This is a genomic window from Thermococcus atlanticus (genome assembly GCF_054657855.1).
In genome coordinates this window covers 168392-223960 of the sequence record NZ_BAAHXX010000001.1, presented here as the reverse complement: position 1 = coordinate 223960, position 55569 = coordinate 168392, and the positions used below count along the sequence as shown (strand labels likewise).

61 protein-coding genes, 2 tRNA genes and 1 pseudogene (2 of these 64 only partly in view) are annotated in these 55569 nt (G+C 46.3%); 34 read left to right on the top strand and 30 right to left on the bottom strand.

All coding sequences use genetic code 11. The annotated features are described in order from the left end of the window. Window positions 1-598, bottom strand: partial view of a type IV toxin-antitoxin system AbiEi family antitoxin domain-containing protein gene (locus ACYQ27_RS01195; RefSeq protein WP_460040839.1) — the 5' portion only. 32 nt of this gene lie to the left of the window's left edge; 598 of the gene's 630 nt are visible here — the first part of the coding sequence; its start codon is at window positions 596-598; the stop codon falls past the left edge of the window. A 240-nt stretch (window positions 599-838) separates the two neighbouring features. Here ACYQ27_RS01195 and ACYQ27_RS01190 point away from each other — a divergent pair, with 240 nt between their 5' ends. The 10 genes and pseudogenes from ACYQ27_RS01190 (at window position 839) to ACYQ27_RS01145 (ending at window position 5956) form a co-directional block, all read left to right on the top strand. Further along, window positions 839-1408 (top strand): winged helix-turn-helix transcriptional regulator, encoded by a 570-nt coding sequence (locus ACYQ27_RS01190; protein WP_460040838.1) that lies wholly within the window; start codon window positions 839-841, stop codon window positions 1406-1408. 105 nt (window positions 1409-1513) lie between these two features. Further along, window positions 1514-2257 carry a type IV toxin-antitoxin system AbiEi family antitoxin domain-containing protein gene (locus ACYQ27_RS01185; protein WP_460040837.1) on the top strand — a complete coding sequence of 248 codons (744 nt, stop codon included), beginning with the start codon at window positions 1514-1516 and terminating at the stop codon, window positions 2255-2257. Beyond that, window positions 2254-3048: pseudogene (locus tag ACYQ27_RS01180) on the top strand (nucleotidyl transferase AbiEii/AbiGii toxin family protein). Before ACYQ27_RS01185 ends, ACYQ27_RS01180 begins: the two are co-directional and overlap by 4 nt. 24 nt (window positions 3049-3072) lie before the next feature. After that, window positions 3073-3504, top strand: coding sequence for a hypothetical protein (locus ACYQ27_RS01175; protein WP_460040836.1), 432 nt, complete (start codon window positions 3073-3075; stop codon window positions 3502-3504). A gap of 198 nt (window positions 3505-3702) precedes the next feature. Further along, complete coding sequence (locus ACYQ27_RS01170) at window positions 3703-3963, top strand: UPF0175 family protein (protein WP_456395624.1); 261 nt, start codon at window positions 3703-3705, stop codon at window positions 3961-3963. Then, a complete protein-coding gene (locus ACYQ27_RS01165; RefSeq protein WP_460040835.1) occupies window positions 3960-4466 on the top strand; it encodes a PIN domain-containing protein in 507 nt (168 codons plus the stop codon). The genes ACYQ27_RS01170 and ACYQ27_RS01165 overlap by 4 nt, the downstream gene beginning before the upstream one ends. A 145-nt stretch (window positions 4467-4611) precedes the next feature. Next, window positions 4612-4875, top strand: a complete 264-nt coding sequence (locus tag ACYQ27_RS01160; protein ID WP_460040834.1) for an AlbA family DNA-binding domain-containing protein — start codon at window positions 4612-4614, stop codon at window positions 4873-4875. 72 nt (window positions 4876-4947) lie between these two features. Next, window positions 4948-5532: a hypothetical protein gene (locus ACYQ27_RS01155; protein WP_460040833.1), complete on the top strand. Its 585-nt coding sequence runs from the start codon at window positions 4948-4950 to the stop codon at window positions 5530-5532. Further along, a complete protein-coding gene (locus ACYQ27_RS01150) occupies window positions 5487-5711 on the top strand; it encodes an ATP-binding protein (RefSeq protein WP_460040832.1) in 225 nt (74 codons plus the stop codon). The genes ACYQ27_RS01155 and ACYQ27_RS01150 overlap by 46 nt, the downstream gene beginning before the upstream one ends. Next, window positions 5708-5956, top strand: a complete 249-nt coding sequence (locus ACYQ27_RS01145) for a MarR family transcriptional regulator (protein ID WP_460040831.1) — start codon at window positions 5708-5710, stop codon at window positions 5954-5956. Before ACYQ27_RS01150 ends, ACYQ27_RS01145 begins: the two co-directional genes overlap by 4 nt. A 372-nt stretch (window positions 5957-6328) precedes the next feature. Here ACYQ27_RS01145 and ACYQ27_RS01140 read toward each other — a convergent pair whose 3' ends face one another. Next, window positions 6329-6751, bottom strand: a complete 423-nt coding sequence (locus ACYQ27_RS01140; protein ID WP_460040830.1) for a hypothetical protein — start codon at window positions 6749-6751, stop codon at window positions 6329-6331. Window positions 6752-7059: 308 nt separating this feature from the next. Here ACYQ27_RS01140 and ACYQ27_RS01135 point away from each other — a divergent pair, with 308 nt between their 5' ends. From ACYQ27_RS01135 to ACYQ27_RS01125, 3 genes are all read left to right on the top strand, one after another. After that, window positions 7060-8118, top strand: a complete 1059-nt coding sequence (locus ACYQ27_RS01135; protein WP_460040829.1) for an AAA family ATPase — start codon at window positions 7060-7062, stop codon at window positions 8116-8118. 71 nt (window positions 8119-8189) lie between these two features. After that, entirely contained in the window at window positions 8190-9719 is a 1530-nt protein-coding gene (locus tag ACYQ27_RS01130) for a flippase (RefSeq protein ID WP_460040828.1), read from the top strand. 34 nt (window positions 9720-9753) lie between these two features. Next, window positions 9754-11151 carry a sulfatase family protein gene (locus tag ACYQ27_RS01125; protein WP_460040827.1) on the top strand — a complete coding sequence of 466 codons (1398 nt, stop codon included), beginning with the start codon at window positions 9754-9756 and terminating at the stop codon, window positions 11149-11151. Here the strand turns inward: ACYQ27_RS01125 and ACYQ27_RS01120 are convergent. Further along, window positions 11148-12722, bottom strand: a complete 1575-nt coding sequence (locus ACYQ27_RS01120) for an alkaline phosphatase family protein (protein ID WP_460040826.1) — start codon at window positions 12720-12722, stop codon at window positions 11148-11150. The genes ACYQ27_RS01125 and ACYQ27_RS01120 overlap by 4 nt on opposite strands. 108 nt (window positions 12723-12830) lie before the next feature. Here ACYQ27_RS01120 and ACYQ27_RS01115 point away from each other — a divergent pair, with 108 nt between their 5' ends. Next, window positions 12831-14045, top strand: coding sequence for a glycosyltransferase family 4 protein (locus ACYQ27_RS01115; protein ID WP_460040825.1), 1215 nt, complete (start codon window positions 12831-12833; stop codon window positions 14043-14045). On the opposite strand, the gene ACYQ27_RS01110 is transcribed toward ACYQ27_RS01115, so the two are convergent. Further along, window positions 14042-16165 (bottom strand): DUF2206 domain-containing protein, encoded by a 2124-nt coding sequence (locus ACYQ27_RS01110; protein WP_460040824.1) that lies wholly within the window; start codon window positions 16163-16165, stop codon window positions 14042-14044. The two genes, ACYQ27_RS01115 and ACYQ27_RS01110, sit on opposite strands and share 4 nt — an antisense overlap. 64 nt (window positions 16166-16229) lie before the next feature. On the opposite strand from ACYQ27_RS01110, the gene ACYQ27_RS01105 reads away from it, so the two are divergent. Then, window positions 16230-17300: a glycosyltransferase family 2 protein gene (locus ACYQ27_RS01105; protein ID WP_460040823.1), complete on the top strand. Its 1071-nt coding sequence runs from the start codon at window positions 16230-16232 to the stop codon at window positions 17298-17300. On the opposite strand, the gene ACYQ27_RS01100 is transcribed toward ACYQ27_RS01105, so the two are convergent. The 16 genes from ACYQ27_RS01100 to ACYQ27_RS01025 form a co-directional block, all read right to left on the bottom strand. Further along, window positions 17285-18403 (bottom strand): glycosyltransferase family 4 protein, encoded by a 1119-nt coding sequence (locus ACYQ27_RS01100; protein ID WP_460040822.1) that lies wholly within the window; start codon window positions 18401-18403, stop codon window positions 17285-17287. The two genes, ACYQ27_RS01105 and ACYQ27_RS01100, sit on opposite strands and share 16 nt — an antisense overlap. Continuing rightward, the gene (locus ACYQ27_RS01095) at window positions 18400-19575 is read right to left on the bottom strand and encodes a DUF1972 domain-containing protein (protein ID WP_460040821.1); all 1176 of its coding nucleotides are present in this window, start codon (window positions 19573-19575) and stop codon (window positions 18400-18402) included. Before ACYQ27_RS01095 ends, ACYQ27_RS01100 begins: the two co-directional genes overlap by 4 nt. Before the next feature lie 12 nt (window positions 19576-19587). Then, a complete protein-coding gene (gene aglJ / locus ACYQ27_RS01090) occupies window positions 19588-20508 on the bottom strand; it encodes an S-layer glycoprotein N-glycosyltransferase AglJ (RefSeq protein ID WP_460040820.1) in 921 nt (306 codons plus the stop codon). After that, on the bottom strand, window positions 20505-20732 hold the full coding sequence (locus ACYQ27_RS01085; protein ID WP_460040819.1) for a glycosyltransferase: 228 nt from the start codon (window positions 20730-20732) through the stop codon (window positions 20505-20507). The genes aglJ and ACYQ27_RS01085 overlap by 4 nt, the downstream gene beginning before the upstream one ends. Window positions 20733-20830: 98 nt before the next feature. After that, window positions 20831-21214, bottom strand: a complete 384-nt coding sequence (locus tag ACYQ27_RS01080) for a type II toxin-antitoxin system VapC family toxin (protein WP_460040818.1) — start codon at window positions 21212-21214, stop codon at window positions 20831-20833. Continuing rightward, on the bottom strand, window positions 21207-21407 hold the full coding sequence (locus ACYQ27_RS01075; RefSeq protein ID WP_460040817.1) for an antitoxin AF2212-like protein: 201 nt from the start codon (window positions 21405-21407) through the stop codon (window positions 21207-21209). Before ACYQ27_RS01075 ends, ACYQ27_RS01080 begins: the two co-directional genes overlap by 8 nt. Before the next feature lie 70 nt (window positions 21408-21477). Further along, window positions 21478-21696, bottom strand: coding sequence for a DUF2283 domain-containing protein (locus ACYQ27_RS01070; protein ID WP_460040816.1), 219 nt, complete (start codon window positions 21694-21696; stop codon window positions 21478-21480). After that, window positions 21681-22001 (bottom strand): hypothetical protein, encoded by a 321-nt coding sequence (locus ACYQ27_RS01065; RefSeq protein ID WP_460040815.1) that lies wholly within the window; start codon window positions 21999-22001, stop codon window positions 21681-21683. Before ACYQ27_RS01065 ends, ACYQ27_RS01070 begins: the two co-directional genes overlap by 16 nt. Beyond that, a complete protein-coding gene (locus ACYQ27_RS01060; protein WP_460040814.1) occupies window positions 21998-22288 on the bottom strand; it encodes a nucleotidyltransferase family protein in 291 nt (96 codons plus the stop codon). The genes ACYQ27_RS01065 and ACYQ27_RS01060 overlap by 4 nt, the downstream gene beginning before the upstream one ends. Before the next feature lie 27 nt (window positions 22289-22315). Further along, window positions 22316-22519, bottom strand: coding sequence for a HEPN domain-containing protein (locus ACYQ27_RS01055; protein WP_460040813.1), 204 nt, complete (start codon window positions 22517-22519; stop codon window positions 22316-22318). A 47-nt stretch (window positions 22520-22566) separates the two neighbouring features. Beyond that, complete coding sequence (locus ACYQ27_RS01050) at window positions 22567-22800, bottom strand: hypothetical protein (protein ID WP_460040812.1); 234 nt, start codon at window positions 22798-22800, stop codon at window positions 22567-22569. After that, entirely contained in the window at window positions 22793-23236 is a 444-nt protein-coding gene (locus tag ACYQ27_RS01045; protein WP_460040811.1) for a PIN domain-containing protein, read from the bottom strand. The genes ACYQ27_RS01050 and ACYQ27_RS01045 overlap by 8 nt, the downstream gene beginning before the upstream one ends. 275 nt (window positions 23237-23511) lie before the next feature. Beyond that, complete coding sequence (locus ACYQ27_RS01040; RefSeq protein WP_460040810.1) at window positions 23512-23691, bottom strand: DUF2283 domain-containing protein; 180 nt, start codon at window positions 23689-23691, stop codon at window positions 23512-23514. Further along, entirely contained in the window at window positions 23666-23902 is a 237-nt protein-coding gene (locus ACYQ27_RS01035) for a hypothetical protein (protein ID WP_460040809.1), read from the bottom strand. The genes ACYQ27_RS01040 and ACYQ27_RS01035 overlap by 26 nt, the downstream gene beginning before the upstream one ends. Before the next feature lie 1026 nt (window positions 23903-24928). Next, window positions 24929-25531 carry a nucleotidyltransferase domain-containing protein gene (locus ACYQ27_RS01030; RefSeq protein WP_460040808.1) on the bottom strand — a complete coding sequence of 201 codons (603 nt, stop codon included), beginning with the start codon at window positions 25529-25531 and terminating at the stop codon, window positions 24929-24931. Next, window positions 25497-25832, bottom strand: a complete 336-nt coding sequence (locus ACYQ27_RS01025; RefSeq protein ID WP_460040807.1) for a hypothetical protein — start codon at window positions 25830-25832, stop codon at window positions 25497-25499. Before ACYQ27_RS01025 ends, ACYQ27_RS01030 begins: the two co-directional genes overlap by 35 nt. Before the next feature lie 504 nt (window positions 25833-26336). Between ACYQ27_RS01025 and ACYQ27_RS01020 the strand changes: the two genes are divergently transcribed. Together ACYQ27_RS01020 and ACYQ27_RS01015 are read left to right on the top strand one after the other, a co-directional pair. After that, window positions 26337-26414 (top strand) — tRNA-Glu (locus tag ACYQ27_RS01020). 1 nt (window position 26415) lies between these two features. After that, window positions 26416-26493: transfer RNA gene (locus ACYQ27_RS01015), tRNA-Ile, on the top strand. A 293-nt stretch (window positions 26494-26786) separates the two neighbouring features. Here ACYQ27_RS01015 and ACYQ27_RS01010 read toward each other — a convergent pair. Next, entirely contained in the window at window positions 26787-27170 is a 384-nt protein-coding gene (locus tag ACYQ27_RS01010) for a type II toxin-antitoxin system PemK/MazF family toxin (RefSeq protein WP_460040806.1), read from the bottom strand. After that, entirely contained in the window at window positions 27154-27426 is a 273-nt protein-coding gene (locus ACYQ27_RS01005) for a ribbon-helix-helix domain-containing protein (protein ID WP_460040805.1), read from the bottom strand. Before ACYQ27_RS01005 ends, ACYQ27_RS01010 begins: the two co-directional genes overlap by 17 nt. Before the next feature lie 475 nt (window positions 27427-27901). Here ACYQ27_RS01005 and ACYQ27_RS01000 point away from each other — a divergent pair, with 475 nt between their 5' ends. The 6 genes from ACYQ27_RS01000 to ACYQ27_RS00975 all read left to right on the top strand — a co-directional run bounded on the left by ACYQ27_RS01000 (window position 27902) and on the right by ACYQ27_RS00975 (window position 31262). Next, window positions 27902-28693 carry a type IV toxin-antitoxin system AbiEi family antitoxin domain-containing protein gene (locus tag ACYQ27_RS01000; RefSeq protein WP_460040804.1) on the top strand — a complete coding sequence of 264 codons (792 nt, stop codon included), beginning with the start codon at window positions 27902-27904 and terminating at the stop codon, window positions 28691-28693. Continuing rightward, on the top strand, window positions 28686-29060 hold the full coding sequence (locus ACYQ27_RS00995; protein ID WP_460040803.1) for a nucleotidyl transferase AbiEii/AbiGii toxin family protein: 375 nt from the start codon (window positions 28686-28688) through the stop codon (window positions 29058-29060). The genes ACYQ27_RS01000 and ACYQ27_RS00995 overlap by 8 nt, the downstream gene beginning before the upstream one ends. 185 nt (window positions 29061-29245) lie before the next feature. Further along, window positions 29246-29734, top strand: a complete 489-nt coding sequence (locus tag ACYQ27_RS00990; RefSeq protein ID WP_460040802.1) for a nucleotidyl transferase AbiEii/AbiGii toxin family protein — start codon at window positions 29246-29248, stop codon at window positions 29732-29734. Between the two features lie 89 nt (window positions 29735-29823). Continuing rightward, window positions 29824-30003, top strand: a complete 180-nt coding sequence (locus ACYQ27_RS00985; protein ID WP_460040801.1) for a zinc finger domain-containing protein — start codon at window positions 29824-29826, stop codon at window positions 30001-30003. A 19-nt stretch (window positions 30004-30022) separates the two neighbouring features. Continuing rightward, entirely contained in the window at window positions 30023-30298 is a 276-nt protein-coding gene (locus ACYQ27_RS00980; RefSeq protein WP_460040800.1) for an elongation factor 1-beta, read from the top strand. Between the two features lie 760 nt (window positions 30299-31058). Next, window positions 31059-31262, top strand: coding sequence for a DUF2283 domain-containing protein (locus ACYQ27_RS00975; RefSeq protein WP_460040799.1), 204 nt, complete (start codon window positions 31059-31061; stop codon window positions 31260-31262). 16 nt (window positions 31263-31278) lie between these two features. Here the strand turns inward: ACYQ27_RS00975 and ACYQ27_RS00970 are convergent, their stop codons facing one another. Both ACYQ27_RS00970 and ACYQ27_RS00965 read right to left on the bottom strand, forming a co-directional pair. Next, window positions 31279-32298 carry a tetratricopeptide repeat protein gene (locus tag ACYQ27_RS00970; protein WP_460040798.1) on the bottom strand — a complete coding sequence of 340 codons (1020 nt, stop codon included), beginning with the start codon at window positions 32296-32298 and terminating at the stop codon, window positions 31279-31281. Between the two features lie 126 nt (window positions 32299-32424). Beyond that, window positions 32425-33738 (bottom strand): RNA-guided endonuclease InsQ/TnpB family protein, encoded by a 1314-nt coding sequence (locus ACYQ27_RS00965; RefSeq protein WP_460040797.1) that lies wholly within the window; start codon window positions 33736-33738, stop codon window positions 32425-32427. A gap of 315 nt (window positions 33739-34053) precedes the next feature. On the opposite strand from ACYQ27_RS00965, the gene ACYQ27_RS00960 reads away from it, so the two are divergent. The 10 genes from ACYQ27_RS00960 to ACYQ27_RS00915 all read left to right on the top strand — a co-directional run bounded on the left by ACYQ27_RS00960 (window position 34054) and on the right by ACYQ27_RS00915 (window position 48315). Further along, window positions 34054-35898 (top strand): anaerobic ribonucleoside triphosphate reductase, encoded by a 1845-nt coding sequence (locus ACYQ27_RS00960; protein ID WP_460040796.1) that lies wholly within the window; start codon window positions 34054-34056, stop codon window positions 35896-35898. Window positions 35899-35918: 20 nt separating this feature from the next. Next, window positions 35919-36641, top strand: a complete 723-nt coding sequence (locus ACYQ27_RS00955; protein WP_460040795.1) for an anaerobic ribonucleoside-triphosphate reductase activating protein — start codon at window positions 35919-35921, stop codon at window positions 36639-36641. 96 nt (window positions 36642-36737) lie between these two features. Next, entirely contained in the window at window positions 36738-38867 is a 2130-nt protein-coding gene (locus ACYQ27_RS00950) for an ABC transporter substrate-binding protein (protein WP_460040794.1), read from the top strand. A gap of 3 nt (window positions 38868-38870) precedes the next feature. Next, complete coding sequence (locus ACYQ27_RS00945; RefSeq protein ID WP_456452114.1) at window positions 38871-39929, top strand: FecCD family ABC transporter permease; 1059 nt, start codon at window positions 38871-38873, stop codon at window positions 39927-39929. Continuing rightward, the gene (locus ACYQ27_RS00940; protein WP_460040793.1) at window positions 39922-40692 is read left to right on the top strand and encodes an ABC transporter ATP-binding protein; all 771 of its coding nucleotides are present in this window, start codon (window positions 39922-39924) and stop codon (window positions 40690-40692) included. The genes ACYQ27_RS00945 and ACYQ27_RS00940 overlap by 8 nt, the downstream gene beginning before the upstream one ends. Next, window positions 40692-41642, top strand: coding sequence for a hypothetical protein (locus tag ACYQ27_RS00935; RefSeq protein ID WP_460040792.1), 951 nt, complete (start codon window positions 40692-40694; stop codon window positions 41640-41642). Before ACYQ27_RS00940 ends, ACYQ27_RS00935 begins: the two co-directional genes overlap by 1 nt. Continuing rightward, entirely contained in the window at window positions 41639-41764 is a 126-nt protein-coding gene (locus ACYQ27_RS00930) for a hypothetical protein (RefSeq protein WP_456452725.1), read from the top strand. The genes ACYQ27_RS00935 and ACYQ27_RS00930 overlap by 4 nt, the downstream gene beginning before the upstream one ends. After that, window positions 41761-45516 (top strand): cobaltochelatase subunit CobN, encoded by a 3756-nt coding sequence (locus ACYQ27_RS00925; protein ID WP_460040791.1) that lies wholly within the window; start codon window positions 41761-41763, stop codon window positions 45514-45516. Before ACYQ27_RS00930 ends, ACYQ27_RS00925 begins: the two co-directional genes overlap by 4 nt. Further along, a complete protein-coding gene (locus ACYQ27_RS00920) occupies window positions 45492-47396 on the top strand; it encodes an ATP-binding protein (protein WP_456453796.1) in 1905 nt (634 codons plus the stop codon). Before ACYQ27_RS00925 ends, ACYQ27_RS00920 begins: the two co-directional genes overlap by 25 nt. Window positions 47397-47400: 4 nt before the next feature. Continuing rightward, window positions 47401-48315 carry a hypothetical protein gene (locus tag ACYQ27_RS00915; RefSeq protein WP_456453797.1) on the top strand — a complete coding sequence of 305 codons (915 nt, stop codon included), beginning with the start codon at window positions 47401-47403 and terminating at the stop codon, window positions 48313-48315. On the opposite strand, the gene ACYQ27_RS00910 is transcribed toward ACYQ27_RS00915, so the two are convergent. Next, the gene (locus tag ACYQ27_RS00910; RefSeq protein ID WP_456453802.1) at window positions 48312-49076 is read right to left on the bottom strand and encodes an NAD+ synthase; all 765 of its coding nucleotides are present in this window, start codon (window positions 49074-49076) and stop codon (window positions 48312-48314) included. The genes ACYQ27_RS00915 and ACYQ27_RS00910 overlap by 4 nt on opposite strands. A 298-nt stretch (window positions 49077-49374) precedes the next feature. Here ACYQ27_RS00910 and thsB point away from each other — a divergent pair, with 298 nt between their 5' ends. Next, window positions 49375-51015 (top strand): thermosome subunit beta, encoded by a 1641-nt coding sequence (gene thsB / locus ACYQ27_RS00905; RefSeq protein ID WP_460040790.1) that lies wholly within the window; start codon window positions 49375-49377, stop codon window positions 51013-51015. 6 nt (window positions 51016-51021) lie between these two features. On the opposite strand, the gene taw3 is transcribed toward thsB, so the two are convergent. From taw3 to ACYQ27_RS00880, 5 genes are all read right to left on the bottom strand, one after another. Then, complete coding sequence (gene taw3, locus ACYQ27_RS00900) at window positions 51022-51615, bottom strand: tRNA(Phe) 7-((3-amino-3-carboxypropyl)-4-demethylwyosine(37)-N(4))-methyltransferase Taw3 (RefSeq protein ID WP_456453799.1); 594 nt, start codon at window positions 51613-51615, stop codon at window positions 51022-51024. Between the two features lie 4 nt (window positions 51616-51619). Then, the gene (locus ACYQ27_RS00895; protein ID WP_460040789.1) at window positions 51620-52669 is read right to left on the bottom strand and encodes an AAA family ATPase; all 1050 of its coding nucleotides are present in this window, start codon (window positions 52667-52669) and stop codon (window positions 51620-51622) included. A gap of 112 nt (window positions 52670-52781) precedes the next feature. Continuing rightward, entirely contained in the window at window positions 52782-54275 is a 1494-nt protein-coding gene (locus ACYQ27_RS00890) for an ABC transporter ATP-binding protein (RefSeq protein ID WP_460041755.1), read from the bottom strand. Window positions 54276-54286: 11 nt separating this feature from the next. Next, window positions 54287-54433 carry a hypothetical protein gene (locus ACYQ27_RS00885; RefSeq protein ID WP_456453899.1) on the bottom strand — a complete coding sequence of 49 codons (147 nt, stop codon included), beginning with the start codon at window positions 54431-54433 and terminating at the stop codon, window positions 54287-54289. 33 nt (window positions 54434-54466) lie between these two features. After that, window positions 54467-55569, bottom strand: partial view of an IGHMBP2 family helicase gene (locus ACYQ27_RS00880; RefSeq protein WP_456453900.1) — the 3' portion only. Its footprint extends 883 nt past the window's final position; the window shows 1103 of its 1986 coding nt (coding positions 884-1986); its start codon lies beyond the right edge, outside the window — the gene reads right to left on this strand; its stop codon occupies window positions 54467-54469.

Sequence of the window (55569 nt, the reverse complement as noted above, 5' to 3'; positions counted from 1 at the left end):
TTAGTGAACGGGGATAATGTTTGAGGTATTCGTGTATCCTTTCTTTGTTTGCCCTGTTCCAGTACTCCTCCAGGACGTTTTTTGCAGTGATTCTGAGCTTTGGATTGTACCGCGAGAGGTACAGAAAGTCCAGGAGGGTCTTTTCCACATCTGAATACCTTATCTCCCCCCGCTCCACTATGCCAAACCCCAAAAGTTTGGGTTTGATCCTTATGAACTCGACGTCCTCCCCGTAAATCTTTATGGCCTTTGAGCGGTAAATCCTGTCGTTCAGAAGGAATATCCTGGTGAAGTACTCATGGGTGAGGGCGTTTAATCTGAGGGCTGTGAACAGGCCGTAGTACCATTTCACGCTGAGTTTGTTCAATCCAAGTCCGATAATTTTCAACGGTTTTAGAGCCTTTCTCAGCTTGAACTCTTCGACGGTCTTTACATAGTAGAGTCCCCTGAGAATGCGGACTGCGTAGCCATAGGATATGAGATGATGTACCAGATAATCGGGGTTAATCCCAAATCTGCCACATATCTCGACCAGCTCCTCTTTTGTGACTGCTTTTCCACCGTATCTGGAAAGGAGGAACCTTACCGCAATGTTCATGTTTTAAATTTGTAGAACAACAGTTAAAAAAGTTAACGGTTGTTCTACAGATTTATATCCGAACTATGTGTTAAAGGGCTCATAAAGGTATCATAGAATTGAAAAGGTGACCTCCATGAGCGAGGCAAGCCAGGCTCTACAGGAGATCGCCAGGCGGAGGGGAATTGTCTTTGCCGAATTTATTTTAGTGTATCCTATGTATCCTAAACTTTATAAAGTATAGCATACAAAGGATACAGCATGAGGGCTCCGATACTGAAGGAGAAGATATTGAGGGAGCTGGCGGTTAAAGGAGAAATTTCTGTCAAAGAGCTTCTGGCCAAATTTAAGATTAACAGGCCTTACCTTTACAGAATCCTCAGGTCATTGGAGAGCAACGGTGCGATAATTTTGGAGACGGGGAGAATAAGGGTTGTTGACAAAAAAGCTCTCCTCTATACCTGGGGAGAGGAAAAGAGGAAGATATTTCAGGTTGTTAGAGGAGTAACATACAGGGTGAGGCCGAAAAAGGTTAGGGACTTTGTGGTGTTCTCCGGCACGTCGGCGTTATGGGTTCTTGGAAAGGTTCTGGAGCCAAGCTTTGGGACGGCATACATTAAAAAAGATGATTTAGATATGTTAAAGCAGATTGGGATCAAACGGGAGGGTTACCCAATCAGGTTCTACTCCTATGACGAGGATGTTTTTAATTATGCGAGGAACATAAGAGGGTACCGGCTGGCGGTGATTGAGCAGGTTATTGCCGATTCCATTGGGGAGGGGATGTATACGAGGATTATAGAAGAACTGCTGGAGGAGATGAGAAATTGAATGAACATGCAGGATGTTCAGAAGACGGGTACCCAAAAGGTTTAATAGGCTGATCTCAAAAATATACACCAAAGTTATCAAAATTGTTAACTATGGTGAATAATTATGAGAATCGAACTGCTCAACAAACTCGCAAGAAAGAAGATCTTCACCATAGATGAAGCAGCCAAGATAACAGGAATCAACAAAAACACCCTGAAAGTTCTCCTCAGCAGGCTTGAGAAAAAAGGATGGATTGAGAGAATTGAAAAGGGAAAATACATCGTGATCCCTTTGGGAGCAGAGAAAGGAGAATACACGCTTCACGAATTCATAATAGGCTCATTACTTGTAAAACCCTCAGCCACAGCTTACTGGTCAGCCCTTAACTATCACGGCTTTACCGAGCAAATTCCCAGCACCGTATTCGTCCAGACGACAGCAAGAAAGAAAAAACAGGATCTCAGAATTTTTGGGGTCAGATATAAAATCGTCAGGATAAAGCCCGAGAAATTCTTCGGTATTGAAAAAGTCTGGATCGAAGAATTCCAAGTACCTATAACAGACAGAGAAAAGACTGTAGTGGACTGCTTAGATAAGCCGAGATATTGTGGAGGAATAATCGAAGTTGCTAAAGCTTTCAGAGAGGAACTTGACACAGAAAAGCTCAGAGAGTATGCGTTGAGAATAAATAACTCTGCCGTCGTAAGAAGGCTCGGCTACCTGTGTGACTATTCTGGAGTAGACATTGACTTACCAAAGCCAAAAACGAGGAACTACATTCTCCTCGACCCAACAATGCCCAGAGAGGGGCATGTTGACAGTAAATGGAAGGTCATAATTAATGTTGAGCTGGAGGGGTTGGAATGATCCCAGCACTTGAAATCAAAGCAGTTGCAAGAAAGAAAGGAGTTCCCGAGAGTACTGTGGAGAGAGATTATGCCCAGAACTGGCTTTTGTTTGGGCTCTCAAAGACATCCCTCAAAATGGCATTAAAGAGAGGAACGGGGATAAGAAAGGTTTACATTGGAGATTACAGATTTTCGGATGATCTGGATTTTACTCTAATGGTGAAACACGATGAAAAAACGGTACAGGAAGAATTAATGAAGGGTATCAAAATTGCCAGAAAAGAAAGCGGTATCAGTTTTGAGAAGAATATTGTCTTTAAAGAGACGCTAAATGGTTATGAGGCTACAGTCTACTTTAGGATAATAAGACCATCAGGAGCACCGCTAAAAATCAAGATTGATTTAACCAAAAAGGAAAACGAATCAATCCTGCTTCCGCTGGAAAAAAGAAAAGTTATTCATCCTTATTCTGATTAGTGCAGTGCTGAGGTCGTAGTGTATTCCCTTGAGGAGATTTTTGCCGAGAAAGTCCGCTCGCTCTTCCAGAGGACAAGACCAAGAGATCTTTATGATGTATGGAACTTAAAGAATATAGTCGAGTTAGAGGCCGCTCTTAGTATCCTTCTCGAAAAGTTCAGAATTAAGAATGCCCAGTTTGAGCTGGGAACCTTTAAAGAGCGTAGAATCCATTATAAGAGGGCTTGGGTGGGGAGCTTAGCCCATCAAATAAATTCACTTCCAGAATTTGAAAAAGTCTGGAATGACGTTCTGGAATTCTTGGAGGAACTCAAGGAGAGTGTTAACCAATGAGGATTAAAGCCGGACGGGAGGGTAATGATCCTCGACAGGAAGGGGCTGATATTCAAATGGGCAAAGGATAAGGGGATAATCCTGAATTCCCTGAGCCCCGTAACCATTAAACTGATCCCTGACTATTACCTGAGGGATCTGGTTCTCTTCTCCGGAAACTCCGCCCTCTGGCTGCTCGGCAGGGTAATAAGCCCGGCAGGGGGAATTCTCTACACACGTGAAAAAACCTTTGAGGAGCTCCTTGAGCTCAAAGACCCTGAAGGTTACCCATTCAAGGTTTACATTTACGATGACTTCTACTTCAGGATCAGGAAGGAACTCAACGGTTATTACATTCCAGGCTGGGGAATGATTCTGGCTGACATGCTCGTTCAGGGGACGTATACGAGGCTCTTTGACGATGTTTTTGAGACCATCGTTTCCACGATTAAAGGTGAGAAGAATGAAGAGGATTGAGCTCTCTGATGACATACTCCTCGAGGTTTATGATTCGAGGAGAATCTTAACCATCATTAAAAAATCACGCTATGTCTTATAGGCCTTCATACAGCCCCCAAATCCACATTCACCCACAGACACCTGCAAAAAAGAAAACACTTCGCAAGGCGATATGTTTTTAATGCCACATGTTCACAATTTTTATAGGTGTGTGAAATGAATGAGGTTCTGGTTTCTCTTCCGCAGGATCTGGCGAGAATTTTAAGGGTTAGTGAAAAGGAGCTCCCGAGGGCTGTTAGAATTTACCTTGCTCTTGAGCTTTACCGTGAGGGGATGGTCAGCCTCGGCAAAGCTGCGGAGATTGCGGGAGTGAGCAGGTGGGAGGTGATGGAGATTCTGGCGTTAAAAGGGATACCCCTCCAGTACGACGAGGAGGACTTAAAGGAGGACATCGAGACCCTGGAGAGGTTGCTATGATAGTTGTCTCTGACTCGGGGCCGTTGATAGCACTGGCTAAGGTCGGAAAACTGAACATTCTGAAGGAGCTTTTTGGAGAGGTTATAATTCCGAGAGCGGTCTGGGTTGAGGTCGTGGAAAGGGGAGAAGGAAAGCCCGGCTCCGAGGACGTCAAGAGCGTAACCTGGATTAAAGTTGTAGAGGTTAAGGATAAGCTGAGTGTTGAAATCCTTAGGCAGGAAATTGAAATTGGAGAGGCTGAGGCAATTGTTTTAGCCAAAGAACTCAACGCCGACCTGATCATTCTGGATGAAAAAATCCCTCGGATTATCGCCAAGTCTCTAGGGCTGAATGTTGCCGGGAGTCTGGCTCTTCTCTTTATTGCGAAGAAGAAGGGAATAATAAACGAAGATCTGGAACTTATAATAGGGGAGTTAAGAGCTAGGGGTGTCCGTTTCAGTGATAAAGTCGTTGAAGAGCTGAAAAGAATGTACAATGTCAGTGATGCAAAAATGAAACAATAATGATGCAAAAGATGCAAAAAAGGTTGGCCCCTACGAATGAGGCAAACCGGGCATTGTAGATGATTGCAAGGGGGACGGCGAGTGTTTCCCATTATGCTGAAAAGCTTATTAACTGGTTACCCTCTCAAAATGTTAGGCGGGCTGTATGAACGTTAGTGAGCTGATCAAGAAAGGTGAGGGCGAAACTCTGGAGTTTAAGCGGGAGCTGAATGACTCCGTATATAAGACGCTGTCGGCATTTGCCAACACCGACGGTGGGATTCTGCTCCTCGGTGTTGGTGATGATGGAACCATTTACGGCTTTTCTGGGGACTTGGACAGCTTAGCCAGGTCAATAAGGCACAACCTTGGGATAAACCCGTCCATAAAGGTTGAGGAGATTGATGGGAATAGAGTCGTCATTATTTAGGTCTCCCAGTCACCTGTCCCGGTTTCTTTCAGGGGGATATACTACAGGAGGGTCGGTGCCCAGACCGTTGAGATGGGCTGGGAAGACCTGGGGAGGTTTTTCCTTAAAAAATCCGGAGTTACGTGGGATTCCCTGCCATCTTCCGCAGCGTTAGAAGACCTAGATGAGGAAACGATTAGAAAGTTTGTCCGTGTGGCCAGGAACAGGCTGCCGTACATCAATGAAAACGAGGACGTTGAGTCAATTCTGGATAAGCTGGGACTTCTGGAAGATGGAAAGATAACCAACGCCGCGCTGCTGCTCTTTGGAAAAGAGCCGCAGAGGTATTATATCCACCCCCGGGTCAGAATAGGCCGGTTTAAAGACCAGATAACGATCATAGACGACAAGGAGATTGGGGGAAATCTCTTTACCCAGGTTGAAGAGGCCATGAAGACGATAATGAGCCACATTGGAGTCAGGTATGAGTTTGAAGGGGAGCTGAGGAGAAAGGAAATCTGGGATTATCCTTTGGATGCCCTCAGGGAGGCCATAATAAACGCCCTGATTCACAGGGACTACACTGACCCGAGCAGTATACAGATTAAGATCTTTGATGACTTCATCTGGATATGGAATCCCGGAAGTTGCCGGAGGGGATTAGCCTTGAAGACCTGAAAAAGGAGATGCACCCATCCAAGCTGAGAAACCCCAAAATTGCTCAGGTTTTCTACTATGCCGGGCTGGTTGAGAGATGGGGCCCCGGAACGTTTAAGATGGTGCGCCTCTGTCTGGAGAACGGCTTACCCGAGCCCGAGTTTAAGGAGGAGGCCGGGGGTTTTTCCTGGTTCTTTTGAGAAAGGACATCTATACTGAGGATTACCTGAGGAAACTGGGTTTGAATGACAGACAGATTAGGGCAGTATTTTATGTGAAGGAGAAGGGGAGGATAGGGAATAAGGAGTATCAGGAGCTGTTCGGGGTTTCAAAACCAACCGCTTCCAGGGAATTAGACAGTCTTGTTAAGAAAGGAATCCTGACGAGAATCGGGGCCACGGGAAGGGGTACCTATTATGTGTTAGAGGGCTCAAAGGAATCATAAAGGGCTCATAAGGGTATCGTAAATTGAAAGGGTGATTTCCATGAGCGAGGAAAGTCGAGCTTTGCAGAGGATTGCCAGAGGGACGGGGTTATTTTTGCTGGCATGAGTTAAGTTGGCAAATGGTGCAACTACATTTCCAAAAAGGTTAAAAGGGATAAACCTGTAATGGATATCGGAGACATTATCAAGCAGAATGTTTCGCCCGCTCCCCTGTGAAGCCCGTCCGATGACAGGAGGGGGCGGATGAGCGGGTGTGTCTCTGGTTCTCTTTTAATGTTTTAGCCCTCTTCTCCGAAGATTAACGTAATTATCGGCTATTGTTATCAGAATACTCCTCTGGATGTAATACTCCAGCTCTTTCTCAATTTGCTTCTATGTTATGACATCTTTTTCTTTTTGTGCCTTCCATAGCTTTCGTTTTAGCTCCTCTATAGCCGGGGCAATATCGCCCTCCTTTATAATCGAAATTTGCATGTCTCCGAATCTATCCACAACTCCTCTCCAGAGCTTGTCGTCCACTATAATCTCCAGTCCAAAACGGGCATAGTATTCAACATCCTCCCAGAAGTAGTGGTCAATCTTTGGGTAGTACCTAGGCTCAAGATAGTACTTTCTCATGGCGCTTTCCAGCCTTGGCTTAAACTCGTCCTTTAAATACAGGTTTCTGTTTCTTTTAACCTCTCTGAAATGTTTTATCCCCCTAAACTCCCTTGCAATTTTAGGGAGGTCATTGTACTCGACTATTACAATTGCAGCTGCTCTGCTGCTTTCATCGATGGCCATTACAAGTGGCATAAATTATCCCGGGTTATGTCGCTGAGTTAAATTTATAACGCTTTTCATAGAAACTCTCAAATATGGACGTAATTTTGAGAACGAAAAAACCCGGAAGTATTAAGCCGCATGTGCTGATTTATTAAAGACTGCATAATTACAGGTGACTCCCATGAGCGAGGCAAGCCAGGCTTTACAGAAGATTGCAAGGGGGACGGGAATAGTCTTTGCCGGGACTGTAATTAATTTTTGTTGAGTCCTGAAAAAATCTCCGAACATCAATGTTTAAATATGTGATGACTCCCAATGTAACATGGAGTGACCCCACAATGTTGTTCAGTCGCATAAAGAAGTCGAGGAATGAGATGTTTGACCGTGAATATGAGTTTGACAAAATCGTCTCGGCCATAAAAGATGGGGTGCCGCTTATAGTGGTCACGGGCATCCGTCGCGTGGGTAAAACAACGCTTGTAACAGTCCTGCTTAATGAGATAGACACTCCCGGAGTGTATATAGATGCGAGAAAGCTCTGGAGCATCCATGCAAACATCTCCCCCAATGTTATAAAAAAGGAGATACTAAAATCCCTTGACGCCAGAAAAAGCTATGCACCCGTCATGAGACTCCTGCAGTCTTTGAAAAGTGTGACGATTGCGGGCTCTGGTGTAGAGTTTAAGGACAAAAACACAGACCTTATAGGTGTTCTTGATGATATTGAGAACAGCGGGGAGAGGGCGGTAATAATTTTCGATGAAGCTCAGTACCTTCGCTACTCTAACTATGACTACACTGCTCTGTTTGCATCCCTGAATGATAGTTATGAGAATATCACCCTGATCCTCACGGGTTCGGAAATAGGGGTTCTCGAAGAGTTCCTGGGCTTCAACGACAGGTACTCCCCGCTCTACAAAAGGGAGCACGAGATAGTGCACTTAGACCGCTTCAGCAGGGGTGAAAGTATGCAGTACCTGATGAAGGGATTCCGTGAGGTGGACATAGATGTGCCGGATGAAGAGATAAGGGACGCCGTTGAAGTACTGGATGGGATTGTCGGATGGCTCAGGGAGTACGGTTGGTTGCGCTACCGCGGGAGGAGTCACGGCGCTGCCATAGACGAGGTGTTCCAGCGGGCAAAAAGCGATATAATAGACGAGCTTTCAAGGTATTCACGAAGGTACCTCACCATAATGATGGCTGTTTCGGAGGGCTATAACGCGTGGTCATCCCTAAAAGCGTACCTTGAAAATGCTGAGGGGAAGAGAGTAAATGACGGGTCATTGAATACCGCCCTTCGAAACCTCATTAAGTACGGTTACCTCGAGAAACATGGGGATGAGTACCGCATCACCGACCCGGTAATTGAGAGGGCACTCAGGCATGCGCGCTGAAATCTGAAATAGCATGATATATGTTAAATGGCTTATAAAGGTGGTATCATACGCTAACAAAGGTGAAACCCATGAGCGATGCGACTCAGGCCTTACACCGGATTGCGAGGGGCACTGGAATCATCTTTGCGGGGACGGTTATTTCAATGTTCTTCGGGTTTTTGAGCAGGGCGATAATAGCGAGGGAGTTCTCGAAGGCCGAGTATGGGGTGTTTAATTTGGCCTTAACCGTTCTGAGCATAGGGCTTGTGATTGCCACGCTCGGCTTTCAAAATGCTCTACCCAGGGAGGTCGCGTTCTACAGGGAGAAGATGCCGAAGAAGGTGGATAGATTGGTTTCAACGGCCATCGCCATAACAGCGGTGAGCGCGGTGATAACGGCCCTCCTGATCTTCTTCCTGGCCGGGGACATATCTTTGATCTTCCGCGAGGAGCGCCTGGTCAGCGCGCTCAGGGTTATAGTCTTAGCCCTCCCCTTCTCGGCCCTGACCGCGGTCATCATCTCGGTGTCGAGGGGCTTCGGCAGGGTGAGGGAGAGGGTGTATTTTCAGAACATGGTTTATCCCATAACCTGGCTTGTTTTGGTTGCATCAATCGCCGCTCTGGGACTGCCGTTCAACTCCATGTTTTACGCCTATTCCCTGGCCCAGCTCCTCACGTTTTCTGCTCTTCTTATCGAAGCATACAGGATCGGGCTCCTCAGGGTTGGGGCCCGCGTTGATATTGAGCTCGGGAAGCATCTGGTGGCCTTTTCCATTCCCCTGATGCTTGTTGGGATACTGAACTTCATGATGACGTGGACAGACACGTTAATGCTGGGCTATTATAAGGGCTCAGAGGTCGTGGGGATTTACAACGCCGCCTCTCCGCTGGCGAGGTTGATACCCGTATTTCTTGGTTCCGCTGGGATGCTCTACGCACCTATAGTTACCCCCCTGTACGCCCAGGGGAAGATAAAGGAGATGGGCAGGGTTTATCAGGTACTCACCAAGTGGATTTTTATGCTGACCCTTCCGCTGTTCAGCCTGATGTTTCTGTTTCCAGAGACAACGATAAGGCTCTTCTTTGGGGCCAAGTATGTGTCAGCGGCCCCGGCGCTTCAGATTTTAGCGTTGGGTTTCATGTTTCACACGTTCCTGGGGCTGAACGGGCTGTCCCTTCTCGTTATCGGAAAGCCGAAGCTCAACATGATAGGGGACACCTTTGCGGTTATTTCAAATGTTTTGCTAAACTTCCTGCTGATACCGCCCTACGGGATCGTCGGTGCGGCAGTGGCAACGGCCGTCTCCTACTTCGTGGCGAACGTTTTTAGATCGTTCTGGCTCTACCGGAGGACGGGAATCCACCCTTTCAGCTGGAATTATGTAAAGCCTTTGGTTATTAGTTTCGTGCTACTTGGGATTATCAAGGGGCTTAATTTAAAAGTGCCGAGCATATGGTACGCGGTTCCCGTTTTGGTGGTGTTCCTTGGAGTCTACGCCCTCCTCGTGCTCCTGAGCAGGAGCATTGATAGGGAGGATGTTGAGCTACTGCTGGCGGTGGAGAGGAAAACAGGAATTGATCTGGGAATAATAAAAAGGGTTTTGAGGAAGTTTGTCTAAGGTTGTGGGGGGAAATACTATGGGGTCAGGGTCTTTGGTTGATATTGCTAAAGCCATTGTAACAAAGAATGATACCACAAAAAGGATGGCACTTAAACTTTGGAGGCAGTATCAAGAAATGAAAGCCAGACGAGACTTTTATTCAAGGATTAAAACTCTGGGCTTTGAGAAGTACATTGACACTTCAAACCGACCTGATATCAACGTTATTATTCTAACACTGGACTGTCTGAGGTACTCAAACCTTTCATTCGCGGGTTATCACAGGGAGACGACACCTTTCTTAGACTCCTTAAGGGTAAAATTCAGGGCAATTTCAGCCGCACCATGGACATACCCTTCTGTAGCATCTATTTTAACGGGTCTCTATCCTCACAACCACAACGCATACATTCACAGCAAGGTTAAAAATTTTGACACGCTCAAGTCATTCAAACCAATAAGAAAAAGCGTGCTCACCCTTCCTGAAGTTCTCTTTGCATTGGGATATGATCTCTATTTTGGAACTTCAATCGATGTTGCAACTTATCCTCTAAAAGGTAGGGTCGTTCCTGAACGTTATTCTGCAGATATACCCGCAGGAATTGTTTTAAAGGATTTCAAAAAATGGGTGTCAAAACGAAGAAAACCCTTCTTTGCTTATCTTCATCTCGGAGACCTGCACGGCCCAATACCCGAGATGCATCTCCAGGGTCACTTTGGGAAAGTGGAACCTATTCCCAACATAACCACATGGGACTTTAGAAAACCCGAGGAACAGAATGGGGAGCATTTCAAAAACTACGTATACAACCGCACACTGCTGTACGATAATGCCCTGAGATACTTAGATGAACAGATTGAGGATCTTTACGACTATTTGGAAAAGATCGGAGTTCTGAACAATACAATCATAGTTATCACAGCCGATCATGGGGATGAGTTCTGGGAGCACGCAAGGCTGGAGGCAGAGAACTTCTATGACCCAAGGGGATATTATGGAGTCGGGCACGGGCACAATGTATTCAATGAGGTTATCGAGGTGCCTATCATACTCGACGGAGCCCTTGAGAGGAAGGGAGATTTCATTGAGGAGAGGGTTAGCCATGTTGACATAATGCCAACGATCTTGGATCTGCTCGGAGTTTCACATAATTTAATTTTCGATGGTCAGAACTTATTTGAGGTTAGAAATAAGAAAAGGCCGTTGCTCTCCGAGGCCGCTGGTTATGGTTATGAGAAAAAGGTTTTAATTCTAGGGAGATATAAGCTCCTATACGCTCCGGACGATGGTGTTGAATGGCTCTTTGACCTTAAGAAGGATGCCTCCGAACAGCACCCAATTAAAGACAAGGATGTTACTTCGATATTCGTCAATAAGCTGAAAAAGATGCTTGAGATGGACGAAAAAAGAAAATTGGGAGAAGTAATTAAACTGAAAAGTTTTACTTAAATCTTACCTTTTAGTTTCAGAGTTTTAATAACCTTTTTGAGCTTTTTATCTTCTTTCTTTTTCATATAGTAGCTTGGATCAACGTATTTTGGCTTTCTTTTGGCGAATTCTGAGTTTTCTTCAAAGATTTCCATTAAAACTCTACCGTCCATGTCATTCGGAATTGGCAAGCCGAAGATGTGGAGGATTGTTGGGGCGATGTCATAGATTTTTGCACTCACTCGTTGGATCCTCTTAATTCCTTGACCATATGCAAAAAAGATTCCATGGACCCTATGGTTGGCTTTTTCAATTTTTGGATCAGTTATTATTTCGTTTTCGTTGTAGTTATTGGTAATTGAATCATATGTTGGATACCCTTCTTTCGGTAAAATAACTAATATTTCAAAGTGTCCATCACTACAAAATCCTGGATAAATCTTTTCTACAGGATATATTCCTTCAATAACCCTCTCGCCTGTCTCCGGATCTATTAAATTTTCTAACAATGATTTAAGTTCTTTTTTTGTCTTTTCCGGGTTAACTTTTTTATTTATGTATAATAACCCGCCAAGTCCGGAATAAGATAAGAAGAATGCTTTGGAGTTATCTAAATCAAAGTCTTCAAACAAATTTGGAGGTGTCCAAGATCTTACTGTCTTTTTGATTATTATTTTCAGAGTATTGGGCAATTTCCTATACATCGGGAGTACATGGGGGATAATTCTGGATATGTATTTGGCGATATGACTATTTGATTTACTCACTTGCTTCCTTGGCTGTAGGTATCCTTCTTTTATTAGCAAGTTATTTACGTAGATTATTTTATTGGTCTCTCTGAAACCATGATCAGAAACCACCATTAATATCTTATTACCATCTTCTTCCACCTTTTCTATGACCTTTCCCAAAAAATTGTCGAGATATTTCCAGTAGTCTTCCATTTCTTTAGTTCCCCATAAAATATGCTGTATTCTATCTGGACCAATAAAAACAAAGAACATCAAATTCCAATCTTTTTCAAACAAGTGCCAGAACAATTTGATTCTCTCATCAGTCATCTCGTATAATTGTTTTATGAACTCTTGGGTTCTACCGGAATATTTGGATGGTTCGAGTTCGAATCTGTACTTAGGAAATTTTTTTAATATTTCATTTTTGAATTCTGGAGGATATGTAAACTCTGAATCGAGAGAAGGCGTGAGCATGCCCGTAACCATAATCCCCATTATTTTTCGAGGAGGATATGTGAAGGGGACATTAACCACTATAGACTTTTCAATATAATCCCATAATTCTATAGATTTTTTATCTCTTGAAGTGTACATAGATTTTTTCCAGCCATCTTTTGTTTTTTTCACTTTGATAAAACTATATATCCCATGTTTTCCAGGGTTTTTCCCTGTTGTCATTGAAGTCCATGCTGGTGGTGTTATTGGTGGAATAGTGCTTTCTAAAGGTCCAAATACTCCCTGTTCTATTAATCTTTTAAAATTTGGAAGTTTTCCTTCATTTGCCCAATTAAAGATGAGTTCCCAATCTGCACCATCAAAACCTAATACCAATACTTGTGTATTTATTGTCTCTCTCATTCTTATCCACCAAATAAAACACCGAACAAAACAATTAAAAAAGATATTGGTATAATTAAAGGATAACAGAAACACAAGCATCTTGAAAAATTAATCTGAGGGATGTTGATGAGAATCACTTTTGTCATCCCAGGAATTGGAATCACAGGGGGCACTAGGGTAGTTTTAGAGTATGCTAATCATTTAATAAGAACGGGACATCAGGTATATGTTATATATCCGTTAATACCTGGAGTTCCACCATCTCGATCAAGATTAAAGATAGTAACAGCAAAGATTGTAGGAGGGGTTAAGAATACACTGTCACGAAATAAGATTAGTTGGTTTAATTTAGATGCTAGTTTAATTCCTATACCCACAATAGACGCTAGATTTGCTAGATTGGTGGGGAAACTACTTCCAGATTCGGACGTTATAATAGCAACTGCTTGGCGAACAGCATATTTTGTGAATGCTCTGCCAAAAGAGAAAGGAGAAAAATTTTATTTTGTTCAGCATTATGAAATATGGGACATTTGGAATAGCTTGAAGTGTTGGGAAAAAGCAAGAGAAATTGAAAAAGACACCAACCGCCTTCCAATAGCAATGTCATACATTATCCCAGAGGATCCCTATCTTAAGAAAGTGAAAGAGCTTGTGGATGCAACATATACAATGCCATTGAAGAAAATTACAATTTCTCCATGGCTTAAGGAACTTTTAGAAAAGCGTTTTGGGCAAAAAGTTTATGGGATGATAATAAATGGTGTGAATTTCGATATTTTCCATTGCGATAATGAGAAAGATTGGAATGCTGAAAAGAGGATTATTTTAATGCCTTATCGTGGAATTCCATGGAAAGGAGACTTAGATGGTTTAAAGGCTCTTAGAGAGGTTTATACAAGATACAAGGATAAAGTTGAAATTTGGCTTTATGGGCCGAGAAAGCCTAGTAATCTGCCAAATTGGGTTAAATTTTTTGAGAGACCAAGTGATGAAGAACTAAGACAATTGTATTGTAAAGCCCATATCTTTATAGGACCTAGCTGGGTAGAAGGCTTTTATTTGCCCCCTATGGAAGCGATGGCTTGTAAATGTGCAGTAGTTTCTACGAATGTAGGAGCAGTTCCACATTATACAATTCCAGGCAAAACTGCAATCGTAGTTCCACCTCAGAATCCTCAAAAAATTGTTGAAGGAATTAACTACTTGCTTAACAATTGGGATGAGGCTAAAAAGATAGCCGAGAGAGGGTATAACCATATAAAACAATTTACTTGGGAAAAAGCTACAAAAGAGTTTGAAAAAGCGCTATATGTGGGACTACGAAGTGGTAGAGATTAAACCAAGATCATGGCATCATCATTTGAATATATGGTGTTTTTTACAGTTTTTAAGAATATTCTCCATGTGGCATATTTAATATATGTTATCGGTTTTCCCTTTAATATTGGGATGGAGTACACTAGTATGTCCCCCCTCATTACATTGTATCCTAAAAAGATGTAACTATTGGTTAGCATTGCATTGTCTATTTTTGTTAACAAAGCCACGTCTTTATCCCCCATTAGTGCATATGCTTTTAAATTTGCTTTTCCAGGCGTGTCCGTTAGGATTTTTTTGTTTTCTTTAAACATTTTAATCCAATTACCTGCAACAACATTCTGATCAAATGTTCTATAATCAACATAAAATTTATATCTATATGTTGAATCCTCTGAGAATGCCATCCAGCTCCAGCTTACGGGTATTTCTTTTGGTTGGTATTTAAAAATCTCATACATCACTCCAGTATTAAAAAGCAACAAAACTACCAAAAACACTGTCGCAACCTTATAGGCTTTTTTCTTAGAGAATTTAATATGAACAAGCTTTGTTAATTTCTCTTGCAGAGCAATTATTCCAAAAGAGAAATACTGACTTACAAACAACAAAGAAAAATGGTATGTTCTTGCTGGATCCATAAACTTTGCAAAGAAAGGTAAGGCTACCATCGCTCCCCAAAGTCCCATTCCCATTATTGAGAAATAATTGAATAAGGCCAATTTTAGCTTTCTTGTGTAAATGTAATATAAAAAGCCCACGGCTGTCACAAACTGTGCAGTTAAGTACCAGGCTTTATAAATATTGCTAAGCAATCCACTTGGACTTTCAGCAACAAATTTCAGGGCTGTTTCCTGTAGCAACATCTCTTTTATTCCTATAATTAGACCATTTATAGCAAATCTCCATGAATAATATAACGAGGAGCTAGCAATGTAAAGATACCAAGAAAGCATAGCAACTCCATATATTAATGTAACCTTTTTGATAATGTCTCCATCTACCTTGTTTGCAGGTTTAACAATTTGTGACGAGACACATGCTCCAACAATGGCTAACAAAAAGATAGATGATGAGCCATAATGGGAGAATATTATCCCAAGGATAAAGGATAATATTAGTATCTTACTTTTCTTATGGATCATTGTAATAATCAACAGTACTATATACAACTCTGCTATAGCTTGCCTCACAGTGATATAATTTATTTTGTAGTACCAATCAGAAATGAAAAGGAATATTGCAAGGAGAGAAAGCCTTTTATCTTTGAGAACACTAGTATTTACGAGATAATAAAGAGCAACTGGAAGCAAAGAGATGTAAAAGGGCATTAGAGCTTTGAATACATATGTTAAATTAATTTTAAGAAGTTCCGAAAAAATGGGGATCATTAATGTTACTATAGGGATTGCATTATAATTCTGTTTTATTTGAAAATTCCATAGTCCATTTATGTAGGTTAAATGTGCAATTTGGTACTCTACATATATATCCCTTCCCCATATATGATGTGAGAACATCCAATATACATACAACAAAGACAAAGAAAAAGTCCATACTGCGAATGCCTCTCTTTTCAACTTATTCTGGAAAATCAAAAATGCAAATGAGATATCAACAAGAACAATAGTTAGTAAGTTCACTTTCTCATTCATGTTATAGCTTCCTAAAATTGCCAAAATAGGCAAAAGTGATAATCCCAAAACTTGAGGATTTAAAATATCTCTGAGCTTTGTTCTACTAATATTTTCACTTCCCAAATAACTTTTATCTCTAAGATATGATCCAAGTAGAAGTAAAAGGTATGTGGCGTTGAAAGTTACTAAAAGCGACTTTAGCGTTATTGGTTTTTCAATTCCGATCGTTGGATAGACAAAATTGATTACAACACTGACAATCATTACATAAAAAAGACTTAATCCAACTGCATAGAGAAGAGACTCGACCTTATCAATCCTACCAATCCGTAATATTCTTAAAATTGTGTATCCGGGGATGAATGTTAAGAACAAAAATCCAAAAATCTGCCTAATCAATGGAATACTCAAATTAAAGTAATCCAATGCTATGCTCCCATTAAACGCTAAAAGCAATGACAGTGATATGACTGCAAATTTTTTAAAGCTTATATTATTCAGCATCTGCTCACCGAGTTATAAAAAAGAAGAAAGCATTAAAAAGGTTATTGCTTTAAAATAGTTTGTCATGATACCGAGGATCTCAATAATAATCCTCAACTGGAACGGCTGGAAGGATACGGTTGAATGCTTGGAGTCAGTTTACAGGATTAACTATCCCAATTACGATGTTATTGTGGTTGATAATGGTTCTAAGGATGATTCCCTTCAGAAGATTAAAGAATACGCCGGGGGGAAAATCAAGGTTGTTTCAAAGTTTTTTGAATACAATCCCAGTAACAAGCCGATAAAGGTCTTTGAGGTTGATGAGGACGAAGCAAAGCAGGGGAAGTTCAATCGCCCGGTTTATGAAAAGTACGACGTTAACAGAAGAATGATTTTGATAAAGAACAGGGACAACTATGGCTTTGCCGGAGGCAATAACGTTGGAATAAAATTTGCCCTGAGCGTCTTGAATCCGGATTATGTCCTATTGCTAAATAATGACACCGTTGTCGACCCGAACTTTTTGACGGAGCTCGTTAAGGTTGCAGAGAGCGATGAGAAAATTGGGATTGTTGGGCCGAAGATTTATTATTATGATTATAATGGAAGGATTAACATAATACAGTACTGTGGAGTAAATTTTATTCCAATATTCCTCCACAAACAGATATTTGGACATAAGCAAAACTCCTGTAATTATACTAACCCAGTCTTAACAGATGAAGTCCATGGAGCTTGTATGCTGATTAGACGTAGTGCATTCCAGAAGATTGGTCTTTTAGATGAAGATTTTTTTGCGTATTGGGAAGAGACCGACTTTTGTTACAGAACTTCAAGGTATGGATATTACCTGAAAGTTAATCCACAAGCTCGTATCTGGCACAAGACTGGATCAAATAACCCATCAGAAAAAAGGATAAGTTCATTTGCCACATATTTGTTTGCCCGCAATGCCATTCATTTTATACGAAAAGAGCTATATGGACTTGAGAGATTTTTGAGTTTGGGATTCACACTAACCATAAGGCTTGCTTTTTTAGAGGGCGTATATTTTTTGTATTATCAAAATTCGAAAGTAGCCGTTAGTTTTATTTTGGGTCTGATAAACGGCATCCGGGGGGAAACAGGAAAACCGGCTTACAGTAGGGAATAATACACATCTTCGTAATCTCTAATAACATCATCCCAAGTCCTTATCTTCTTGCTAAATGGTCCAACTTTGACATCGCTGTTCACGATTTTTAAGATTAACTTTGCTACCTCCTTTGGATCGGGTGGATAATCAACGCCAAAACATCCTGGTTCCTTTGTAAACTCCTCTAAAGCTGTCCCTTTTGTTACTATTGCCGGAGTTCCCATGGCTAATGCCTCAGCAACTACAATTCCATAACCTTCTGATTTTGATAATAACAAAAAGATATCAGCCTTTTTCATCTCTCTTAGGACTTCTTCATGAGGAAGGAAAGGAATCCACTCTATAAACTTTTCGACTTTTAGTTTCTTTGACAATAATAGAAGGTTTCTTTTTTCGGGCCCCTCTCCGATTATTCTTAATCTAACATCTTTGAATCTAAAATAATATACAAGATGATGGAGAGTCAATATTATATAATTGACTCCTTTGTATTCATTTAGATACCCAACATAAAGGAGTCTAAGTGGGGATCCAAACTTTTTTGACTTTCTTCTCGCCACTATCTTTGGAACCCCATGTGGAATTACTGTTATCTTCTCAAATGGAACTCTAAAGATAACTCTAACATTTTTAGCCTCAAAATCTGAGACAGAAATCAAATGATCAACAAGATTAATAAAGTGCCTGTTAATTGTTTTATCATAAAGCGACCCAAATATTTTGCCTGCAATTGTGTTCCTATTAAGTGGATCATAATGGGGTGTAAAAACTACAGGATTAAATCGTATCATATTTTTTAAAAGAAAGAGTATTTCCGCCGAAAATAATGTATGTGCTCCATGAACATGAACAATATCTGGATTAAACTTTCTTATTATCTCCTTGATAACTTTAACATTTTTGACACTAAGACCATAAAGGAATTCCCTGTACTTATACCCTCTGATCAACTTGAAATTCTCTATCTCTTCTTCAGTCATTTGCAGTTTGTCATTCCAAGCAGGGTTAAAAACTACTACTTCATGACCCCACTTAGAGAGCCACCTGACAATTTCAAACACCACTTTATTAATTCCGCCCGGTGCTGTGGTTTCCATGTAGTTGATTAAAAGGAGCTTCATAACTGTCTCCCTCCGATTAAGGATTTAAACACCCTCTCATACTCCCTCGCGACCTTCTCCCAGTTGTACTGCCTCCGTATCCTCTTAACCTGGGTCTTTCTTATAAGCCTTAGGTCGAACTCCCCGCGCTCAAGAATCCTCATTTTATTACTCAAATCATTGGCATCTTTAAAATATATCCCCCCCTCCTGCAGAACCTCCCTGTTGAATGGCACGTCATAGGCCAAGATAGGCCTCTTAAACAGCATCTGCTCAAGTAAAGATGGATTCGTCCCGCCGACCTCGTAGGCGTGGATGTAGGCGAAGCAGTTCTTCCTCAGAACTCCAAGGACTTCCCTGTCGTATATCGGATCGAGGAACACAATGTTTTCATCACCGCCCCTCAGCCTCAGGAGGTGCCTTGTGTAGGGGTCTTTTTCGTTGAAGTTTCCCACTATGACGAGCTTTTTTTCTGAGTTAGCTTTCTTAAAGCCCTCGACCTCAAGGTGGATGTTGTTCTCCGCAACTATTCTGGCGACTGTGAGGTAGTATCCCCCAGGCTCAAGCCCGAACTCTTCAAGTGCCTTCAGCTCCTCATCCTTAGAAAGGCCGGAAGGAACAAGCTCCCTCGCGCCGTAGGCGATATAGACGACCTTCCTCGGTTTGTGCCTTTCCTCCAGATGCTCCCTAATTCCAAGGGAATCTGCAACAACAATGTCAGGAACTTTACAGGACAGGTACTCCATGAGGTACATGTAGATCATCGTGGCGAGGTACACCGGAAAGAGGTGGAAGGACACAAAGCGGCTTCTTTTTATCAACCTGCGCCACTCCACACCGTCGGGGTTGATGAGGATTTTCTTTTTTGAAAATCGGGCCAGCAGTGCGGCCACAGAGCTGTCAGGCCCAAGGAAGTACAGCAGGTCAATCTCATCCCCGTGCTTTGAAAGGATGTACACGGCGTTCAGGAAGTCGTTGATTGACGGGATGCTCGTGCTCTTGCTTTCAACTGCTGGGGAATGCACCCGAATTATCCCATTATACTCGTCCTCAAAGAATTTTCGGTCTTCATGCATGACATAAAACCTAAAACTCCCCTTTAGCCTCTCAGTAAGCTCCTCAACAAACGTCTCAGTCCCACCGTACTTTGAGGGAATGCCTCTGAGGCCGATTATTGCAACCCTTGGCTTCACTCTTCCACCCGCCTACTCCTTCAGCTCCCTTATGCTCTTCTTGACCTCGACCATCACCCTGAAGAGGTAGCTCATCACAAAGCCGATCGCCATGAACTGGACCCCGCCGAGGACAAGGATGGCAGTAACTATAGCCAGAAGGTTGTGGGAGATGTGTCTGAACCACTCATAGACCACATAAGCCCCGGAGAGCAGACCGAGGAGAAGGAACAGCCCGCCGAGGAAGTAGAGGTACTTTGCCGGGTTGTACCTCACGAGGAGCTCGGCTATCGTCCTGCCTATCCTGAGACCATCTCCAAGGGGGCTGAGCTTGGTATCCCCGTGACGCTTGTAATAGTTTATGGGCACCTCCATGATCCTGAAGCCGTTGGCGAGGGTCTCAACGGTAAGCTCGGCCTCGACCTCAAACCCGTGCTTCAGAAGGTTGGCGTTTTTATAGACGTCCTTCCTCAATGCCCTGTATCCGGAAAGGATGTCGTAGAGCTCAACCCCGTAGAGAACCCGGAAAATCCAGTTCAGAATCTTGTTGCCCATGAGGTTGAGCCTTGTAAAAGCGCCGTCCTTAAAGTTAACCAGCCTGTTGCCTATGACGTGCTCCGCAACCCCTCTCCTTATGGGTTCGAGCATCTTCTCTATGTCCTTCGGGTCGTACGTGCCATCGCCGTCGATCAGAACGGCAACCTCTGTGTCAACGAGGGAAAAGGCCTCCGCAACGGCCTGGCCCTTGCCCCTGCCGCTCTGCACGACAACTCTCGCTCCTTTCTCTCTCGCAATCTTCCGGGTATCATCTTCACTGTTGCCGTCTATAACGAGGATGTTGTTATAGCCGAGCTTTTTGAACTCATCTATTACCTTCCCGATGCCCTCCGCCTCATTTAGGGTTGGGATTATTATGGTGACATCTGACGGCGTAAATGCGAGCTTTTTTATCATGCAACCACCCTGAGCGCACCGTTAAGCTGATTTTCTGCATTTATTATAACAACCATAGTGCCGTGCCTTATAACAATTGCGCCTGCCTCACGGGCGATCTCCGATGTCCTGTCACCCGACCCGTCGTCAACCACCAAGACATCGCCGTACTTCCTCGCTAAAGCAACGACCGAACCAATAGTTAATTCCTCATTATATGCGGGAATTACTATTAGGGTTTTCATGTTATTCACCCAGCTTTTTCTTTATCTCTTCGAGCTCTTTTTCTCGGATGAGTATGCTGTTTAAACCTATTGAACGAGCATGTCTGTTCATTTTTTTGTCATCGGTTATTAAAGTGGCGTTGAGCAATAGAGCAGTTGCCTATGAAATAGCAATCAAAGCCGGAAGCTCCGGTTTTCGTGGCGACTTCGATGCTCAGTTCAAATATGTCTTCTTCTGGTATAAAGATGTATGAAGCTGAAAGTGATTCTAAGACTCGTGGAATTAGTCTGTGATATCCGTTCCTCTTTAAAACACTTGCAATCTCGACAAGTGCTACATTTGGAATATAAACCTCAAAATCTTTGCTGTCAATGAACTTTACCAGTTTTCGACATTTTTTGTGGGTTTCAATTTCTCTCTCGTAAACATCCTTGGGAAGTGACTTTCTTGGAGCAAGTATACTCTTCACTATCACACTTGTGTCTAACGCTGCTTTATTCATAATACCTCTTCCTCCTGATTTCCCTCAGTGTTTTGTCCAAATCTTCCCTGGCTTCGAGCTCAAGCTCATCGATTAATTCGGAGAACCTCTTTTCTTCAATATACACAAGGATTTTCTTCCTTTTTGGAAGCTTTATCGGTTTTGTGAGCTTTAACACTCCATTCTCATAAACAGCCTCAACAACTTTTGGCATGACTCCTCACCTTGATTCATGTCCGGAACTTTAATCATCACAACCTTCATTATCTCACCTTTATCCTAGTTCATGTTCTGGCAGTCTTCGCGATGGCTTTGAATTCCAGAGGAATGTCTTCATGTGAAAAGTAAAGCACTTCTATTCCAATTACCCTGCCGTTTTTATCTTTTTTCAAAATAATTCCCTCTCCAACTTCTTCACAGATTGCCTCCTTTTCCGGATCATCAAACCAGATATCGAGCGTCTCCATATCTTTGTTGTGAATTAAAATTAACCTCCTCTCCATATCTCCTCACCTTCCTTAATTCTATCGGTGATGTAAGTTGTGATTATAAATCCATCTCCATTCAAATGTCTGCATACAACACAGATAAACTTATCTCCAGTCCTGCGATAATAAAGATATACATTAGGGTCTTTCCTGCTCTGCCTGATGAACTCTGGATCTTTTAGCGTCATGACTACATCTTTCTCTCTTCCTCTCATTATCGGATGCTTCACTTTCACGATAAACTCCCAGTATTCTCTTGTCGTTCTTATTTTCTTTTTCAATGGTGTCTCTGTTTCAAAATAAAGATCATTAGAACTCATACATAAATGACCTCCCTTAAGACGTACTGTTTTATGTGTGGTTTTAAAGCCCTCTTCATGACAAGGTCAACTTTAACTCCAAGCAGGTCGCTTAAATACATCTCAAGCTCTATGAATTCGAAGAGCGATGGCGTCTCATAAAAGTCCACAAGAATGTCAACGTCGCTTCTCTCACTCTGCTCTCCCCTCACGTAAGAGCCAAAAATCCCGATCTCCTTAACCTTAAACTTTCTCTCCAGCTCTCTCCTGTGCTCCTTTAAAATTTTCTCAATCTCCCCAAGATCCATGTTATCCACCGTTCTTCAGCTTCCTTTTCACGAGTCAGCTAGCTTAACCGCCCTCTCAGCGTCAACTTCATCAAAGACCTCATAGGGGACCCCTCCCGGCAGTCCGTTTGGGTATCTCGTTGGGATATAATACTTATCCAGTACAGATGCCTTCTTGATTTTTTCAAATTCTCTGTCATGGGTTATAACTCTCCTGCAGAGCTCTGCCACGGAATGTCCAAAAATCATCATAAATCTCAGCCCTCAGCTCTTTTGCGGATTTTTGGTTTTCAATGAACTTAAACTTGAGTATCTTTTGATTCGTATTCCAACCCAAGGCTTCTTCTCTTTTTTATCTCCCTTATGATTTTGTCCATGTTTTCCTCCAGCCACTCGTGCCTCTCCTTCGTGTAGTCACCGTAACCCATCTCAAAGCTCTGAAGGAAGCGAACCATCCCAATCGGGCCTAAAGACTGTGTTAAAGCTTTAATTCCGATTTTTCTGATCTCACTAATTGTTCTAACCTCACTCAATCCCCAGCACCTCCTCAACAAACTTAACCGGATTCATAACTCTCACTTTGATTTTATCCCCATTCTCTTTAACCTTTTTGATAAGAGGATCATCTGTCGTCAGCATAATATTGGAGGCCCTTTCAGCGCAGGCAATATGGAGGGCATCCATTGCTTTAATACTCAGCTTCTCTATTTCTTTTGCCCTCTTTATTATTTCGCTTTCAAGGACGACTTTCTCCCTTGCGATGGAAGCCAGTATCTTAACTTTTTCTCTTCTCTCACTATCAGGGATTTTTGAAATTTCATAATCTATAACTTCGCTGCCTATCATTATCCACTCATCGAGGCATCTTTCTAGGACTATAAGAACGGCTTCACTTTCAAGTCGAATCCTCTCATTACTTTGGTCATCAAATGGCCTATTGAGGCAGCAAACATCAAGATATATTCTCATGTTTTTCACCGCTCCTTTCTTCACTCTCTTTTTTCGAGTTCAATATCTTTCTTTTGAAAGCCTCGGGGCAGGGATGCAGTGTTCCTGAGTCAGACATTCAAATCACTGAAATCCTTTTAAGTTTTGGAGTGCTGACCTCCTCCCCATCAATAGCGGGGGACTAAAGCTGAACCCTCACAAAGGGGGAGGAGGTCAGATTTTCACCTCTTCCCGGCATACTCCATTGTTATGTTTTAATGCTCCTCGCAATGGCCCTGAACTCAAGGGGGATGTCTTCATGCGAAAAGTAAAAGCACCCCTATCCTAATTACCCTGCCGTTCTCATCCTTTTTCAGGATAATTCCCTCTCCGACCTCCTCACAGACGGCTTCCTTTTCCGGATCATCAAACAGATATCGAGCGTCTTCATATCTTTGTTGTGAATTAAAATTAACCTCCTCTCCATATCTCCGCACCTTCCTTAACTCTATCGGTGATGTAAGTTGTGATTATAAATCCATCCCCGTTTAGATGTTTGCATACAACACAGATAAACTTATCCCTGATTTTGCGATAGTAAAGGTACACACCGGCGTTTTTTCTGCTCTGCCTGATAAAATCGGGCTCTTTTAGGGTTTGAACAGTGTCTTTTTCCCTGTCCCTCATTATTGGGTGCTTTATGCTCACGATAAATTCCCAGTATTTCTCTGTTGTTCTTATTTTCTTTTTTAAGGGAGTTTCGGTTTCAAAATAGATATCCTCCCGATCTCTTCGAGGGTTTTCATATCACTCGCCTCTCAGCCATTCCTGAAATTCTTCGGCTCTCAGTATTTTTAAAGTGATGCCACCTTCCTTTTGCTATCCCTCAAATCGAGCAGATCCTTATCACGAGTTACCAGTTTTGCTTCATAAACAACATCCAGAAATCTGTTACCTCATAATCTCTGCAGAGGTTGAAATTTTCCTCTGAATTAACGATTAATGAGTGCAGGTCTAAAAGAGAAACATCCCTCTACTACGTTTTCAAAGTGTGTTCTTCTGAAATCTTCCGGGGTTTCTTCGGGACATTGGGCGCTGCGGTGAGGGAAGCCATGAAACTCTGATTGAAAAATTTGAGCGGGAGGAAAAAGTGAAGCATCCCATTCTGCGTGAAAAATTCACGCAGGTTATTAAGGCTTCTCGCAAATGCTTTTTGACCCTAAACTTGACCCTAAACTTGACCCCTTTTTTGCACGTCCTTATCCTTCCGCTCACCGAAATTTTCATTTACCCGTTCACATCGAAGCCACCGGCTGCCTCAAACAGAAGGCCACCAGCCTTCAGGCTGAACGGAAATAGTCCAAAACAAAATCACCCTCAAAACTTCAAAAAAATTCACAATCCCAAAAATATACAGGCACAACAAAAGAAACAGCTTCCACACGATATCATTCTGTGGAACTTTCTTCACCTTTCCGAAACTTTCCTCTGCACATAGCAAACTTGGTTAATTCCCTTTTCTGAAACTAAGCTTTCTTCACCTTCCCGAAACTTTTCTCTGCACATAGCCAGATACCATACATCCTTCCACTTTTCCATATGTCTTTGATGATGGGGGGACTTCTTCCCCGGCCCTGAAGGGCGAGGCCTGCAAAAGAAAAATGTCAAGCTGAGGAATAGCCAACCTCTTATTAAAACCTTCTCTGACCCTTAATGGTTAAAAAGAACAGCAGGCTAAGCTTTAATACCAAACATTAAATAAACCTCATACTCCACTCCCCAATAGTCCAAGAATTCTTTGAATCTGTAAGTATTCTCTATAGGGATTAAAATTACCCAAGGAGCTAAGTATTTTCCGTTAATTTCTTTGATAAACCCACCATCCCCATTTCTCCCCTTAAGGGCATAATTAAACTTCTTTCTCTGGTTCTTATCTAATCCGTGCAGATTTATATTAAACAAACTATACCCTTCACTGTTCATTAGTTCGTGGATTGGCTTTCCCCTGGTGAGTGAAAAACCTTCTATGATAATTCCAGGGGTAGCCAGATAGTTTGGATCCCAAAGACTCTCCAGGTTGATGGCCTTGACGTCTAACTTTTCGTGAGGAAAGCCCAAGTCTAAGAGTTTCTCTTTGAATTCAAAAGCTAAATCAAATCTTTCTCCCTCCCTTGCTCTCCTCAAAAGGAGCATAAAATCATAATCATTAGGCTTCTTTTTTCCCTTTACGGAGGATCCATAGAGGACAATATCGAAGATTTTCCTATGCTTTTTCTTGAACTTTTTGGCTACCCCCATAAGCTTATCTAATTCTATCGGTAAGCCTGAGAACGGCATTCCTCAACTCCTCCACTTCTCTTTTTCTAACCCTCTCCTGATAGGTGTCCCGGTAGAAATTAACGAACTTATCAACTACCCTGTACAAATCCGGATAATGCTCCCTTAAAATCCTGAACCTATGAGTATGGTTCTCCGGCTCTTTGTTTAAATCCCTCTTAATGATGTAATCACAAATTCCAACCAAAGCTTTAAAGTAAAGCATTAGGGAAGCATTATATTTTCCCTGTTTATAAGCTAACTCTCCCATATCTATGTACTCCCGAATATTAGCCTTTAAACGGCCTAAATCTATCGGCATATAATCGCCTCTTTTCGGTCATGAGAACAACAAAGCAATATAAAAGCTTTTTTGTTCTCATGACCACGAATATGCTTTAGACCACCATTAATATATTGGAAATGGATGTTTTTCTCATTCAATAAACAGACCTTCTTTTGACCCTGGTTACGCCAACATCTGACCTCTTCTCCAGCCCTGAAGGGCGAGGCTTGAAGGAAAAAATATCACCCTCCTTTCAGTGTCTAATCCCCCGTTTTCAGAATATTAGACCACTTCCGGGGCAAATCATTGATTAAAAACGCTACGCGGGCCTCCGATTTCCAGAAGCATGTACAGTATTCAAACATACCCAAAATGTCCATGGAAATGCTGACCACCCGGCCCTTTTCCTTCATAAGTCCCTAGTTAACTCCACGGATACCTTCCCATACCCTGAAAGCAGGAAAGCCGCAATAAACCGCAGTTATTCCAATGCAGGCCGAAAACTTTTTAAATCAACTCCAGCCTTATGGTATTGGACACGCCCCGGTGGTGTAGCCCGGTCAATCATGCGGGACTCTCGATCCCGCGACCCGGGTTCAAATCCCGGCCGGGGCACCATGGGCCCGTGGCTCAGCCTGGTCAGAGCGCCCGCCTGATAAGCGGGAGGTCCGGGGTTCGAAGCCCCGCGGGCCCACCATAGAAACTTTTCTGGCGAAAAGTTTCAGTGCCGGCGGAAGGTTTGTGTATGGTTCTAAGGGCACTGTCCTTCAGAGAGTATAAGACAGAAACCAAGTTAATCTCCACCAAATTTGGGCTCTAGTCTGTTCAAGTCGACTAAGACATGGGGATTTTGTTCTGTTTGGATAGACTATAATGCGGTGAGGATCTTTCCCCAAGAGCGGGGAGAGGCGGATTCTTGTCCTCTACGGCCTCCGTGGTGTTGGGAAGACAACGATGCTTGCCCGGGTAAGGAATTTTAGTTTCATTGAACTAGAGCCCGGTTAAAAATAGTTTCCTCAGGTTGGCTCTAACCTCATCGATTTTTTCAGGGGACAGCATCCCTATTCTGGTTCGGACTTCACGTTTTGAGACGGAAAACACAATGTACGGCTTTATGAGGCTCGGCCGGATAAAGGCTCCTTCATAAAGGCAAACGTCATCTCCCGTTATCTCAACATTGTACTCCTCGAACCCGCTCCCAAGGTTGGACGTTATTTGGCAGACCACGATGCTGTTGCTGACTCTGTTGAACTTTGAGTTTGAGAGGATCAAAACAGGGCGGGGCTTCTTCCGTGCCGAGTCGGTAAAAGGGAAAGCCACCGTAATAATCTCCCACTGCTGGAGATCTCCTTTGGGCTCACATCTCGGGCTCATACTTCACACCCTTAACCTCGCTCCAGTACTCGTCGGCCTCGCTTTCCCAATCCTCGGCAAGGATGGGCTCTACCATCTTCTGGATAGCTTTCAGGTATTCTTCATCCCTGATCTCCTTTGGGAGGAGTTTGTTCCTCATTATAAAGTCCCTGAGGGCCTCTTTGATGACCTCACTCCTGCTGGAGTAATACCCCGCCTGAACCAGCCGGTCTATTTCGGCCGCTAGTGCCGGGGGAATCCTAGCAGTAATCTTCACGCTGGCACCCATTTGTATCCCTATTTAACCCATTTGTCCGACATCATAAAAAGGTTTCCACATGGGGCGAGGGGGTGGAGCCCCCAGCAACCTTTGCTGGGCAGAGGTTGATCAAAAGTCTTAACTGCATAATCTGCTGAAGTAAGTTTGTGTGTCTTCTATATAAGTTTGAGAGTTTTGACTGGTTTTATTTCAATCAGCCGTTTTTTGTTTTGGTTTCTTATTGTTTTAGCGCCCGTAGGGCGCTGTTGGAGTGAAACATGTGAGTTTGAGTATTATACGGAAAAACCATTTTGGAGAAGATCGTCAATGAGGACACACAAACTTTGATGAAACTTTGCGAAGGCAAAGTTTTCTGCAGGGATGGAACCCCGCATCTCGGCATATCAAGTGAGTGGTTATAGAATGCCATTAGTTACACTCCTTTAATCTGTTCCGAAAATTTTATTAAGAAAATGACCATATTGGTCATTATATGTGGAAAAATTACTACCTGACAAAAACTGAACAGGATATAATGCGGGCAATACGAGGGACTGATATAGTGAGTGCTGACGAGATTAGAGCGCTCTTTCCAAGTCTCAGCGGGGGAATGGTTAGGAAGGTTCTTTCGAGCCTCTCAAGAAAGGGCTACCTCACGAGGCTGAAGAAAGGCCTCTATCTCGTCAATGAACACCCCGGAAACCCCTCAATAAAAAACCCTTACAGGATAGCCCTTGCTCTATTCCCGGGGTACATCGCCTTCTCTTCCTCCTTGAGGCTTTATGGCTTACTCGAATACGAGCCATTCACAATATTCGTGGCCACACCAAAAAAATCAGGTGAGAGAACCATTAGAGAGTACACGATCAAGGCCGTTGCCCTGGGAGAAAAGGCCACAGGAATGACGCTTAAGGATGGAATCTATACATCCACCCTCGCGAAGACGTTCTTCGACTGCTTTTACAAGCCGAGATACTGCGGGGGCTACTCTGAGATAACCAAAGCCCTTTATGAGGCCGGAAAACTCGACTGGGACGAATTCTTGGGCTACTTCGAACGCTTTGCCAGCGACTCCCTCTGCCAAAGGACTGGCTATGTTCTGGAGCTCCTCAAAAACGAGTTAGGAGTAAACATCCCCGAGGAAGTTCTTAACTATCTGAGGGGCAGAGTTAAGGGCTGGACGAAGCTCGTTCCAACTTTTCCCTCCCGCGGGAGGAGCATTAAGGAGTGGAAAGTGATAGACAACCTTGGAAAGGAGAAGATACTGGGGTGGGCGTATGGATGAGGAAATGCTCCTGTATCTGGCAGCGAAGACCGGGCTGGGCCTGAACTACATTGCCAAGGAGGAGCGTATTTCATTCTTGTTAAGCCAGCTGTGGGAAATCTTCGGCGAGAAGGCGATACTTAAAGGCGGAACTGCTCTCAACAGGGTTTACCTTGTAAAGATTGGAGCAGCAAGGTTTTCTGAGGACATAGACATTGATTATTTTGACGGCGACCTCGGCACCGCAGCCGAGGAGATAAAAGAGGGCATGAAACTCGTCGAGGGATTTGACGTTAAAGGCCCGGGGGTTCTGCACAGAACTTTCCGCTTCGACTGCTACTATACTAACCGTTCTGGTTGTCCGCTACTTTTGGAACTTTTGAAATAATCGTAGCGGATAACCTTCCACCCTCCCGTCTTCATTGGGTGGCTTTCGGGGGGAACGGAGACTCCCCACATCTTCCGTTTTCAGTCTCCATTCGGGCTTACAAACCCCACATATCGGAGACCGCCACACTATCCTAAAATAAACTCCAAAACTATTTAAAAATTACGGAAAACAAAAGAATTCAAATGCTCCAATTGTTGCCATCTACGAAACAGCCCCTTGGAAACAGGGACAGGGTTAAAGTTGAGTTCTACCTCAGCAGGCCGCCCTACGTTGAGGCCAGAATTGAGCTGGTTAAGTCTCCCTTCGTCAGTGAGTATCCGACCATGTTCATGGTCTACTCCTTCGAGGACCTGCTCGCCAAGAAACTCGCCGCTCTCTACAACCGCACCGAGGGCAAGGATATCTACGATTCTTTCCACGCCCTCAACATGGAGTTTGATAAGAAAAGGCTGGAAAATGCTTTGAAGCTCACCCTTGAATTCTACCACATTAATAATGAGGACTTCCTAAAGAGTTTAATTGAAAAGCTCGATTACGCAAAGGAAAATGCCCGGTACATCGGCAACTCCACCAACCACTTCATTCCAAAGAGCTTACGCCCCAACTGGGAGGGAATGATAGAAAGCCTGAGGCTCAGGATTGAAGAACTGGGGCAGGTGCTCTCATTGTAGTTCGCGCCTTCCTCCAGAGAAAGGTTTATAAGTCAACTCCATTAACGCCCTTCAGTGATTAAAAACCACCTTTCTAGGGGGTGTTGGCAGTGGAAGCCAAATTTGACATACCTGTGTGCACATCATGCGGAAAGGAGATAGGCCCAAGGGAAAACGCCACTCATTTCGTGTGCCCGAACTGTGGCGAGGAAATAATATGGAGATGCGAAAGCTGCAGAGTCCTGGCCGTACCGTACAAATGCCCCAAGTGCGGCTGGGAGGGACCATAAACAGAGGGAGGTGAAAAAGATGACAGACTTCAATCTCGTTGGCGTTATAAAGGTCATGCCGACCGATCCTGAAGTAAACCTCGATGAGCTTGAGGAGAAGCTTAAGGCGGCAATTCCTGAGAAGTTCGGTTTAGCAAAGGTTGAGCGCGAGCCCATAGCCTTCGGGTTAGTTGCGCTCAAGTTCTACGTCCTCGGAAAGGACGCCGAGGGCTACTCCTACGACGAGGTCGCCGAGCTCTTCAGGCAGGTCGAGAACGTGGAAAGCGCGGAAGTCGAGACCGTTTCGAGGATCTGAATCCTCATTCCTTTTCTCATATCAAGGTCTTGATTTGAATGCAAAAACCACAATATTTTTAGTTTTCTGGCCAAATTATGTTTTGATGAGGATTGCCCTAACAGAGCATGCAAAAGAAAGGCTTAGAGAACGGGAGATTGACATACGGTTATCGATTCATCCAAAAGAAAGTTCTATGATCTGCGCTCGGGTCATTTTGTTGCAATTGGTAGGAGGAGAATCCCCGGGCACTGGTTGATAATAGCCTACGATAAAATAGAGGATACTGTTGAAGTTATAACCGTTATAGACACCACTGACCTCCTCCCCTTTGCGGGGGTTCCACCGGAAACCCCCTAACCTAAAGGCGGGAAGGTTTGAGGGGTCTCCATCAGAGAACCCTTTCAAGGGTCCCCTGAACCCCTCCGGCCGGGTCTTCGGCCAGTTACCCCTACCCCCCGCTAAAGCGGGAAGGCTCAGGGTTATGGTTCAAAGGCCACCTTTCGGAGTTTTTGACCGCTTCAATGGGCAGAGCCTTGAGAGGACGCCTTACGGCGTCAACCCCCCAACGCTGGAGGGTGAAACCCCTCGTCTCATCGGGTTGTCTTACTACGGCCTCTTCGAGGCCCTATTACGCTGGCAAAACTTAAAAGGCTTTCGGTGATCTGAATGGCAGACTCAAGAACACTGCATCCCCACCCTAACGGACGAGGCTTTCGGAAGGTAAGAGCCTCGATAAAATCATTGAAAGACGAGTATCATCCCGGAGGTGGGTGGAGGTATGAAAGTAAGATACGATCCAAATGCTGACATCTTATACATCCTGATTAGAGAGGGCCCCGTGACCGATACCGATGAAGTTGACGACGATGTATGGTTTGAGTACGACAAGAATGGCAATGTCGTTGGAATCGAAATATGGAACGCCGGGGAAAACGTCATCAGAAAGAGCCTCCTTGAGATAGAGCGCTACACAAGGGATTAAATGAGGAAATAAAGGCCTAGAACCCTGGCCCAAAACTCAGCTTTGGCCTCTTCCACTCGTCGAGGATGGCTTTGAGCTCCTCGTTTTCCACCTTTGAGTAGAGCTCATCGAAGCGGGCTTTGGCGTTATCATCTCCAGCCTTCCAGCGGGCGAGCTCACCTATTGCCCTGAAGAAGTACGCAGTATCATCCTCGAAGAGCTCCGCAAAGGACTCCATGTTTTTGGCAACCGTCTCGTAGGCGTTCTCGTTGAAGAGCCCCTCGATGAAGTCAACGAGCGTCTCGAAGACGAGACCGAGCGCTTCATCCCCCGTTTCCACAGCCTTAACGAGGCCATCCCTGAGCGCCCTGAAGGCCTTTTCATACTCCTCCCTTCCCGCAAATATCTCCGCCTCAACGAGCTTTGCATTGACCTCTATTTCATCCTCCCTCGGCTGTCTGAGAACCACCCCTATCAGCGCCTCTGCGGTATCGTAGTCCCCGAGCTCGTAGTGGAAGTGCGCCAGATCGAGCAGGCTAACCATATGGTTCCTTCCGTCCCCGAGCCTCTCGAAAATCTCCTTGGCACGCTCCATGAGCTCGATTGCCTTTTCAGTTTCTCCGAGTTCGTCGTAGTTCACCGCTATGTTCGCCAGTGTTAGGGCTATCTCCCTCTCGTTACCCAGCTTTTCCTCAAGCTTGAGGAGCTCCTCGTAGGTCTCTATAGCCTTCTCCGGCATGCCGAAGTGCTCGTATGCATCGGCCAGGTAGTAGAGTGCCGTCGCGTACTCCTCCGGGTCGTCTCTCTTACGCTCCGCCAGCTCCCTGTAGAGCTCAATGCCGCTCTCCACATCGTCGAGGTGTGCATAAACGTGGGCCATCTCATGGGCCAGCTCGTAGGGGTCGCCACAGCCAACGACGGCCTCCTTCAGCCTCTCCAGCTCTTTTCTCAGCGTCTCCTCGTCCTCGATGCCCTCGATGTAATCGTCAAAAAGCTCAAGCAGCTTCTCGCAGTCATTCTCGCTCAAAGCCTTCTCCCACTCCTTTCCGAGCTCCATTTTCCATCACCTGATTCCGGTTCGCCGGACGGGTTAAAAAGCTATTGAATTATCGTAAGGGAAAACATCAAAAGAACTGCTATCTTCTATCAAAACCTGACCTCCTCCCCTTTGCGGGGGTTTGGCTTAACCCCTCGCCAGTGATGGGGAGGTTTGAGGGGTTCTCATCAAAGAACCCGTTAAAACGGGTTCTTCGAACCCCTCCGGCCCGGTCTCAGGCCAGTTACCCCTACCTGCCGTCAAACCCGGTAGGCTGGGGGTTATGGTTTTCACAGCCTTCCTCAAAATGTTGAACGCTCCAACTAAATCCGCGTTCATAACAACACCCTCCCCGCGGCACTCAAACAAACCCCTAACAAAGCGAGCGTTAGAATGCCGCTGGCCACAGAGGGGACAGGATTGAGAAGTGAAAGCCTCACCCGTGATTATAACACTAATACCATACTCCTCAGCAACTTCCTTCAAGCGTTTGATAACATAATTAAACCTCCACACGTGAGAGAGAATGAAATTCTGCGTTCTGCCTTTGTCTGAGTTTCTGGCTATGCCTTTAGGATAACCGACCACAATCCCTGAGACTCCAAGCTCATAAAGCCTTCTCACGGTTTGCCTTACGGCAGTGTTAATGTAGTGTCTTGCTTGAAGTTTGGCCTTCTCATGCATTCTCTTGAACTTCCTGCTCGTTTTAGCTCCGGACTTGTTGAGTTTAGACTGATAGTCGGCGATTCTTCTTCTCCAGTAAAAGTCAATGCTCTTTAAAGGCCTCCCGTTCACGAGGAAGCTCTGGCCGTTTTCAACGTAAACAGCCATTAAATTGTTCACTCCCAAGTCAATTCCCGCTGAGAGGTTACCTTTTGGTGTTCTCGGGAGTGCAACCCACTCCCCACTCTCAAGTTTCTCCTCGACCGTGAAGCTTAGATGAGCGTACCACTTCCGCTTTACCCCATCATAAGTGATTTCTAACCTCCCCTGCTTGCCTTTTAAGTGTATTCTCTCCTTGAACTGGATTTTGAGCCTGCCGAATCTTCCGAGCCTCCTCAACTCGATGACGTTTCCCATAATTTTATACTGGTCGTTCCGGAGTGGAATTATGAAGAGTTTTCTGCCATTTTCCTCCCTGATAAATTTTGGCGGTTTTGGCTTAAACCATTCGGGCAGTTCTCCCTTCTTTTTCTTCCGGTTGAGGGAGAAGAAGCTCCGCCACGCCTCAGCGTTCTTTCGGGCTAATTGTTGAACAGTTGAACCACCAGTCCAGTTTTTGAAAAGGTGGTAAGCTTCTTTTTCTGTTCCGTTAAAGTCGATTTTGCCAAATTCTTTGAATTGTTTTAAACGCTGGTAATTGAGTTTGTTCCAGATTATTGCCGTGGCGTGAGCTAATTCGAAGAGGATGTCTTCTTGAGCTTTTGAGGGCTGTAGTTTAACCGTTACTGAACGCTTCATTTCAATGAATAGTATTGGTTTTAAGCTTTAAAATAGTGTTGTTTTCCGGGTTGAGAGCTGGATTACCAAACACCGTACCCCCGCCCAAAGAACGAGGCCTGCAAAAGAAAAAAGTCAATAACTCGACGGATAGTATTCCAACTTATAAAATTGACTGGCATTTTGAATGGAAGAACACCAACTCACTGGAAGATAAATGGATATTTTAACCAACATTTTCGAGAGAAATTGACGTCCTGCTCATCACCCCATGGGCAAGGGTTATATTCATTGCCTGAGCCTTCAGATATTGGATAAATTATCCAGGTGGTACAAATGGAGAGTGCAAGGAAAGACTTAATGACGGAGTACTCAAGTTGGGAGGGCCTCGACGTCCTAGAGAACGCAAACCGCTACCCCGGACCGACGGGCTTCTTCGCCTACGTGATGGAGGAGGCCTTAAAAGATAGCCTCTCACTAGTCCCGAAGGAGGGAAGGAAGGCCCATTTCATGGGAGAGATCTACATTCACAAACTCCCTTACAGCCTCTACATTCCCTACTGCACCGGTCACAGCACAGCACGACTCCTTGAGAAGGGCCTCAAAACACCGACGATAGTATCAAAGCCGGCCAAACACTTCGACACCTACGTTGATCACATAGCGAACTACCTCATAACCATGCAACACTACTTCAGCGGCGCCCAGGCTCTGAGTTCAGTGGAATGGTACGCCGGGCCGTTTATACGGGAAGAAGACCTGAGCAGACATAAAATAAAGCAGGGGATTCAGAGGCTGGTATACAACCTCAACTATCCGAGCAGGGTCGGGATGCAAACCCCTTTCACGAACTTCACCGTAACGCTCGACGCCCCGAAGAAGATGCTCGAAGGCGACCACGCAGTCTACGCCGGTGAAAGGGTCGAACCGCTCGGCGAGTACGAAAGGGAAGCAAAGGACTTTTTTATCGCTCTAACAGAGGTTCTTCGCGAGGGTGATGCCCTTGGACAACCGTTCACCTTCCCCATTCCGACTCTGATGACCACCTCCAAGATGCTCTGGGACGACCCTGAGATCTTCGAAGCGGTCTTTAAAACGGCATCAAAGCGCGGGAGCTTCTACTGGTTGAACACAAGGATAGTGGATCCAGATGCAAGCTACGCCATGTGCTGCAGAATAGCCATTGACAAAACGGAGATGACACTCGCTTTTGGAGTTTCCAAAAAGAGCACGGAGGAAGAGGCCATTGAAAGACTTGAGCGGGGCAGCTTCGGTGGACTCTGGGCGATGCCTGACGTTACGGGCTCTGTGAACGTTACGACGGTGAACCTCCCTAGGCTTGCACTCAAGGCCAATGGAAACGACAATGCCTTCTGGAAAGAGTACGAACACGTCCTTGAAACAGTCAGGAGAACCACCGACTGGTTCAGGGAGCGCTACATGAGGCTGATAACGAATTGCCGCCACATGTACAGCATGATTCACACCTACCTTCCAGAATTTCTGGGGAGTCACTTCAACACGGTGGGGATCCTTGGCCTTCCTGAGGCCGTTGCAATTTACCTCAACGAGCCAAAGCTCTGGGAGGAAGGAAGCAGGAAGGACTGGCTCAAAGCTGCGGAGCTGATGAAGGAGATGGTCAAGTTCGCGACTTCCAAAGCTAGGGAGTGGATGGGAGAAACCGGCATTCCATGGAACGTGGAGGAGGTTCCCGGCGAGAGCGCCGCGGCAAAGCTCGCCGTGAAGGACCTACACGACTTTCCCGAGCTTAAAGAGTATCTCAATGACCCCGAGAACCCGATTTACTCCACTAGCATAGCCCCCTACTACGGCTCGCTTGAGCTGGGTGACAGGATACGCATAGAGGAGAAGGTTCAGAGAATCTTTACCGGAGGTGTGATGATGCACATATTCCTCGGAGAGGAGCCGGATCCAGAAGCACTGGCAAAACTCACAAGGAGGCTCATGAGAACCGAACTCGTGTACTGGAGCTACACTCCGGCTTTAACCGTCTGCAACGACTGTAAATTTTCAACTACCGGCCTTCACACCCACTGCCCGCGCTGCGGAAGCGAGAACGTCGAGATATGGAGCAGAATAATCGGCTACTACAGACCCCTAAAGAACTGGAACCCCTTCAGGAAGAAGGAGTTCTGGACAAGGAGGCACTACCCCTCCTGATCCTTTTTGGAGGTGGTTTAATGCTCACCGCAGGCTGGAAAAGTGTGAGCATGGTTGACGTTCACGGGAGCATTACCTTCACCCTGTGGCTCTGCGGGTGCAACCTCAAGTGCCCCTTCTGCCACAACTGGCGTATCGCCGAAGGACTCGACTGCTTCAGGCTTGACGGGGACCAACTCCTCGAGGATCTCGAAACTTCGGCTTTCATGGTGGACTACTTCCACGTCACCGGTGGCGAGCCGCTGATGCAATGGCGAGAACTGGGCTCGCTCTTCGCCGAAGTGAAGCTTCTCGACGTCCCGGTTAGTCTGAACACCAACCTTACCCTCATTGGTCCCCTCGAAAAACTCCTAGCGGCCGGTCTGGTGGATCACATCGCCACCGACCTCAAGGCACCGCCGGAACTCTACAGCCTTCCCGAAAAGCCTACAGAAAAACTCTGGAAGCTCTTCCTCAGGGGGCTTGAAGTCGTTTCGGATCATGGGCTCCCGCTCGAGCTTAGAATCCCGGTGGCGAAGGAGATGAACGCGTGGCCCCACATAGAGGAGAGCTTGAGGAGAGTTGAAACAGACTTCCACGTCGTCCTTAATCCCCTCGTAGGGAGGCCTCTAACCAACCCGAGGGATGAGAGCTGGTGTTTGGAACACTGCTGGCCCGAGGGGGAGCTTTTAGAGCTGAAAGAGAGACTTGAGAGCCTCGGGATTGAGGTTCATCTCAATGGAACCATCTTAACTATGGGTTGAGAACCCACCGTTTTAAAAAGCGTTAAAAATTCCCGCTTTGATTCCTGTATGATAATACCAATAACTAAATTAGTAGCACGATTGGTGGTGAAATTGATGAAGAGTAGCAAAAAACTCTTGGCGTTGCTTATGCTCTCAGTTTTAGTTTTCAGCGTCTTTAGTGCCGGGTGCATAAGTGAAAAAGCTACCAAAACCACATCAAGCAGTATTAAGCCAGCTCAAAATGTCCAGGAACAAAAAACCACTCCAACAACCACCAGCAAGACCGGATATCCCCTAACCATTACAGATTTTGCAGGAAGGAAGGTCACTATAGAAAAGTCCCCTGAAAGGGTTGTAGTCCTGAGTACTTACTGGGCAGAGATACTCTCAATTCTTGGCGTTCAAAAAAGGATAGTTGGAATAGGAAGGTACATACCCCATGATCCATATGTCCCAGAAGACGTCAGAAAAAAACCCGTCGTAGGTAGCAACTTCAAAGGCCTGAACTGGGAAACAGTAGCCGGGCTCAAACCTGACCTCATAATAATTGACTGGTATGGCGGGAAGTATGCAGATGCAGAAACCATAAAAAAAGCGGAGCAGCTTGGCATACCCGTAATAGCACTTACGGCAAAGAGTGTTAAAGATAACATTAGGATCGTTGAGCTCCTTGGAAAAGTCTTCGGAAGGGAGAAAAAGGCTGAAGAACTCGCAAGTTGGATGCAGGAAAAGCTGGATGAAGTTAAAAAGATAACCAGCCAGATACCCAATAACAAGCGAAAGAACGTCCTTATGATAAACGCCCCGATAGATATAAACAAGCCAATCACAATGTATGCAAATGGGAGTGCGTGGGCAAGCATAGTCCAGCTTGTAGGTGCTCATAACCTAGCTTTTGACAAAAAGTTCAACACACCATGGCCAAAGCTCGATCTTGAAAGAATAATAGCCTATTGGGGGAATAAAACGGATGTCCTAATCCTCACTTCATTCAGCAAAGAGAGGCTCGACAAGGCATTAAGTGCAATCAGAACAGACCCAAGATGGAGGGCAATTAAAGCCGTAAAAGAAGGCCACGTCTATGGGATTTTAGCAGGTTCCAACGGATTCTTGGACTGGGGGCCGAGGATAATAGTGGGCGTTTATCAGATTGGAAATATAATCTATCCCGAATATTACCCGGACTGGAAGCCGGTGGCGAAAGACCTGCTTGAAAACTTCTATGGAGTTAAGTACAACACTCCGATAACAGTAATGGATTCAATGGGCAGAAAAATAACCTTTGAAAAGCCGCCTGAGAGGGTCATAGCCCTCAACGGTTATTGGGCAGAGGTAATGTACTGCCTTGGAGTCGCAGATAGAATCGTTGGCATAGGGAAATACGTGCCCTACGACCAGTTTCTGCCAGAAGACGTCAGGAAAAAACCCACCGTCGGGACAACCTGGGAAAAAGCCATCAACTGGGAAACCGTGGCCGGCCTCAAACCCGATTTAATCCTGATGGGACGCTGGAAAGGAGGCTTCACCCCCGGAGAGCTTGAGGTCATAGAGAAATCCAGGGAGTTTGGATTCAAAGTTCTGGCCCTCGGAATCCCAGACTCCAATGCAACCGGAACAGAAATGCCCTACGAGAACATCAGAATAATAAGAGTTCTCGGAAAAGTTTTCGACAGAGAGAAGAGGGCTGAAGAATTAGCGAGCTTCCTTGAGAAATACTACAACGAAGCTTTAGACATAGCGAGCAGGATACCGGCAGACAAAAAGAAGAACGTTCTCATAGTCTACGGGTCATCCATAACAGGGAAATACGCAACAGGAGAAATAAGCATAGCATACAGGGGCTCGGCATACGCTCAAACAGTAGAACTTGTGGGGGCGCACAACGTTGCATTCGACTACAACTTCTCAACCCAGTATCCAAAGTTTGACCTCGAAAAGCTCATAGCATACTTCGGGAACAAGACAGACGTTTTAATAGTGGTTGATTGGGACGCAAAGAGACTCAGTGAAGCTGTGGAAAAGATAAAGAACGACCCGAGATGGCAGCAGATTAAAGCCGTTAAAGACGGCCATGTCATTGGGATACTAGTGAGCTCATGGTCAAAGAATGCAGCGGCTCTCTACGGACCCAGATTTGTGACCGGAATCTATGCCTTCGGTCATGCAATTTATCCCGAGTACTACCCGGACTGGAAGCCGATATACCGGGAACTCATCAAGAGGTTCTACGGCATGGAGGGCTAATCAATGAACATGAGTATGAAACGGCTCCTCTTTCTCTTTCTTTTAACTTCTCCTCTCTTTTCCCTGCTCATAAGCCTGTGTATAGGGTCGTATCACATCCCGCTCCCGGCGATTATCAACATGCTCCTGATCAAAACCACACAGCTTGCCTCCACTGGCATGACCGCGATAACCCTTGGAAGATTAAATTTCGATATTCAGAATCACTATCCTGACGTTTATCGCGTAATTCTGTTTGAAATAAGACTTCCACGAGTCCTCCTGGCCATGATGGTGGGCTCGGCACTTGCGCTTTCAGGAGCTGTTCTCCAGGCAATATTTAGAAATCCCCTCGTTAACAGCTATATTCTGGGGATTTCCTCAGGGGCCGCCTTTGGAGCTGCGCTGGCAATAGGATTCTCCCTGGGTCTGGGCGTTACCCCCCTGGCGTTTGCTTTTGCCCTGCTCGCCGTGTTCTTGACAACATCCCTTGCGAAGATGGGGGGCAGAATAAGCCCCGTCTCACTCATTCTCGCCGGAATAATAGTCAATGCATTCTTCTCCGCATTAACCTCGCTGCTCAAGTTCCTGATGAGTCATGATAAACTCGCGAGTGTCGTTTACTGGCTCATGGGGAGCTTTGCAGATACCGACTGGCACTCGGTGAAAATGGCATTCCCTGTCATCCTCACGGGGTGCATCGTGATATATCTGATGAGATGGCAGCTTAACATACTTTCCTTCGGAGAGGAAGCCAGGCTCGTTGGGATTGAGACCGAGAGGATAAAATTCGTATTTATAGTGCTTGTTTCCCTCACTACAGCGGTTTCAGTTGCGTTCTGTGGGGTTATAGGATGGGTCGGCCTAATGGTTCCCCACATGGTCAGAATGGCCTTTGGGCCCGACCACAGGCAGCTAATCCCCCTCTCAATAACCGTTGGTGCATCTTTCATGGTTCTGGCGGATACATTGGCGAGATCAGTGGCCACCTATGAGATTCCAATCGGGATACTGACCACATTGCTTGGGATACCCTTCTTTGCCTATCTGTTGAGAAAGACGGGCGGTGGCTGGCATGCTTGAAGTTAAAGGATTATCCTTCAGCTACGGCGATTTCAGGGTTGAAAATGTTTGCTTCGAGGTTAATGAAGGTGAGATTCTAACTTTACTGGGCCCAAACGGCAGCGGGAAGACCACGATTTTAAAGAACCTCTATGGGCTGTTAAAGCCGGAAAAGAAGTGCGTCTTCATAGACGGCAGGGATTTTCATTCATTATCATTAAAGGAGAGGGCCAAACTTGCGGGCTACGTTCCCCAATCCCACTATCCCCCTTTTCCGTACACGGTTCTGGACGTCGTCGTTATGGGTCTAGCATCCCGGCTCGGTGTTTTCGAGAGTCCGCGGGAGGAACACTATGAGAAAGCTCTCGAAAAGCTCAGGCTTCTGGGAATGGAGCGGTTTAAGGATAGACCCTACACACGGCTGAGCGGGGGTCAATTACAGCTGGTTCTAATAGCGAGGGCTCTCGTGCAGGAACCAAAAGTCCTTCTTCTTGATGAGCCTACCGCTCATCTGGACTTCAAAAATCAGGTGAAGATTCTTGGGATTGTTAAAAAACTTGCGAGGGAAGAAAGGATTACGGCAATTCTGACACTCCATGATCCAAATCTGGCTTCAATTTATTCGGATAGGATAGCTCTGGTCAAGGAAGGAAGGATCAGGGCCGTTGGAGAGCCAAACGAGATTTTGAGAGAGGAGATGCTTGAAGAGGTTTACGGTGTCCCAATCCACATCCTGGAGTTCAATGGCTTCAGAGTTATCATACCAAAAACGGAGGTAGTGTAATGCAGGAGTTACTCATCACTTCAACGAAAATAGCCCTCAGCTTTTTAAAACGTTCCGTTCCCGGATTGCTTATCGGAATATTCGTAGCCGAGCTTTTAATCGAGAAAGGTATCATCAGCAGGCTTTCCCCTCTGGGGAAACCCTTTGTCAGGATTTCAAATCTTCCGGAGGAGTGTGCATTAACCTTTGCAACAGCCTTCTTAAATACGAGAGCCGCTAATGCCATGCTCATAGATTTTTACAAAGAGGGGAAAATAGGCAGGAGGGAGCTCTACATTGCCTCCCTCATGAACGCATTTCCCGCAATGGTCAGGCACTGGAACTCAATGATCCCGGTCCTTCTGGCAACGCTTGGAGGGCTTGGTTTGCTTTATTTCGGAATCCTGGTTCTTATCGGGTTTATCCAGACAACGGTTTTTGCATTTGCAGGAAAGCTCCTGATTAAAAACCCAAAACAAATAAAAGGTGTTAAAAACCCAGCCAAAAATTCCCGGGAGCCATTTAAAAAAGTTTTAAGAAAGGCCTTAGCAAAAACCAGGAAGCACTCAATTCCAATTTTAAAAACCATGATACTGACAACTTACATAACCGCCCTGCTCATAGCTGCGGGCTTTTTTGAGTATTTAACCTCTCTCGTAAAAGATTTCGCAGCTTTCCTTCCTCTTTCACCTGAAGAAATTAGTGTGGCCTTAAGTGCTATGGGGAGCAGCATAGCGGCTTATACCCTCGGTGCAAACCTCTTAAAAGCCGGATTGATAAGCGAAAAAGCCCTAATAAGGTCTCTCCTTCTCGGGTCAGTTCTCGCAAACATAACCTTTCTGAGGGTGCTGATTCCCTATTATATCGGTCTGTATGGGGCCAGAGATGGGACGAAGATTATGCTCATCTCGATGACGACGCGGAGCGCCATCATACTTTGTTTTATACTCCTGATGGGGGTGATGTTGTGATATACCGGGGTTCCCATAACTTCATGGGCCGTGAATCTCCTACGGAGAGGAATACCCTTGTGGACATCTCAAAGATGGACATCCTCAAGAGGGCAAACCTTAAACAGGAGGGATTGAGATGATATGCTTCATACTGGGTTACGGTGCAAGGCCTCTGCCCGTGCTGGAAAAAATACTGGAAGAGGAAAAAATCGATGGGGTCGTTTTAACGGATCAGAACTGTGAGAAAGAGCTCGAAAAAGTTGAAAAAGCCAAGGTAATCTTCATTTATGCCCACGAACTTCCCGGGGTTGTGGAGGAGAAAATTAAGGGAAGCAAAGCCAGGGTTATCGCATGTGCGGGTATGGAAAGCCTAACCAATGTCCCCGAAGATACCCTTATCACAGCTAAATCCTACTACGTCCTCGGTGGTGATGAGAACCTGAGGAACCTAGCCAGGTTTTTGGCAAACCTGGCGGGTGAAGAGAGGGAGTATGAAGAGCCGAAGGAAGTTCCAATGCAGGGCGTATACCACCCGAATTTGGGGGTTTTTGAGAGCCTGGAGGAATATCTGGAGGCTTATGATAGGAGACCCCTCATTGGAGTTCTGTTCTGGAGGAGCGCCTGGCTCTATAAGGAATTCAGGCCGATTGAAGAGCTCATCAAAGCCCTTGAAGGTGAGGGGTTTGGAGTAATTCCTGTTTTCACCTACGGAAAAGACTCAACGACGGGGCTTGGGAAGGAGAAGAACGAGGCCCTTGGGGAGTTCTTCATGAAGGATGGAAAACCAGTTATTGAGGCACTGGTAAGTTTAATTTCCTTCGGCACCGTTGATTTGAAGAATCTGGAAAAACTCAACATTCCGGTTTTTGCTCCAATTCGCTCCTACTATAAAGGCCTCAGAGAGTGGAAGGAAGGAGAGGGCGTTGATTATATGACACAGGTCTATGGAGTGATAATCCCTGAGATTGCTGGGGCAATTGAGCCCATATTCATAGCGGGAACCAGAAATATTGAGGGCTACAAGGCTGGAGAACCATACAAAGAGCACATGATATATCTCGCGAAGAGGGTGGGGAGATGGCTCGAGCTGAGGAAGAAGCCAAAAAGCGAAGTTAAAATCGCAATAGTCCTAATAAATCCGCCCTGCAAGGGGCTTGAGGCCAGCATAGGCGTTGGGCTTGGCTTAGATGTTCCGGAGAGCATAGTTAGACTTCTGCACAGGTTAAAAGAAGAAGGCTACTATGTTGGTGAAGAGCTTCCAAAGAATGGGGAAGAACTAATAAGAATGATTCTGGAGAGAAAGGCAATAAGCGAGTTCAGATGGACAAGTGTCGAGGAAATCGTCAAAAGCGGCGGAGCGGTTGACTTCGTAAGTTTGGAGGACTATCTGGAGTGGTTTAATGAGCTTCCCGGGGACCTGAGAGAAAAAATAGTCGAAGATTGGGGAAGACCAGAGGATGTCCTGGCGGGGAAAGTCAGCAAAGAGCTCGTCGGCATGGTTTATGATGGAAAGTTTGTCGTCCCGGGAATAAGGTTTGGAAACGTCTTCATTACGCCACAGCCAAAGTTCGGCTGCGCCGGGGCGAGGTGCGACGGAAAAGTCTGTAGAGTCCTCCACGACCCGACGATAGTTCCACCGCACCAGTGGTGGGCCGTCTACAGGTGGATAACGCGGGTATTTGGAGCAGATGTAATGATACACTTCGGAACTCACGGCTATCTGGAATTCAGGCCCGGAAAAAGCGTTGGGCTTTCCCCTTCGTGCGTTCCCGAAGCTTCCCTGGACGATGTTCCGCACCTCTACGTTTATGCCGTCTCCAATCCCATGGAGGGAGTTATAGCCAAGCGGAGAGGTTACGCAACGCTGATAGACCACATCTATCCTCCAATGGGGATGGCCGAGGTTCTGGATGATTTAGATTCCCTCCTGAATCAGTATGCGAAGGCAAAGAGCCTGGGAGATGATGCAAGGAGGAGGAAGATTTATGAGCAGATTCTGGAGAAAGCCGAGGAGAACAGGATAAGAGTAGCAAACCCTGAAAATGAAGAACGGACGATAGAGGAAATCCACCGCTACGCTGATTTAATGAGAGGCTCTCAGATTAACCTCGGTCTCCATATCTTTGGATATCCACCGAAAGATCCCGGGAGGCTGGCGGAATACATTGCCACAGCGATGGCCTACGATTCCCACGCTTTTCCTTCGATTAAGCGTGTCATTGCCGAGGCAGCAGGCTTGGACTACGATGAGATAAGAAAGAACCCCCTAGAGGCTGCAAATGGATTCGCGAACAGGGAACTGCTGCATATCTTCCACAAAATTGCCGTCAAAAGCTTGGAGCGTTTGCTTAATGGAGAAGGCTTTAATGTCATTGAGGAAGAAATTGAAAAGTCCGGATTCCAGGTTAAGGAGAAAGAAAAGCTTGAGAAAACGTTCAGAAAAGCCCTTGAGGTTGCTCAAAAAATTGCTGAATGCGAAAGGGAATATAATGGCTTTTTAGAAGGCGTGGAAGGAAAATATGTAAAGCCGGGCCCATCCGGTGCCATAACGAGGGGGAAGTTTGAGATTTTGCCGACCGGGAGAAACTTCTATGCGGTTGACCCGAGGACTCTGCCAACTAAAGCGGCGTGGCAAATTGGAGTTGAAACCGCCGAGAAACTCCTGGAAGAGTATAAGAAGAAGCATGGAAAATACCCCGAAAGCGTTGGACAGGTTCTCTGGAGTGTAGATGGATATAAGGCGGATGGCGAGCAGATAGCCCAGATACTATATTTGCTTGGAGTTAAGCCAATCTGGAAAGGGGACGTGGTTGCCGGGCTTGAGGTAATCCCCATTGAGGAGCTCGGAAGACCTAGGATCGACGTCCTCGTGAGAATAAGCGGAATCGTTAGGGATACACTGCCGAACTACATCTACCTCATAGATGAGGCGGTGGAAAAGGTTGTTACCCTGGATGAGCCGTTAGAAATGAATTACGTTAGAAAGCACTACATTGAGCACATTAAAAAGCTGATTGAGCTCGGAAAGAGCTTTGAAGAGGCTCAAAAGTTTGCGAGGTTTAGAGTCTTCTCCGCCCCACCCGGAGCTTATGGGGCCGGTGTAAACCTGGCGGTTGAGTCCTCTGGGTGGAGAGATGATGAAGATCTGGCAAAGGTCTGGGTTCAGTGGAGCGGCTACGCCTATGGAAGGGATGCATTTGGTGTCAATGCCAGGGACTCGCTGGTTTTGAACTTAAGGGAAGTTGACGTCATCAACAGGAACCACATAAGCGATGAGCACGACCCAACGAACTGCTGCTGCTATTTTGCCTATCACGGTGGATTTAAAACAGCGGTGGAGGCTTTAACGGGCAGGAACGTCGAGGTGGTTCAGACCGACACGAGGGATGTGAGCGACGCAAAGATAATCGACATGAAGGACGAGCTTGAGCGCGTTGTGAGGGCAAAGCTGCTCAACGACAGATGGATAGACGAGATGAAGAAGCACGGCTACAGGGGGGCGAACGAGTTTTCAAAGAAAATCCTTCACCTCTACGGCTGGGAGGCAACAACGAAGCTTGTTGAAGACTGGGTTTTTGATGAAATAGCGCAAAAGTACGTTCTTGATGAAGAGATGAGGAGATGGTTTGAGGAGCACAATCCCTACGCCATCGAGGAAATCGCAAGGCGTCTAATAGAGGCCTATGAGCGCGGCCTATGGGAGACGAGCAATGAGCTGATTGAAAGACTTATGGAGGCTTACTCCGAAATTGAGGGGCTTCTGGAGGAGCACCTTGGAGAGGGGGAAGTCCAGGGAGGAACCATCGAAATCTACACGGCTGAGGATGACGAACACTGGAGTGAAAAGGTTGAGGAGGTGGATAAAATATGGAAGCTCGTGAAAAACGCTTAATCTTTCCATTTTCGGCAATAGTTGGACAGGAGAAGGCTAAATTGGCCCTGCTCTGTGTGGCGGTCAATCCGCTGATCGGTGGTGTCCTGCTCAAGGGAGACAAAGGAACCGGAAAATCGACCCTCGTTAGAGCTCTGGCCAACGTTTTGCCCGAGATTGAGGTCGTGGCCGACTGTCCCTTCAACTGCAATCCCATGAATCCCCTGGAGATGTGCGACAGCTGCTATGAGCGGTACGAGGGGGGTGAAGAGCTGCCGGTTGCAAGGAGAAGGATGCGCGTTGTGGACTTGCCCTTAAGCGTTACCATAGATAGACTGGTTGGAACAGTTGATGTGGAGCGCTTTTTGAGTGAGGGCAAAAAAGCTTTACAGCCGGGAATACTTGCGGAGGCCAACAGGGGAGTGCTTTACATCGATGAGGTTAACCTTCTCGATGACTACATAGCCGATTCGCTACTGGATGCCGCGGCAATGGGATGGAACACCATAGAGAGGGAGGGCATTTCCTTCAGGCATCCCGCTCGCTTTATTCTGGTCGGGAGCATGAACCCGGAGGAGGGTGAGCTCAGGCCTCAAATCCTCGACAGATTTGGCTTATGTGTTGAGGTTTCAGCACCGATGAACCCTGAGGACAGGGTGGAGATAGTTAAGCGCGTTGAGGAGTTCCATGAGGATCCAATAGGCTTTTACAGGAAATTTGAGAGCGAAGAGAAGAGGCTCACGGAGAGAATCGTTAAGGCAAGGGAGCTCCTCCCGAAGGTTGAGATAAGCGACGACCTGCTCAAGCTTTTGGCCGAGACCGTGATTAACCTGGGCATAAAGACCAGCAGGGCTGAAATCACCACGATAAAAACGGCCAAAGCAATAGCCGCTTTAAACGGAAGGAGAAGGGTTTCCCTTGAGGACTTAGAGAAGGCCATGGAGCTGGCTTTGCCGCACCGCCTGAGGGACAAGCCCTTTCAAAAGCCACCCCGGATGAAGCCTCCAAAGCCCGAAGGGGATAAGCATGAGCATAAGCACGAGCACAGGCATGAGCAGGGGAAGGAGGAAAAAAGCGGAAGCGCTCGAAGTCAGGGGGCTGGAAACCTTGAGCAGAATTTTCGCTCAGGGGAGGTTAAAATTCCAAGAATAGAGGGCAGGAACTTTGATGGAAAAGACTTTGCCGGCTACCGCTCCTCAAGGGATGTAAGCGTTACCGTGGTGAACTTTCCGAAGGGAATTCCCGTCTCCTATCTTCCGCCCGCCAACGGCAGAATTAAGGATGTGGATTTTTACAACTCCCTGGTATGGGCCGTGCTCAGCGGTAAAAAGCCCCCGATAAGGCTTGATCTAAAGGACGTGCGCGTTAGGGTTAGGAGGGCGAAGGCTCCCACGCTCTGGGTTCTCCTCCTGGACTCAAGCGGAAGCATGGCCGTCAAGAGGAGAATAAGCATTGCAAAGGGGATAGCGGAAAAGCTGGTTGAAAACGGGTACACAAAGCGGTCAAAGATGGCCCTGATAGTCGCCAGGGGCAAACAGGCGGAGGTTTTTGTTCCGCCAACCAGGAACTACTGGGAGGTGCTTGAGAGGATAGAGAGCGTCCCGACCGGAGGGAGAACGCCTTTGAGTTCGGCCCTCTACAACCTTCTGCTTCTGGCCGGCAGGGAGAGGATGAAGGATAAATCCCTGAAGGTCAGGGCTTTTCTGATAACAGATGGAAAGGCTAATGTTCCCCTTTCTGGAAAGAAAATTAAGGATGAAATCATTGAACTTGCAAAAGCATTGAGGAAGAAAGATATCGAGCTCAGCATTTACGATACGAGGGGAGGCGGGATAAGTCCCGGAGTTTCATATCTCCATCTCTTAGAGAAAGCTGCAAACGCTAAAGTTTACAGGATGTGAGAGATTGGACTTTCTGAGGCTTTACATGATTTCAATAGCATCGATTACTCTCGGGTATATTTTGGCTGAGACTTTAAGTGAGACAAACCTGATAAGGCTCATCGGTGTCAAGACGGCAAAGATAGCAAAGCTCGGCATCCATCCAGCCTTAACACCTGTTCCTGCTCTATATCTGGTCAGCCCGAGAGTTGCCCACGCAAATGCATCTGCTCTGTTGAAGGAGGAGCGGATTGAGCCGGTTGACCTTTATATAGCGATACTTGCCTCAAACCTTTCGCTCAGGATTATGTACGTCTACCGCTACTATCTGCCGGTACTTCTGCCCCTCTTGGGCATTGTAACGCTTTATTTCATCGGTCTTAGGATTCTTTTTGATTTTCTTCTTGTTTTTGTTGTTTTGATGATTGGACGTAGGAGATACAAAGGTGAAAAAGTCAACAGCGAGAATAACAAAATTAAGCTTAACTTTTCAAAGAAGGCTTTCAAAAAGGGATTAATCAAGGGGCTAAAAGCCTCACTGAAGTTTGTTTCCAGATTTACCCCTCTTTTCCTCTTGGTTGTCTCAATGCTTAAGTCCGGAGCATCGGAGAGGCTGACTCTACTACTGTTCCCAATCCTTGGAAGTCTCGGCCTGGATTCCCTGGGGATGACCTATATTACAACCGCTGTGTTCAGCCCAAGGGCCGCTTATGGAATAGCCAAAGTGATGCTAGGTTACAATTACCCGATGCAAAAGGTCTTAGGTTGCATGTTCCTTGGGAATGGGCTGTTTGTCCTTCTCAATGAAAGCTGGGTTAGGATTCTGCCGTTTTATTCTGGGCTCTATCCGAGGGAAGTGACTTTAAGGCTGCTTCTTCTCCAGGCGGGGCTTCCTTCTACTTACAACATCCTTTTGGGGATTTTGTTACTTAAGCTCTAAAATTCTGGTCCTGTTGGTAGTTTTCTCTTGTGTTCGCTTTTCTTTATTAGGTTTTCAACATATTCAACTTTCTCGATTGGAATGTTCAGCTCTTCGGCAATTTTCTCCTTGGGCATTTTCAAGTCAACTAATCTGTAAAGGATTTCGTCCAAGAGTTTGTAGCTTATGCAGAGCTCATCCTCATCCGTCTGCCCTATCCAGAGCCCAGCAGTGGGCTTCTTCTTAATGATCCTCTCTGGAACGCCCAACCTTTTGGCAATCTCCCAGACCTCCATCTTGTAGAGGTTTATGAGCGGAGCATAATCGCTCGCACCATCACCCCACTTAGTATAATAGCCCGTCAAAAGCTCGCTCTTATTGCTTGTTCCCAAGACAAGGAGGTTGTACTGGTTCGCGTAAGCGTAGAGGAGAATCATTCTTGTTCTTACCATTATGTTGCCTCTAGTAATCTTGTCCGGTTCAAAATCAAAGCTTTTTTCAAAAGCATCAACGACTGGTTTAATGTTAATGATTTTATAGTTGATTCCAAGGGCCTCACAGACTAATTTCGCATCTTCCACATCCTGATTCTCATAATACGGCATTATCAATCCGAGGACTTTCTCTTTTCCCAAAACCTTCACTGCAAGAAAAGCCGTTGTTGCACTATCAACACCACCACTAACACCAACCACAACGCCACTTGCATTTGCTTCCTCCACCTTCTCCCGAATAAAAGAAACCAGCTTTGTAATTGCCTCCTCATAGTCAAGTTGCCTCATTGCAATCACTCCCTCAAATGATACAAACAACAGGTAGATTTAAACATTAGGTACTCACTTAGATCTGTCCTGCAGATAACACAGGCTTTCACATTGATTTTAGATTTTAATATAGCCTGATCTCATTACACCCAACCAATACCTAAAGGTCATATTTAGGACTTTCCTCCCACAATTTGATGGAGTGACAATGACCGAAAAATTTATAAATAACCTAAAGGAACCATAAACCGGAAGTACCTGTTGTAACTAAAAGCCCTCCTTCGAGGAAATAAAAAACAGAAGGAGGTGATTGGAGATGGCACAGCTTGCCGGACAGCCGGTCGTTATTCTGCCTGAAGGAACCCAGAGGTACGTCGGAAGGGACGCCCAGAGGTTAAACATTTTAGCTGCAAGGATTATAGCCGAGACGGTTAGAACAACACTCGGCCCGAAGGGAATGGATAAAATGCTCGTCGACAGCCTCGGCGACATCGTCATCACCAACGACGGTGCAACGATTCTCGACGAGATGGACATCCAGCACCCTGCTGCTAAGATGATGGTTGAGGTTGCCAAGACTCAGGACAAGGAGGCGGGTGATGGAACTACTACCGCCGTCGTCATCGCCGGTGAGCTTCTCAGGAAGGCCGAGGAGCTCCTCGACCAGAACATCCACCCGAGCATAGTCATCAAGGGTTACGCTCTCGCTGCCGAGAAGGCCCAGGAGATACTCGACGAGATAGCCAAGGACGTGGACGTTGAGGACGTTGAGACCCTCAAGAAGGCCGCTGTTACAGCCATCACCGGAAAGGCAGCGGAGGAGGAGCGCGAATACCTCGCGGGGATAGCCGTTGAGGCAGTCAGACAGGTCGCAGAGAAAATTGATGGAAAGTACAAGGTGGACCTCGACAACATAAAGTTCGAGAAGAAGGAAGGAGGAAGCGTCAAGGACACCAAGCTCATCAGAGGTGTCGTTATCGACAAGGAAGTCGTTCACCCCGGCATGCCGAAGAGGGTTGAGGGAGCGAAGATAGCCCTCATCAACGAGGCCCTTGAGGTCAAGGAGACCGAGACAGATGCCGAGATCAGAATCACCAGCCCGGAGCAGCTCCAGGCCTTCCTTGAGCAGGAGGAGAAGATGCTCCGCGAGATGGTCGAGAAGATCAAGGAGGTTGGAGCAAACGTCGTCTTCGTCCAGAAGGGCATCGACGACCTCGCCCAGCACTACCTGGCCAAGTACGGCATTCTCGCCGTGAGGAGGGTCAAGAAGAGCGACATGGAGAAGCTCGCGAAAGCGACAGGAGCTAAAATCGTCACCAACGTGCGCGACCTCACCAGCGAGGACCTCGGTGAGGCCGAGCTCGTCGAGCAGAGGAAGGTGGCCGGCGAGAACATGATCTTCGTTGAGGGCTGCAGGAACCCGAAGGCTGTGACAATACTCATCCGCGGCGGCACCGAGCACGTGGTCGACGAGGTCGAGAGGGCGCTCGAAGATGCAGTCAAGGTTAGCAAGGACATAATTGAGGACGGCAAGATACTCGCCGCCGGCGGTGCTCCGGAGATCGAGCTCGCCATCAGGCTCGACGAGTATGCAAAGGAGGTCGGCGGCAAGGAGGCCCTTGCAATAGAGAACTTCGCAGAGGCCCTCAAGATAATCCCGAGGACGCTCGCTGAGAACGCAGGTCTCGACCCGATCGAGACCCTCGTTAAGGTCATAGCAGCACACAAGGAGAAGGGACCGACCATCGGTGTCGACGTCTTCGAGGGCGAGCCTGCCGACATGATGGAGCGCGGCGTCATCGCTCCGGTCAGGGTCACCAAGCAGGCCATCAAGAGCGCCAGCGAGGCTGCGATAATGATCCTCAGGATCGACGACGTCATCGCGGCGAGCAAGCTGGAGAAGGAGAAGGAAGGCGGAAAGGGCGGCAGCGAGGACTTTGGAAGTGACCTCGACTGAAGGCCTTTAACTTTTTAGCCTTTCAATCTCTTCCTCCAGTCTCTTCAACTTCCCCTTTATGCGCCTCACCTGTGCATTGGCGAGGTTTACGATTTTCTTGATATACTCCTCATCCACCCAGAGCTCCCCGTCAGAGCCGAGGGGGACGTCCATTCTCTCGGTGGAGCGAATCTCAACGAGGAGCTTCTTGTGGCTGACGCTCTTTATGTTCGAATACTTGAAGCCAAGGCCTATCGCAAGGTTGAGTAGCTTTACCGCATCCTCCATTGTCTTAGCCGAAACGTGGAGGATTGGACTTCTAACTAAAAACCAAAGCTGGCCCTTTGAGTGCCTCCCGATTGCCTCAAGAACCTCCCCAACGGTAACCTCGCGGTGCCACTTGCCGAGCCAGACCGAGTTCACCTTGTCCCCGAAGTGGGGCATCTCCATAACCGAGATTCTGCCAGAGCAGGAGGAGGTAGTAAAATAATTATCGAGGGAGTTGATTTCCTCCAAGAGAGGAATTATATCACCATCTACCTTGTTTTCAGCCAGAGCTCTCCTCAGGCCCTCCATAGCTCTGGCCTTTTGCTCGTCGAAGTTTTTAGTGTAGAGGAACATGGTATCATCTCCCTTGCATCAGCAGTGCCGCCTTTCGATAGGACGGTTCGGTGAACCTGTACACAACCCGGTTCCCGATTTGGGATTTTGAGACGACGTAAAGGTCGTTCATTAGCGCATCTAAGAGAGAATGAAGAGCTCTTTTTGAAATGCCTGTTTTTTCCAGTTCGCTCCAAGTTGCTCCGTATGAGAGCAGTTTTATGGCCATTGGGGCACTTGGAGACCTTCCCTCCAGTAGGTTCTCAAGTTCTCGTTTGGCTTCTTTTACTGCACTTTCGCTGACTCTGTGGAGGGCTTTTACATGTTCATCCCCCAAACAGCGTCTTAAGCCGTAGGCGCTGAGCCAGCCCGGCAGGGTTCCAAGTTCCCACAGGATGTCCTCAAGTTCTTTCTCCGATACTTTTACTCCACACTCATTGAGTCCTTCCCGCAGGAACTCCTCCGCGACGTCCCGTTCCCAGGGGTTAAGCGTTATCTCAATGGGTTGTCTGGCGTAGAGACCCTCCGAATATGTCTGAGAAAACAGTTTTTTCACGAGTCCAGCATACGAGCCAGAAAAGACTATCAACAGTTCAGGATTCTCGTTGAATATGACGGATAGCGCATTGAGAAACTGGGGCAGTCCTTCTTTGACTTTTTGTATCTCATCAAAGATGATTACGGTTTTCTTTAGATTTCTGAGGGCTTCCTCAAGGGCTCCCGATGCGGAGGCACTGGGTTTCAGCCTGATTTCAAGGCCTTTAATCGTAATGGCTGATAGATATCTCCCAATCTTCCTGATGACACCCCTTGGGAGGTTGCGGAGTATCCTTTCGGTGGCTTCTCGAAGGGTCGTTGAGTTTCTCAAATCTATATAGACGACAGAATATCCATACCTCTTTGCGAACTCCCTGGAAGATGCAATCGCAAGACTCGTCTTTCCGGCCATTCTTGGGCCCAAAACCGCGACCCAGCTGTTTGATTCGAGGGTGTTGATTAGCCTTCTAACTTCGGCCTCCCTTCCAAAAAGTTCCTCCACCCTCTCCCTTGGACGAGGGGAAAACCACTGGTTCATCCCGACCCCCGAAACATGTTTCGGGGGTATCCTTTAAAAAGATGTTCCTTTTCGGTATCTCTTCATGCTTGCAAATTCACTCTATATTAACTTTCGTGTCCACGACCTTTTCTCATGGCCTCTCCTGCTCCCTGAACAGCTCGCGGTAGCGTTCACAGCTCTCGAAGAGCTCCTCATGCATTCCCCTGCAGATGATTCTACCCCCATCAAGAACCCAAATCTCTTCCATTCCTCTGACCGTCGAGAGCCTGTGAGAGATTATGATTAAAGTCATCTCGCTCTCCAGGAGCCTCCTAAGAACTCTCGCTTCCCTCTCTGAGTCCATGCCGGAGGTTGCCTCATCGAGGATTAGAATCCGTGGGTTCCGTGCCAGAGCCCTAGCAAGACCAATCCTCTGCCTCTGTCCCAGCGAGAGGTTCTTACCACCCTCTTCAATCACGTAGTCGAGGTCAAAATCGCTGAGCTCCACAGCCCCGAGCAATTCCCCGAGCCTCCAGTCAGGGATTTCCTTTCCAAGCGTCAGGTTCTCGCGAAGGGTTCCGGTGAAGAGGTACGGGTGAGAGGGAACGTATATGAGGAAATCGCCGAGCAAGGCAGACGGAGGACAGTTGCCAACGCTCACCTCGCCCCCAGTCGGCTCAATAAGCCCAGCGAGGATTAGGGCGAGCGTTGTTTTTCCAACGCCTGAAGGCCCGACTATCCCGAGCTTTCCTCCCTCAGGGATTTTCCCGTTGATTCCTTTGAGGACTCTCGAATCCCCGTAGGATAAAGAGACGTTCCTCAGCTTGACTTCATAGGAGTCCGGAGAGCAGACAAGCTTTTTCCGCCCTGGAATCTCCCGCTCGATGATATCCCATATTCTCTCTATAACCGGAACCGCGCGATGGTAGCTACTCCAGAAGAAGGCAAAGCGTTCAACCGGGTAGTAAACCCTGCCAAGGTACGAGAAAACGGCCACAGCAGATGAGAGTGTCGCCATATCATTTTTGACGAGGACAACGACGGAGAGCAGGATAAGGAGCGGGAGAATCGTCGAGAGATACGACTGCAGGCCGTAGTTGGCGCTACTGTAGAATGCGACCCTCTTCGAGGCCTCAACCCACTCGTCTAGCTTCCTCGAAACCCTCTCCACCAGGTAGCTGAAGGCATCCAGGGACTTTGCATCGAGCCTGCCGTCGAGGCCCTCCTTGAAGTACTCAACCGTCTCCGAGTACCTCTTTCTCTCCTCGGCCGATGCTATCTTGAGACCGTGGATAAAGGCCCTGAGCGAGAGACCGTAGACGGGGAGGGTGAGAAGCGTAATGGTGCCGAGGTAGAAGTTCAGCCTGAAGACGACGATGATGGAAACGAAGAGCGAGAAGGCTTCGATAATTACAGCGGGAATCAGGGACATGCCCATCCTGCCAACTATCTCCGTGTCAGACTGGATGCGGGAGAGGGCATCGCCGGTGTCGAGGTCTTCAGCTAGGAGTGTTGAGATGAATAGCTTCCTCTTTAGCCAGGCAGCGGCTTTGGTCTCGGCAAAGTTGCTCACGAAGCCAGAGTAGAGATAAATAATTGTAGAGGCCGTGTAAAGGAGAACGATTATCCCGATGTACTCAAGAATTTCCCGTGTGCCTAGTCTTTCAAGGTTTGCGAGAAGTCCCTGAGGTAGAAGGGCACCATCGCCGAGAGGAGCGTTGAGATAGTCCCAAGGATTATGATGAGAGCCATGTAACGTTTATGGGCAAGGCCAATTTGAAGCACCCTGCGGACGTTGCTCAATTAACCTCCCCAACAGGGATAAGCGTTTTTTTCTTAAGCGTTTCGCAAACTTCGGGTTTTGAACAGAGAGTTTGCATCAACAACCGTCTCCTTCGCCCCCACGAACTCCACCAGCCGTTTATAGGTCGGATGGACGCTCAGCGTCGAGGAATCCCCTATCAAAATCAGCTTCCTCTTTGCCCTCGTCAGTGAGACGTTTAACCTTCTCAGATCCTTCAGGAAGCCGAGCTCACCCTTTCTGTTGGAGCGGACGAAGGAGAGAACGATTACCTCCTTTTCCCTGCCCTGATAGCCGTCTACCGTCTTCACCTCAACTTCCTCGGGCAGGAGGGAGCTTATCAGGTCGCGCTGGTCGTCGTAGGGCGTTATGACGCCGATCCACTCGGCCTTAACGCCGAGCTCTAAGAGTCCCTCGACGGTCTCCTTAACGAGCTTCGCCTCCAGCGGATTCTCACGGCTCTCGCTTCCATAACGCTGCCTCTCGAAGCGGTTTTTAAGCCTGGAGGTGTCGATGAAGACCAGAACGTTCTCAGGCTTTAGAACCTCTTCCCAGGGGCCATTCTCGGGGCATTTAACTCCAAGGTCGGCGAGCGTTATGTTCCTAACGCTTTCGTCAGCCTCTATCCTGCCTTCGTAGAACTCCCTGCTGGGAAACTCCATAAGACGGGAATTCATCCTGTACTGGACGGTGAGCATTTTAGCTTTCCGGGGATAGCGCTCTATTAACATTTCAAAAAGCGTCCTGCTCAGCTCCTCAGCATCCTCGCTGAGTACCGTTGGCGGCAGCTGTTTATGATCTCCGGCCAAGATGAACCTCTCTGCCTTCGAAACGGGTATGAGGATGCTCGGAATGGTCGCCTGAGAAGCCTCATCCACCACGGCAACATCAAACTCAATCCCCTCCATGAACTCCAGTGCCGCCGATGAGTTCGTGCTCAGAACGACCTCCGCCCTCTCCATTATCTCCCTGATTATCCCCTCCTCCACCTGTTTTGCGGCATCATAAAGCTTCTGAATCTCCTCATTGAACCTTATCCACTGGGCCATTGATCCAACGACCTTTGCAGGAACGCCTCTAGCCCCGATTCCCTTCTCAGCGAGCTTTACTATCTGCCTATCAGTCAGCCCCCTCCTCC

Excerpts from the sequence above, each read along its gene's own strand:
- ACYQ27_RS01190 (WP_460040838.1), top strand. The coding sequence starts at position 839 with ATGAGGGCTCCGATACTGAAGGAGAAGATATTGAGGGAGCTGGCGGTT.
- ACYQ27_RS01185 (WP_460040837.1), top strand. The coding sequence starts at position 1,514 with ATGAGAATCGAACTGCTCAACAAACTCGCAAGAAAGAAGATCTTCACC.
- ACYQ27_RS01175 (WP_460040836.1), top strand. The coding sequence starts at position 3,073 with ATGATCCTCGACAGGAAGGGGCTGATATTCAAATGGGCAAAGGATAAG.
- ACYQ27_RS01170 (WP_456395624.1), top strand. The coding sequence starts at position 3,703 with ATGAATGAGGTTCTGGTTTCTCTTCCGCAGGATCTGGCGAGAATTTTA.
- ACYQ27_RS01165 (WP_460040835.1), top strand. The coding sequence starts at position 3,960 with ATGATAGTTGTCTCTGACTCGGGGCCGTTGATAGCACTGGCTAAGGTC.
- ACYQ27_RS01160 (WP_460040834.1), top strand. The coding sequence starts at position 4,612 with ATGAACGTTAGTGAGCTGATCAAGAAAGGTGAGGGCGAAACTCTGGAG.
- ACYQ27_RS01155 (WP_460040833.1), top strand. The coding sequence starts at position 4,948 with ATGGGCTGGGAAGACCTGGGGAGGTTTTTCCTTAAAAAATCCGGAGTT.
- ACYQ27_RS01150 (WP_460040832.1), top strand. The coding sequence starts at position 5,487 with ATGGAATCCCGGAAGTTGCCGGAGGGGATTAGCCTTGAAGACCTGAAA.
- ACYQ27_RS01140 (WP_460040830.1), bottom strand. The coding sequence starts at position 6,751 with ATGCCACTTGTAATGGCCATCGATGAAAGCAGCAGAGCAGCTGCAATT.
- ACYQ27_RS01135 (WP_460040829.1), top strand. The coding sequence starts at position 7,060 with ATGTTGTTCAGTCGCATAAAGAAGTCGAGGAATGAGATGTTTGACCGT.
- ACYQ27_RS01130 (WP_460040828.1), top strand. The coding sequence starts at position 8,190 with ATGAGCGATGCGACTCAGGCCTTACACCGGATTGCGAGGGGCACTGGA.
- ACYQ27_RS01120 (WP_460040826.1), bottom strand. The coding sequence starts at position 12,722 with ATGAGAGAGACAATAAATACACAAGTATTGGTATTAGGTTTTGATGGT.
- ACYQ27_RS01115 (WP_460040825.1), top strand. The coding sequence starts at position 12,831 with ATGAGAATCACTTTTGTCATCCCAGGAATTGGAATCACAGGGGGCACT.
- ACYQ27_RS01110 (WP_460040824.1), bottom strand. The coding sequence starts at position 16,165 with ATGCTGAATAATATAAGCTTTAAAAAATTTGCAGTCATATCACTGTCA.
- ACYQ27_RS01105 (WP_460040823.1), top strand. The coding sequence starts at position 16,230 with ATGATACCGAGGATCTCAATAATAATCCTCAACTGGAACGGCTGGAAG.
- ACYQ27_RS01100 (WP_460040822.1), bottom strand. The coding sequence starts at position 18,403 with ATGAAGCTCCTTTTAATCAACTACATGGAAACCACAGCACCGGGCGGA.
- aglJ (WP_460040820.1), bottom strand. The coding sequence starts at position 20,508 with ATGATAAAAAAGCTCGCATTTACGCCGTCAGATGTCACCATAATAATC.
- ACYQ27_RS01085 (WP_460040819.1), bottom strand. The coding sequence starts at position 20,732 with ATGAAAACCCTAATAGTAATTCCCGCATATAATGAGGAATTAACTATT.
- ACYQ27_RS01080 (WP_460040818.1), bottom strand. The coding sequence starts at position 21,214 with ATGAATAAAGCAGCGTTAGACACAAGTGTGATAGTGAAGAGTATACTT.
- ACYQ27_RS01075 (WP_460040817.1), bottom strand. The coding sequence starts at position 21,407 with ATGCCAAAAGTTGTTGAGGCTGTTTATGAGAATGGAGTGTTAAAGCTC.
- ACYQ27_RS01070 (WP_460040816.1), bottom strand. The coding sequence starts at position 21,696 with ATGGAGAGGAGGTTAATTTTAATTCACAACAAAGATATGGAGACGCTC.
- ACYQ27_RS01065 (WP_460040815.1), bottom strand. The coding sequence starts at position 22,001 with ATGAGTTCTAATGATCTTTATTTTGAAACAGAGACACCATTGAAAAAG.
- ACYQ27_RS01060 (WP_460040814.1), bottom strand. The coding sequence starts at position 22,288 with ATGGATCTTGGGGAGATTGAGAAAATTTTAAAGGAGCACAGGAGAGAG.
- ACYQ27_RS01055 (WP_460040813.1), bottom strand. The coding sequence starts at position 22,519 with ATGATGATTTTTGGACATTCCGTGGCAGAGCTCTGCAGGAGAGTTATA.
- ACYQ27_RS01045 (WP_460040811.1), bottom strand. The coding sequence starts at position 23,236 with ATGAGAATATATCTTGATGTTTGCTGCCTCAATAGGCCATTTGATGAC.
- ACYQ27_RS01030 (WP_460040808.1), bottom strand. The coding sequence starts at position 25,531 with ATGCCGTTCTCAGGCTTACCGATAGAATTAGATAAGCTTATGGGGGTA.
- ACYQ27_RS01025 (WP_460040807.1), bottom strand. The coding sequence starts at position 25,832 with ATGCCGATAGATTTAGGCCGTTTAAAGGCTAATATTCGGGAGTACATA.
- ACYQ27_RS01010 (WP_460040806.1), bottom strand. The coding sequence starts at position 27,170 with ATGAGCCCGAGATGTGAGCCCAAAGGAGATCTCCAGCAGTGGGAGATT.
- ACYQ27_RS01000 (WP_460040804.1), top strand. The coding sequence starts at position 27,902 with ATGTGGAAAAATTACTACCTGACAAAAACTGAACAGGATATAATGCGG.
- ACYQ27_RS00995 (WP_460040803.1), top strand. The coding sequence starts at position 28,686 with ATGGATGAGGAAATGCTCCTGTATCTGGCAGCGAAGACCGGGCTGGGC.
- ACYQ27_RS00990 (WP_460040802.1), top strand. The coding sequence starts at position 29,246 with ATGCTCCAATTGTTGCCATCTACGAAACAGCCCCTTGGAAACAGGGAC.
- ACYQ27_RS00980 (WP_460040800.1), top strand. The coding sequence starts at position 30,023 with ATGACAGACTTCAATCTCGTTGGCGTTATAAAGGTCATGCCGACCGAT.
- ACYQ27_RS00975 (WP_460040799.1), top strand. The coding sequence starts at position 31,059 with ATGAAAGTAAGATACGATCCAAATGCTGACATCTTATACATCCTGATT.
- ACYQ27_RS00970 (WP_460040798.1), bottom strand. The coding sequence starts at position 32,298 with ATGGAGCTCGGAAAGGAGTGGGAGAAGGCTTTGAGCGAGAATGACTGC.
- ACYQ27_RS00965 (WP_460040797.1), bottom strand. The coding sequence starts at position 33,738 with ATGAAGCGTTCAGTAACGGTTAAACTACAGCCCTCAAAAGCTCAAGAA.
- ACYQ27_RS00960 (WP_460040796.1), top strand. The coding sequence starts at position 34,054 with ATGGAGAGTGCAAGGAAAGACTTAATGACGGAGTACTCAAGTTGGGAG.
- ACYQ27_RS00955 (WP_460040795.1), top strand. The coding sequence starts at position 35,919 with ATGCTCACCGCAGGCTGGAAAAGTGTGAGCATGGTTGACGTTCACGGG.
- ACYQ27_RS00950 (WP_460040794.1), top strand. The coding sequence starts at position 36,738 with ATGAAGAGTAGCAAAAAACTCTTGGCGTTGCTTATGCTCTCAGTTTTA.
- ACYQ27_RS00945 (WP_456452114.1), top strand. The coding sequence starts at position 38,871 with ATGAACATGAGTATGAAACGGCTCCTCTTTCTCTTTCTTTTAACTTCT.
- ACYQ27_RS00940 (WP_460040793.1), top strand. The coding sequence starts at position 39,922 with ATGCTTGAAGTTAAAGGATTATCCTTCAGCTACGGCGATTTCAGGGTT.
- ACYQ27_RS00935 (WP_460040792.1), top strand. The coding sequence starts at position 40,692 with ATGCAGGAGTTACTCATCACTTCAACGAAAATAGCCCTCAGCTTTTTA.
- ACYQ27_RS00925 (WP_460040791.1), top strand. The coding sequence starts at position 41,761 with ATGATATGCTTCATACTGGGTTACGGTGCAAGGCCTCTGCCCGTGCTG.
- ACYQ27_RS00920 (WP_456453796.1), top strand. The coding sequence starts at position 45,492 with ATGGAAGCTCGTGAAAAACGCTTAATCTTTCCATTTTCGGCAATAGTT.
- ACYQ27_RS00910 (WP_456453802.1), bottom strand. The coding sequence starts at position 49,076 with ATGAGGCAACTTGACTATGAGGAGGCAATTACAAAGCTGGTTTCTTTT.
- thsB (WP_460040790.1), top strand. The coding sequence starts at position 49,375 with ATGGCACAGCTTGCCGGACAGCCGGTCGTTATTCTGCCTGAAGGAACC.
- taw3 (WP_456453799.1), bottom strand. The coding sequence starts at position 51,615 with ATGTTCCTCTACACTAAAAACTTCGACGAGCAAAAGGCCAGAGCTATG.
- ACYQ27_RS00895 (WP_460040789.1), bottom strand. The coding sequence starts at position 52,669 with ATGAACCAGTGGTTTTCCCCTCGTCCAAGGGAGAGGGTGGAGGAACTT.